Origin of the sequence: Shinella sp. M27, assembly GCF_049199905.1 — a bacterium.
Lineage (GTDB): Bacteria > Pseudomonadota > Alphaproteobacteria > Rhizobiales > Rhizobiaceae > Shinella.
The window spans coordinates 44,915-101,341 of sequence record NZ_JBLZPK010000048.1 but is presented as its reverse complement, the minus strand read 5'-3'; the positions used below and the strand labels follow the sequence as shown (position 1 = coordinate 101,341).

Annotated in this window: 51 protein-coding genes, 5 pseudogenes and 1 other annotated feature (1 of these 57 running past the window's edge); of the genes and pseudogenes, 30 read left to right on the top strand and 26 right to left on the bottom strand. The window is 59.9% G+C overall.

What is annotated here, in order from left to right; translation table 11 throughout:
• The 6 genes and pseudogenes from ACOZK4_RS19300 to ACOZK4_RS19275 all read left to right on the top strand — a co-directional run.
• Positions 1–558 carry the 3' portion of an MBL fold metallo-hydrolase gene (locus tag ACOZK4_RS19300; RefSeq protein ID WP_421593263.1) on the top strand. 192 nt of this gene lie to the left of the window's left edge, so 558 of the gene's 750 nt are visible here — the last part of the coding sequence; the start codon falls outside the window, past its left edge; the stop codon is at positions 556–558.
• Between the two features lie 15 nt (positions 559–573).
• Positions 574–1,323, top strand: a complete 750-nt coding sequence (locus ACOZK4_RS19295; protein ID WP_313525408.1) for an SDR family NAD(P)-dependent oxidoreductase — start codon at positions 574–576, stop codon at positions 1,321–1,323.
• Between the two features lie 58 nt (positions 1,324–1,381).
• The gene (locus tag ACOZK4_RS19290) at positions 1,382–2,956 is read left to right on the top strand and encodes a GMC family oxidoreductase (RefSeq protein WP_421593262.1); all 1,575 of its coding nucleotides are present in this window, start codon (positions 1,382–1,384) and stop codon (positions 2,954–2,956) included.
• Positions 2,953–3,432, top strand: coding sequence for a RidA family protein (locus tag ACOZK4_RS19285; protein WP_421593261.1), 480 nt, complete (start codon positions 2,953–2,955; stop codon positions 3,430–3,432). Before ACOZK4_RS19290 ends, ACOZK4_RS19285 begins: the two co-directional genes overlap by 4 nt.
• Complete coding sequence (locus ACOZK4_RS19280) at positions 3,419–4,555, top strand: fumarylacetoacetate hydrolase family protein (RefSeq protein ID WP_421593260.1); 1,137 nt, start codon at positions 3,419–3,421, stop codon at positions 4,553–4,555. Before ACOZK4_RS19285 ends, ACOZK4_RS19280 begins: the two co-directional genes overlap by 14 nt.
• A 32-nt stretch (positions 4,556–4,587) precedes the next feature.
• Positions 4,588–4,846 (top strand): annotated as a pseudogene (locus ACOZK4_RS19275) (aldehyde dehydrogenase family protein); the annotation flags it as partial.
• A 579-nt stretch (positions 4,847–5,425) separates the two neighbouring features.
• On the opposite strand, the gene xth reads toward ACOZK4_RS19275, so the two are convergent.
• The 3 genes and pseudogenes from xth to ACOZK4_RS19260 form a co-directional block, all read right to left on the bottom strand.
• Positions 5,426–6,214 (bottom strand): exodeoxyribonuclease III, encoded by a 789-nt coding sequence (xth, locus tag ACOZK4_RS19270; protein WP_421593259.1) that lies wholly within the window; start codon positions 6,212–6,214, stop codon positions 5,426–5,428.
• Positions 6,215–6,260: 46 nt separating this feature from the next.
• A complete protein-coding gene (locus ACOZK4_RS19265) occupies positions 6,261–6,518 on the bottom strand; it encodes a hypothetical protein (protein ID WP_421593258.1) in 258 nt (85 codons plus the stop codon).
• 165 nt (positions 6,519–6,683) lie between these two features.
• Positions 6,684–6,953: pseudogene (locus tag ACOZK4_RS19260) on the bottom strand (DNA polymerase IV); the annotation flags it as partial.
• Here ACOZK4_RS19260 and ACOZK4_RS19255 point away from each other — a divergent pair.
• The 3 genes and pseudogenes from ACOZK4_RS19255 to ACOZK4_RS19245 all read left to right on the top strand — a co-directional run.
• Positions 6,954–8,205 (top strand): annotated as a pseudogene (locus tag ACOZK4_RS19255) (OB-fold nucleic acid binding domain-containing protein); the annotation flags it as partial. It abuts the pseudogene before it with no gap.
• A gap of 323 nt (positions 8,206–8,528) precedes the next feature.
• The gene (locus ACOZK4_RS19250) at positions 8,529–9,242 is read left to right on the top strand and encodes a carboxypeptidase-like regulatory domain-containing protein (RefSeq protein ID WP_421593257.1); all 714 of its coding nucleotides are present in this window, start codon (positions 8,529–8,531) and stop codon (positions 9,240–9,242) included.
• Positions 9,243–9,491: 249 nt separating this feature from the next.
• Positions 9,492–9,547, top strand: a sequence feature (sul1 is cis-regulatory element that is thought to sense ions involved in sulfur or methionine metabolism; They are found in Alphaproteobacteria).
• A gap of 502 nt (positions 9,548–10,049) precedes the next feature.
• The gene (locus ACOZK4_RS19245; protein ID WP_421593256.1) at positions 10,050–11,171 is read left to right on the top strand and encodes a flagellin; all 1,122 of its coding nucleotides are present in this window, start codon (positions 10,050–10,052) and stop codon (positions 11,169–11,171) included.
• 124 nt (positions 11,172–11,295) lie between these two features.
• Here ACOZK4_RS19245 and ACOZK4_RS19240 read toward each other — a convergent pair whose 3' ends face one another.
• From ACOZK4_RS19240 to ACOZK4_RS19220, 5 genes are all read right to left on the bottom strand, one after another.
• On the bottom strand, positions 11,296–11,460 hold the full coding sequence (locus ACOZK4_RS19240) for a hypothetical protein (protein WP_421593255.1): 165 nt from the start codon (positions 11,458–11,460) through the stop codon (positions 11,296–11,298).
• A 426-nt stretch (positions 11,461–11,886) separates the two neighbouring features.
• A complete protein-coding gene (catE, locus tag ACOZK4_RS19235) occupies positions 11,887–14,031 on the bottom strand; it encodes a catalase C (RefSeq protein WP_421593254.1) in 2,145 nt (714 codons plus the stop codon).
• 95 nt (positions 14,032–14,126) lie between these two features.
• Positions 14,127–14,633 carry a ferritin-like domain-containing protein gene (locus ACOZK4_RS19230; RefSeq protein ID WP_421593253.1) on the bottom strand — a complete coding sequence of 169 codons (507 nt, stop codon included), beginning with the start codon at positions 14,631–14,633 and terminating at the stop codon, positions 14,127–14,129.
• 114 nt (positions 14,634–14,747) lie between these two features.
• Entirely contained in the window at positions 14,748–15,833 is a 1,086-nt protein-coding gene (locus ACOZK4_RS19225) for an alpha/beta hydrolase family esterase (protein ID WP_421593312.1), read from the bottom strand.
• Between the two features lie 140 nt (positions 15,834–15,973).
• On the bottom strand, positions 15,974–16,879 hold the full coding sequence (locus tag ACOZK4_RS19220) for a hypothetical protein (RefSeq protein ID WP_421593252.1): 906 nt from the start codon (positions 16,877–16,879) through the stop codon (positions 15,974–15,976).
• Positions 16,880–17,144: 265 nt separating this feature from the next.
• Here ACOZK4_RS19220 and ACOZK4_RS19215 point away from each other — a divergent pair, with 265 nt between their 5' ends.
• Complete coding sequence (locus ACOZK4_RS19215; protein ID WP_421593251.1) at positions 17,145–17,462, top strand: PepSY domain-containing protein; 318 nt, start codon at positions 17,145–17,147, stop codon at positions 17,460–17,462.
• A 23-nt stretch (positions 17,463–17,485) separates the two neighbouring features.
• Positions 17,486–18,079, top strand: a complete 594-nt coding sequence (locus ACOZK4_RS19210) for a general stress protein (RefSeq protein WP_421593250.1) — start codon at positions 17,486–17,488, stop codon at positions 18,077–18,079.
• Positions 18,080–19,133: 1,054 nt separating this feature from the next.
• Here ACOZK4_RS19210 and ACOZK4_RS19205 read toward each other — a convergent pair.
• From ACOZK4_RS19205 to lysA, 10 genes are all read right to left on the bottom strand, one after another.
• Positions 19,134–20,699, bottom strand: a complete 1,566-nt coding sequence (locus tag ACOZK4_RS19205; RefSeq protein ID WP_421593249.1) for a D-aminopeptidase — start codon at positions 20,697–20,699, stop codon at positions 19,134–19,136.
• 12 nt (positions 20,700–20,711) lie between these two features.
• Entirely contained in the window at positions 20,712–21,224 is a 513-nt protein-coding gene (locus tag ACOZK4_RS19200; protein ID WP_421593248.1) for a L,D-transpeptidase family protein, read from the bottom strand.
• A gap of 13 nt (positions 21,225–21,237) precedes the next feature.
• Positions 21,238–22,212: an ABC transporter ATP-binding protein gene (locus tag ACOZK4_RS19195; RefSeq protein ID WP_421593247.1), complete on the bottom strand. Its 975-nt coding sequence runs from the start codon at positions 22,210–22,212 to the stop codon at positions 21,238–21,240.
• Positions 22,209–23,207 carry an ABC transporter ATP-binding protein gene (locus ACOZK4_RS19190; protein WP_421593246.1) on the bottom strand — a complete coding sequence of 333 codons (999 nt, stop codon included), beginning with the start codon at positions 23,205–23,207 and terminating at the stop codon, positions 22,209–22,211. The genes ACOZK4_RS19195 and ACOZK4_RS19190 overlap by 4 nt, the downstream gene beginning before the upstream one ends.
• Before the next feature lie 6 nt (positions 23,208–23,213).
• Positions 23,214–24,098, bottom strand: coding sequence for an ABC transporter permease (locus tag ACOZK4_RS19185; protein WP_421593245.1), 885 nt, complete (start codon positions 24,096–24,098; stop codon positions 23,214–23,216).
• A complete protein-coding gene (locus tag ACOZK4_RS19180; protein WP_313529248.1) occupies positions 24,095–25,048 on the bottom strand; it encodes an ABC transporter permease in 954 nt (317 codons plus the stop codon). The genes ACOZK4_RS19185 and ACOZK4_RS19180 overlap by 4 nt, the downstream gene beginning before the upstream one ends.
• Before the next feature lie 93 nt (positions 25,049–25,141).
• Positions 25,142–26,722, bottom strand: coding sequence for an ABC transporter substrate-binding protein (locus ACOZK4_RS19175; protein WP_313529251.1), 1,581 nt, complete (start codon positions 26,720–26,722; stop codon positions 25,142–25,144).
• Positions 26,723–27,151: 429 nt separating this feature from the next.
• Positions 27,152–27,547 carry a hypothetical protein gene (locus tag ACOZK4_RS19170; protein WP_421593244.1) on the bottom strand — a complete coding sequence of 132 codons (396 nt, stop codon included), beginning with the start codon at positions 27,545–27,547 and terminating at the stop codon, positions 27,152–27,154.
• On the bottom strand, positions 27,535–28,023 hold the full coding sequence (locus ACOZK4_RS19165) for a hypothetical protein (RefSeq protein WP_421593243.1): 489 nt from the start codon (positions 28,021–28,023) through the stop codon (positions 27,535–27,537). Before ACOZK4_RS19165 ends, ACOZK4_RS19170 begins: the two co-directional genes overlap by 13 nt.
• A 214-nt stretch (positions 28,024–28,237) precedes the next feature.
• On the bottom strand, positions 28,238–29,545 hold the full coding sequence (lysA, locus tag ACOZK4_RS19160) for a diaminopimelate decarboxylase (RefSeq protein WP_421593242.1): 1,308 nt from the start codon (positions 29,543–29,545) through the stop codon (positions 28,238–28,240).
• Between the two features lie 131 nt (positions 29,546–29,676).
• Here lysA and ACOZK4_RS19155 point away from each other — a divergent pair, with 131 nt between their 5' ends.
• Positions 29,677–30,600, top strand: a complete 924-nt coding sequence (locus tag ACOZK4_RS19155; RefSeq protein ID WP_313529263.1) for a LysR family transcriptional regulator — start codon at positions 29,677–29,679, stop codon at positions 30,598–30,600.
• Between the two features lie 6 nt (positions 30,601–30,606).
• Here ACOZK4_RS19155 and ACOZK4_RS19150 read toward each other — a convergent pair whose 3' ends face one another.
• The 3 genes from ACOZK4_RS19150 to ACOZK4_RS19140 are packed head-to-tail and all read right to left on the bottom strand — an operon-like array spanning position 30,607 to position 35,148.
• Positions 30,607–32,583 (bottom strand): EAL domain-containing protein, encoded by a 1,977-nt coding sequence (locus ACOZK4_RS19150; RefSeq protein WP_421593241.1) that lies wholly within the window; start codon positions 32,581–32,583, stop codon positions 30,607–30,609.
• Complete coding sequence (locus tag ACOZK4_RS19145) at positions 32,580–33,068, bottom strand: hypothetical protein (protein WP_421593240.1); 489 nt, start codon at positions 33,066–33,068, stop codon at positions 32,580–32,582. The genes ACOZK4_RS19150 and ACOZK4_RS19145 overlap by 4 nt, the downstream gene beginning before the upstream one ends.
• 22 nt (positions 33,069–33,090) lie before the next feature.
• Entirely contained in the window at positions 33,091–35,148 is a 2,058-nt protein-coding gene (locus ACOZK4_RS19140; RefSeq protein WP_421593239.1) for a putative bifunctional diguanylate cyclase/phosphodiesterase, read from the bottom strand.
• Between the two features lie 581 nt (positions 35,149–35,729).
• Here ACOZK4_RS19140 and ACOZK4_RS19135 point away from each other — a divergent pair.
• The 3 genes and pseudogenes from ACOZK4_RS19135 to ACOZK4_RS19125 all read left to right on the top strand — a co-directional run.
• Complete coding sequence (locus ACOZK4_RS19135) at positions 35,730–35,927, top strand: hypothetical protein (RefSeq protein ID WP_313529275.1); 198 nt, start codon at positions 35,730–35,732, stop codon at positions 35,925–35,927.
• A 184-nt stretch (positions 35,928–36,111) separates the two neighbouring features.
• On the top strand, positions 36,112–38,049 hold the full coding sequence (locus ACOZK4_RS19130; RefSeq protein ID WP_421593238.1) for a methyl-accepting chemotaxis protein: 1,938 nt from the start codon (positions 36,112–36,114) through the stop codon (positions 38,047–38,049).
• Positions 38,050–38,105: 56 nt separating this feature from the next.
• Positions 38,106–38,533, top strand: a pseudogene (locus ACOZK4_RS19125) (3'-5' exonuclease); the annotation flags it as partial.
• Between the two features lie 180 nt (positions 38,534–38,713).
• Here ACOZK4_RS19125 and ACOZK4_RS19120 read toward each other — a convergent pair.
• The 4 genes and pseudogenes from ACOZK4_RS19120 to ACOZK4_RS19105 form a co-directional block, all read right to left on the bottom strand.
• A complete protein-coding gene (locus ACOZK4_RS19120; RefSeq protein ID WP_421593237.1) occupies positions 38,714–39,055 on the bottom strand; it encodes a DUF6616 family protein in 342 nt (113 codons plus the stop codon).
• Position 39,056: 1 nt separating this feature from the next.
• Positions 39,057–39,842 carry a DNA alkylation repair protein gene (locus ACOZK4_RS19115; RefSeq protein WP_421593236.1) on the bottom strand — a complete coding sequence of 262 codons (786 nt, stop codon included), beginning with the start codon at positions 39,840–39,842 and terminating at the stop codon, positions 39,057–39,059.
• Positions 39,839–40,363: a MarR family winged helix-turn-helix transcriptional regulator gene (locus tag ACOZK4_RS19110; protein WP_421593235.1), complete on the bottom strand. Its 525-nt coding sequence runs from the start codon at positions 40,361–40,363 to the stop codon at positions 39,839–39,841. The genes ACOZK4_RS19115 and ACOZK4_RS19110 overlap by 4 nt, the downstream gene beginning before the upstream one ends.
• A gap of 156 nt (positions 40,364–40,519) precedes the next feature.
• Positions 40,520–40,674, bottom strand: a pseudogene (locus ACOZK4_RS19105) (IS5/IS1182 family transposase); the annotation flags it as partial.
• 256 nt (positions 40,675–40,930) lie between these two features.
• Between ACOZK4_RS19105 and gcvA the strand changes: the two are divergent.
• The 13 genes from gcvA to ACOZK4_RS19040 all read left to right on the top strand — a co-directional run bounded on the left by gcvA (position 40,931) and on the right by ACOZK4_RS19040 (position 54,755).
• Positions 40,931–41,821: a transcriptional regulator GcvA gene (gene gcvA / locus ACOZK4_RS19100; RefSeq protein ID WP_313529284.1), complete on the top strand. Its 891-nt coding sequence runs from the start codon at positions 40,931–40,933 to the stop codon at positions 41,819–41,821.
• A gap of 167 nt (positions 41,822–41,988) precedes the next feature.
• Positions 41,989–43,044: a peptidase C39 family protein gene (locus ACOZK4_RS19095; RefSeq protein ID WP_421593234.1), complete on the top strand. Its 1,056-nt coding sequence runs from the start codon at positions 41,989–41,991 to the stop codon at positions 43,042–43,044.
• 88 nt (positions 43,045–43,132) lie between these two features.
• On the top strand, positions 43,133–44,164 hold the full coding sequence (locus ACOZK4_RS19090) for an extracellular solute-binding protein (RefSeq protein ID WP_421593233.1): 1,032 nt from the start codon (positions 43,133–43,135) through the stop codon (positions 44,162–44,164).
• Positions 44,165–44,381: 217 nt separating this feature from the next.
• The gene (locus tag ACOZK4_RS19085; protein ID WP_421593232.1) at positions 44,382–45,302 is read left to right on the top strand and encodes a hypothetical protein; all 921 of its coding nucleotides are present in this window, start codon (positions 44,382–44,384) and stop codon (positions 45,300–45,302) included.
• Positions 45,299–45,541 (top strand): hypothetical protein, encoded by a 243-nt coding sequence (locus tag ACOZK4_RS19080; protein WP_421593231.1) that lies wholly within the window; start codon positions 45,299–45,301, stop codon positions 45,539–45,541. Before ACOZK4_RS19085 ends, ACOZK4_RS19080 begins: the two co-directional genes overlap by 4 nt.
• A gap of 130 nt (positions 45,542–45,671) precedes the next feature.
• Complete coding sequence (locus ACOZK4_RS19075; RefSeq protein ID WP_421593230.1) at positions 45,672–45,866, top strand: hypothetical protein; 195 nt, start codon at positions 45,672–45,674, stop codon at positions 45,864–45,866.
• Positions 45,867–46,185: 319 nt separating this feature from the next.
• A complete protein-coding gene (kdpF, locus tag ACOZK4_RS19070; RefSeq protein WP_313529301.1) occupies positions 46,186–46,275 on the top strand; it encodes a K(+)-transporting ATPase subunit F in 90 nt (29 codons plus the stop codon).
• Between the two features lie 30 nt (positions 46,276–46,305).
• On the top strand, positions 46,306–48,009 hold the full coding sequence (kdpA, locus tag ACOZK4_RS19065) for a potassium-transporting ATPase subunit KdpA (protein WP_421593229.1): 1,704 nt from the start codon (positions 46,306–46,308) through the stop codon (positions 48,007–48,009).
• A gap of 201 nt (positions 48,010–48,210) precedes the next feature.
• On the top strand, positions 48,211–50,259 hold the full coding sequence (kdpB, locus tag ACOZK4_RS19060; protein ID WP_421593228.1) for a potassium-transporting ATPase subunit KdpB: 2,049 nt from the start codon (positions 48,211–48,213) through the stop codon (positions 50,257–50,259).
• A 10-nt stretch (positions 50,260–50,269) separates the two neighbouring features.
• Entirely contained in the window at positions 50,270–50,836 is a 567-nt protein-coding gene (gene kdpC, locus ACOZK4_RS19055) for a potassium-transporting ATPase subunit KdpC (protein ID WP_313529308.1), read from the top strand.
• Positions 50,837–50,895: 59 nt separating this feature from the next.
• On the top strand, positions 50,896–53,601 hold the full coding sequence (locus tag ACOZK4_RS19050; RefSeq protein WP_421593227.1) for a DUF4118 domain-containing protein: 2,706 nt from the start codon (positions 50,896–50,898) through the stop codon (positions 53,599–53,601).
• The gene (locus tag ACOZK4_RS19045; RefSeq protein ID WP_069062781.1) at positions 53,598–54,290 is read left to right on the top strand and encodes a response regulator transcription factor; all 693 of its coding nucleotides are present in this window, start codon (positions 53,598–53,600) and stop codon (positions 54,288–54,290) included. Before ACOZK4_RS19050 ends, ACOZK4_RS19045 begins: the two co-directional genes overlap by 4 nt.
• Positions 54,291–54,314: 24 nt before the next feature.
• Positions 54,315–54,755, top strand: a complete 441-nt coding sequence (locus ACOZK4_RS19040) for a PTS sugar transporter subunit IIA (RefSeq protein ID WP_421593226.1) — start codon at positions 54,315–54,317, stop codon at positions 54,753–54,755.
• 122 nt (positions 54,756–54,877) lie between these two features.
• Here ACOZK4_RS19040 and ACOZK4_RS19035 read toward each other — a convergent pair whose 3' ends face one another.
• Positions 54,878–55,096 carry a hypothetical protein gene (locus ACOZK4_RS19035; protein WP_421593225.1) on the bottom strand — a complete coding sequence of 73 codons (219 nt, stop codon included), beginning with the start codon at positions 55,094–55,096 and terminating at the stop codon, positions 54,878–54,880.
• Positions 55,097–55,124: 28 nt separating this feature from the next.
• Here ACOZK4_RS19035 and ACOZK4_RS19030 point away from each other — a divergent pair, with 28 nt between their 5' ends.
• Positions 55,125–55,514, top strand: coding sequence for a hypothetical protein (locus ACOZK4_RS19030; protein WP_421593224.1), 390 nt, complete (start codon positions 55,125–55,127; stop codon positions 55,512–55,514).
• A gap of 14 nt (positions 55,515–55,528) precedes the next feature.
• The coding region (locus ACOZK4_RS19025; RefSeq protein ID WP_421593223.1) for a dihydrodipicolinate synthase family protein at positions 55,529–56,427 on the top strand (899 nt) is incomplete at its 3' end.

Genomic DNA, 56,427 nt, shown 5'->3' with positions numbered 1-56,427 from the left:
ACGCATGTCTTTCTGACACACGCGCACGCGGATCATTCCGGCGGGGCGGCAGCGATAGGTGCGGCGGGTAAGGCCCACATCGTCTGCGGTGCCAGGACGGCGGATGTGTTTGCTATGGGCGAGGCCGGCATCAGCCTGGATGCCGCGCGAAACGCCGGGGTGTATCCTGCGGATTACCGTTACACGGCTCCGGTTCCGGACGGGATCATCGATCCCGGCTCGCCGTTCGAAATCGGCAGGCTGCGTGTCACGGCCCTGCCGACACCGGGCCACAGCGCCGATCACATGTCCTATCTGGTCAGATTGGCCGATACCGGATTTCTGGTTTCGGGCGACGCGCTGTTTCACTCGGGTCGCATCATCTACCAGGCGACCCACGATTTCGACGTTGCCCAATCCTGCGAAAGCATGAAGACAATCGCCGCGCAGGCGTTCAGCAGCCTGCTTCCCGGCCATGGAATGTTCACGGTTTCGGCTGGAAAGCGCCATGTATACGCGGCGCTTGCCCGGATCGAGGCGATGAGCCCGCCTGCGCCTTTGCAGCTTGTGAATTTGTAGCCCGGAGACGCTGAGATGAAGAGGTTCGACGGCAAGGTTGTGGTCGTGACTGGCGGTGCAAGCGGTATCGGTGCCGCGACCGTTGATGCTTTTCTGGCCGAAGGTGCGCGCGTGGCCGTGCTCGACCGCGCATTTAAATCGGCGCGGCAGAAGGCAGTCGACGCGCCTGTCGATGTCGTCTGCGACGTTTCGCAGGAAGGTGAGGTCGAGGCGGCATTCGACGGTATCGTGAATCGCTGGGGCGCTGTCGATGTCGTCGTCCATGGGGCGGCCACGCTCGGCGCGAGTGCGCCGTTTCATGAGGTCTCGCTTGCGACCTGGCGAAAGTACATCGACACCAACCTCACGGGCTCCTTCCTGGTGTCTCGCGCGGCGGCCAATCGCATGATTGCGGGTGGCATCGAAGGGCGCATCATTCTCGTCGGCTCCGTCAATTCCTTCGCCGCGGAACGTGAAGCGGCGCCCTATGCCGTTAGCAAAGGCGGCGTTCGTCTTCTGACACGCGCGGCGGCGGTCGATCTCGCGCGGTTCGGGATCACGGTGAACATGGTCGCGCCCGGGCCGATCACCACACCCGCGACGGCGGGAAATTTCGAAAGCGAGGCGACGAAGGCTCTTTTCTCTCGGGTCTTGCCCGCGGGCGGCCCGGGCCAGCCACAGGACGTCGCTGCCGCGATTCTTTTCCTGGCGACGAAGGAGAGCCGTTTCATAACCGGAACCGACATCGTCGTGGACGGCGGGATGTTCGCGCAAATTTTAAGCTGATCCGAAAACGCACCGCCGAAAAGAGGAATAGAGGCGGTCATACCCAGAGGAAGTCACTATGCATTATGACGTCATCGTCGTTGGCGCCGGGTCGGCCGGTGCCGTCGTCGCCGCTCGCCTCAGCGAGGATCCGGACCGCCGGGTCCTGCTGCTGGAAGCGGGGCCGAACTATCGCACCGCAGAGCAGCCCTTGGAGATGCAGAGCGCCAATCCCTTCAACCTGATCCTGCCGAAGCATTTTCAGGACCGGTATATGTATACCGACCTGATGGCACGACGCACCAAGAAGCAGGATCATCGCATCTACTGGCGTGGCAAGGGGCTCGGAGGCTCTTCGGCAGTGAACGCGCAGATCGCCATTCGTGGTCCGCTCCACGCTTTTGATCGCTGGGCGGACATTGGGTGCCAAGGCTGGTCCGGCCGAGACGTGCTGCCCTATTTCATGAAGCTGGAAGACGATCCTATCGAAGCCGACTTTCATGGTCATGATGGCCCGATCCCGATCTTCCGGGCTCCATTCCAGAGCTGGGGTAATGTGGACAAGGCGATGCGTGACAGCGCGATGGCGCTTGGTCATCCCTGGTGTGATGACCTCAATGCCCCTGATGCCGAGGGTGTCTGCACCTTTGCGATCAACAGCCGTGACGGCAAACGTGTCGCCGTCAGCGACGGCTATCTCGAACCTGCGCGGGGCAGGCCCAATCTTACCATCATCGGCGAAGCGCTGGTCGACACGGTGCTGTTCGATGGCGCGGCGGCGACGGGCGTGGTGGCGGTCGTCGGCGACGAACGGCTTGAATTTTCGGCGCCGCTCATCGTCCTTTCGGCAGGCGCCATTCACAGTCCCGCCATCCTCCAGCGGTCGGGCATAGGCCCGGCGGCTCTGCTCGCCCGGCACGAGATCGATGTCCGTGCCGATCTGCCGGTCGGAGAGGGCTTTTTCGATCACCCCTATTGCCGCATCGAGGTAAAGCTGAAGCCGGAGTTCAAGGCGGTGGACGTCAATGCACGCCACACGAATTGCTGCGTCAAGATGAGCTCCGGGGTTCCCGGCGGCACGCCGCAGGATATCCTTTTCAACGCCATGAATCACGGCGGTGTCGGCGTCGAATCCGACCGCGCGCAGTTCGGCGAGTCCATGATCAACCTGATCCTGATGGAAGCGAAAAGCCGGGGTTCCGTGCGGCTTTCCTCGCCGCATGTGCTCGATCAGCCGATTATCGACGAGAATATGCTGGATCATCCCAACGACCTTGAACGCATGCGCTTCGCCTATCGCCATCTGGGCGAGATCGGCAAACAGCAGCCGCTGAAAGCCATCGCCGAAAAGATGCTGCTGGGGAATTCCGATTTGCCGCTGGACTGGCTGAATGCGGCGACGGATGATGCTGTCGATGACTTCCTGCTCGAACAGTCATCCGATGCGCAGCACGGGGCCGGCGGCTGTTGCATGGGGGCGGACGGCGATCCGGCAAGCGTCGTTGACGTGAACGGCAAGGTGCGCGGCGTGCGCGGATTGTACGTTGCGGACGCTTCTATCATGCCGCTCGATTGCCAGGCGAACACCAATCTTTCCGTCATCATGATCGGAGAAAAGATCGCCGATGGCCTTCGCCGGAGAAACGAGCGATGAGCGCGATTGATCGCCTGAAGGCGCTTGGTCTCGAGTTCCCAGCGGACTTCAGCCCCGGCGGCAACTATATCCCGTTCCGCCGCTGCGGTGATGTCCTCTACTTCTCCGGCCAAGGCCCCAGAATGGCCTCCGGCGACTGGATCACCGGGACTGTGGGAGAGGATGTCACGGTCGAACAGGCCTATGAACAGGCGCGGGGCGTCGGACTCGCTCTTCTTGCTACCGCGGGCAACGCAGCGGGAAGTCTGGATCGGATCGAGGTCGTGAAGATTTTCGGCATGGTTCGGGCAAGGAGTGACTTCGCGCGGCACGCCGATGTAATCAACGGATGCTCGGACCTTCTCGTGAACGTGCTTGGTGAGCGCGGCAAGCATGCACGGTCCGCCGTCGGCATGGGTTCCCTTCCAAATGGGATGACCGTCGAAATCGAAGGCATCATGCGCATTCTGCCGGAGGACGAAAATGGCCTGGTATGAAGAAGGTTGTTTCATTGGCCGCGCGTGGTCGCCCGAGGCGAGAGGTCCCATCCTTGTGACCATCCGCGAGGGCCGCGTGCTCGACGTGACGTCGAAGGATGCCCCGACGGTCCGTGATCTTCTCGATCGCGACGATCCCGCTGCCTTTCTGCAGGCGGCGACGGGGCGTGATGTTGGTTCGCTCGAAGACCTTCTCGACATCCGGCAGCCCGACCTTTCGCACCTTCACCTGCTTGCGCCCTTCGATCTCCAGGCGATCAAGGCCTGCGGCGTCACGTTCGCGCGCAGCATGATCGAGCGTGTCATCGAGGAGCGCGCGGCGGGTGATCCCGCACGGGCCGCGAGCATTCGCGACAAGGTGGCAGAGATCATCGGTGTGAGCCTGCGCGACTTCAAGGCAGGTTCCGAAGCCGCGCAAGAGGTCAAGGCCGCCTTGATCGAGGAGAACCTCTGGTCGCAATACCTGGAGGTCGGCATTGGTCCGGACGCCGAGGTCTTCACGAAGTCTCAGGTCTTGTCTGCAGTGGGCACGGGCGCGGACGTCGGTCTGCATCCGAATTCCAGATGGAACAATCCCGAGCCGGAGATCGTGCTCGCGGTCGACAGCGAGGGTGTGGTCAAAGGTGCCACGATCGGCAATGACGTCAACCTGCGCGACATCGAAGGCCGCTCGGCGCTTCTGCTCGGCAAGGCGAAGGATAACAACGCTTCGTGCGCCATCGGCCCCTTTATCCGGCTCTTTGATCGGACGTATTCGATCGACGACGTGCGCAACGCCGAGCTCGACCTTCATGTCGCAGGGCAGGACGGCTTCATTCTGCGCGGCAGGAGTTCGATGAAGGAGATCAGTCGCGACCCACTCGATCTGGTCGCGCAGACACAAGGACGGCACCATCAGTATCCGGATGGATTCGCGCTCTTCCTCGGCACGCTATTCGCGCCAGTTCAGGACCGCGATACGCCAGGGCACGGGTTCACGCATAAGATTGGTGATGTAGTGACTATTTCCAACGACAAGCTTGGCGCCTTGATGAACCGGGTGATGCTTTCGACCGAATGCGCGCCTTGGACGTACGGAGCATCGCATCTGATGCGCAACCTTGCTTCGCGTAATCTTCTCTAGGACTACAAGCCATGACGGTGCCCTAGAACCTAATATTGCGCGAGTGGGACGGCCCGGATGGGGTTAGGAACATCAACCCGTCGAACACGGGCGATGTCGTCGGCCGGTATGCCCGCGCCTCCGTCGAGGACATCAAACAGCGATTGCCGCGGCCAGAGCGGCATTGCCGTCATGTGGCGCTTCGGCATCCTCGAGCGCCAGGCTATCCTGCGCGAGACGGCGGACGAAATCCTTGCGCGTAAGGACGAACTTGGCCGTCTCTTGTCACTTGAGGTTAGCAAGATGTTGATTGTTGCCTGAATTTGACCCGGTTTGTTAGCTTGCCGTGACCCACGCTTAGCCAGAAAACTGCTTTTTCATCCAACCTTTAGTCGGGCAGCGCCAAATGAAAAACTGGGTAAAATATGACCGATACTCAACAGGCTGCCAGCAAAAAGAAACTCAGGACGTTCCACAAAGTGACATCTTTCAACACGGTCTGAGCCCCCAACTCGGATAGAGCTTCACCTTGCTGATGGAGACGGTCGTTCGCTCGTTGCCTTGCATCGCAAGGACGTGATGGTCCGCAAAGAAAGCGAGTGCTACACAAGCTTCGCCCTCAACTCATCCTGCCTGAATTGCCTTCCAGATCAACTCCTGAAACGCGGCTTCAAGCTCCTGCTCGCAGAGCAAAAACCTATCCTCGTTGCGTTCGTCAGAGCGTGGTCCCCGAGTTGCCATGGCCGCCTCCCGCCTTGGACATAGGGTGTCGCGTCACGCCGGCAAGGTTTTGTACTTTGCTGTCGTCGAGTTGTTCCAATATGGGGAGGGACTGTCGAGCACACCGCCAGCGCGGTGCTATCACCCTTACGGATGCAAGGGCGAGCAAGCCTAATGACCACTGGCCGGTGGCTCGATCGTGATCATGACAGGTGCGTGGTCGCTGGTGTGCTCCCAGCCTCGAGGCCCGCCGCGCACACTCGCTGATCTGAGCCAAGGCGCGACCGCTGGGCTCAGCAGAAAGTGGTCGATTCTCAGGCCCGCATCGCGTTTGAAGGAGTTGCGCCGATATTTCCAGAAGGTGTAAATCTGCTCGTCGGGATGGAGATGGCGGATTGCATCCGTCCACCCCTGCGCGAGGAGATCGGTATAAGCCTCGCGAACCTCCGGGCGAAATAGCGCGTCGTCACTCCAGCGCTCGGGTGCATAGACGTCGAGATCAGTTGGCATGACGTTGTAGTCGCCCACCAGGAGGGCAGGTACGTCGAGTTCGATGAGCTCGGCGGCATAGGCGTGCAGCCGCTGGAACCAACGGAGCTTGTAGTCGAATTTCGGACCGGGCGCGGGATTGCCGTTCGGAAGGTAGAGGCAGCCAATCAGCATGCCGTCAACAGCTGCTTCGATGTAGCGACTATGGGTGTCGTCGGGATCGCCCGGTATTCCGCGGCGCGTCAGGAGAGGCACAAGGCCTTTGGCGAGGATCGCGACGCCATTCCAGCTTTTCTGGCCGTGCCAGACGGCGCCATAGCCCGCGCGCTCCAGTTCCGCCCGCGGGAACCGGTCGTTCGGGGATTTCAGTTCCTGAAGGCAGACCACGTCCGGGGAGTCTTCCTCGAGCCATCGCATAAGCACGGCGAGACGCCCATTGACGCCGTTGACGTTGTAGGTCGCGATCTTCATCGGTCCCCGTACCGTTCAAAACGCTCGTGATCGACCTGGACGGCCATTAGAACGGCGCCAGTGAGACGCTGCTGGGTGGGCGAGCTTCGACCGGGTCGTATGCCGGATCGGGATATTCGTGATAAACCGTTGCGTGACAATCGGCGGCGCGCTTTATCGCATCGAATGTCGCCTCCGGCGGCCAACCGGCGAAAATGGTATGATCGAAAAGCTCACGGACAGCGCCGTAAATCGCTTGCTCGCATTCAAGCACGATATCCCGATCGGTGGTCGATTGCTGCGGCGGTCGAATTCTAGCGTTCATGGAGGCTCTCCTGTGCTTTACAAAGACGTCCGCTTCGGTAGCAGTGCGGCGAGCCAACATCGTGTGGCGAATAATGCGAAGCCGGCGTGATTAGTTCCCATTGACGTTCGGTACGCGCTCCTCAATAGGGCGTTCGGGAATATCCGGTAGAGAGTCCGGCGTCTCGAAATCGGCGTACTTGACCTTCAGCGTCACCGTCCGTCCATGGAGGCCCTTGCTCTCGCAATGACGCCATACCTTCGCGGCAAGCGGCATGAGTTCCGCACTGGCGACGCCGAGATCGATTATATCGACCGTGAACGTGTCTTCAGCGCCGACGGATTTTCGCGGCCGATCCGGTTGGACCTCCCGATGATCGATGCCGCGGGCGATGTTGTAGTACCGAGCGCCTGACTTGCCGAAATGCTCCTGCAGGAACATTAGCGTTTTAGACCTGGCCGACGCCGTGCTGCTTTATGCGCAACGGTCACCCGCTACCGTGCCAAGGGCGCTCTGCGCGATGTTGGCAAGGCGCTTGGTTTGCCGGAAGATATGATCGGGCAACTCTCATCTGGCGTGTGGGGATGGTCGGAGGGTATATCTGAGCGACAGGTGAAGGAGAACAACCTCAACGCCGCTGACTACCGGCTGAAGCTCACGCTGGAGTTGGCGCAGCAACTCATGGGGCGCCGCGCCACCTTGGTCAACATCCGGGGGGCTTCGTGCTCACCCAGGACCGCCTTGACGATCTCGTGCCAATCGAACCCGCCAGGATGGATGATCGGCAGGTGATCGAGTGGGACAAAGATGACATTGAGGCACTGAAGTTTATGAAGGTCGATATGCTGGCCGTTGGCATGCTTACCTGCATGTCGAAAGCGGTCGCGCTCATGGCTGAGCACAAAGGAGAAGTCTGGGATCTCGCCACGATCCCATCTGAAGACTCGCGCACCTACGGCTGCGCTCGTCAAGTTGGGTGAGGCTGACGCGTTCTTGCCGTCACTCGGACTTCAACGCCGCGACGCCTTATGGGCGATCAAGGGGTTGCGCAATGAACCTTTGGCGCTTTGGGCCGCGGCCGCCGACCGAGAGGCGCGTGAGGTCGCTGAAATGCAAGAGCCTGATGTTGATCTTCCCTCTATGCGCGCCGGGCACGAGGTGGTCGAGGACTATTCCCATGTGGGCCTCACCCTCCGCGAGCACCCGGTCTCGTTCCTGCGCAAGGACCTGCGCAAGAAATGCATGGTGACCTGTGCCGGAGCCACGGCCGAGCGCGACGGCCGGTGGCTGATGACAGGCGGTCTTGTCCTCGTGCGCCAACGGCCGGGCTCGGCCAAGGGTGTCATGTTCATGACGCTCGAAGATGAGACCGGGATAGTCAATGCAGTGGTGTGGCCGACGGTGTTCGCGCGGCAGCGCCGGCTGGTGCTGTCAGCCTCGATGGTTGCGATCAACGGCAAAATCCAAAGGGAGGGGACGCGTACATCTTGTCGCCCAACGGCTGTTTGATCTTTCAGAGGACCTCAGCAGCCTCGGTGAGCGCGGGGAGCAGTTTCCGCTTCCGCATGGAGGCGGTGACGAATTCGCGCATGGGAATGGCGCGCCTGATTCCCGGGAGAGACCGAAAGCGGCGGCGCCCGCGCGGGACATCTTCATACCGGATCTGTTGATTGACCGGTTGAAGGTGAAGAGCAGGAATCTTCATTGACCTTGCGCGCCGTGAGCACATCTCTCTGCGTGCTCCTGTCACCAAGGTCACAACGCATCATCCAGCAAGCCCGGTATCTGGCGGTGTATCTGGCTACAGCCCTGGGGGACCGAACTTTATGCAACCACGACCGCAGATACTCTTCGACGTCATGACAAAAACAGTCGCCATTCTATTCGAAGGCGACGTCATAACTCTGATAGGGCCGTACTCGTCTCGTACCAACGCAATGAGCGCCGCGATGGACGAGTGCGCAAAGCGCGGTTGGCTCGACGTTCCGGATCCCGCTCCGGCGGGCGAAACGCAAATCGGGTGAGAGAACTATGCACGGGAAAACAACCGGTCTGACTTTTGCAATCTATCTTCTAGGAGCAGTGAGCGCGTTTGCTGGCTCGGTGCGCGGCATCGTTGTCGACAACGAGGGCAATCCGCTCAGCGATGTCCACGTCGAGGTTGTCTATCAGACCTTCAATGCCGACCAACTCATGGACTACGGTCAAAGCATCAAATCGGAAACGCAAACAGGTCAAGACGGGCGCTACGATATCGACACGACGCATCTGCCCCCCGGCGAATATTCAGCGCACGCTTATCAGATTGTTATGAACGGTGGCCGGGAGACCCATGTCGATGCCGTAGGCGGTGATCTCTCCACTTTTGCGGGGAACGCCGACACGATCCGAAATTTCGTGGTTGGCATTGTCGAGCATTCCGACGACATGCCGTATGGCAACGCGGGTATTTTTGTCGTCAATAATGCGATCATGGATTACACGGATCTCAGTGAGACCGAGATCACGCTGGTCCATATCGAGACAGGCACTGTCTACGTGAGGACGGTCCGTCCGACAGGTGAGGGGTTGGCGATCACCGGAATCCCCTTTGGGAAATATCGGGCCTCTGCCCGTCTCGCGGGGCGTCCAATGCAGATCGCATTGTGGGGGCCAGGCGAGAACGATGTTTTTGCCTCAAGCATTGAACACGACTTCACGATGGGCTTCTCCGGTAATCAAATACAGGTTGTCATTAAGCCTTGATTCAAGAGACTAACTCCATCAGTGCGGCATCCATAGGTCTGGCCATCCCGCTCAATTCCCCACCTCAAGCAAGGCAACAAATTCCGACCCGATCCGTTCGCCGACGCAGAAGAGATCGCCATTCTGCAGGTCGAACGTAACCGGTGTCACACCCGCGCCTTGACGCCGCGTTCTGTGTTTTGTGGTGGGCGGGTTCAGACCGAGACGTAATTGCCAAACTGGGTTGCATAATGGGCTTAGCTTCATCCACAAGAACCCGGTGAAACTCCGGATGGCTCTTCTAGCCGCCGATCCGCCATACAATACCTATTCCGTTTTCGAGGGCCAAGTCTCGCTCGGCCCGTTGCCTCAACTGTAAAAATCTTCAATGCAAGCTCTTTCAAACTACCGTCAGGAGTGGTGAGTTGATTGTTGCCTGAATTTGACCGGGTTTGTTAGTTCACCGTGACCCACGGCTTAGCCGGAAAACTGTTTTTCACCCAAGTCTTTGTCGCTTTAGCCGGGGCAACGCCAAATGAAGAAAAAGAGCGTCAAGTCCGACCGATATTCAACACTAGTGGGCCTTTGGGAGTAGTACATGGTTGCGTGATCGAGGTCCGCCATCCGATTGCCTTATCTGGAATGTCTGCGCGTATGCGGCTTCACTCAAAGTGAAGTCCGCACTGCGGATGAAAATCACTTCCTTCTAAAATGATGGTATCATTGGAAAAATTGGGTCTGTTAACACATTGTTAGCCATACTGCCGGCTAGTTAGACGCGACCTTGTAGCCCATGAAGGGCAAACTCCAATTTACTAGTGTGCCTATATGACCAGCATTCTCACGAATGGGGGCGCAATTTCCGCGCTCCAAACTTTGCGCTCGATAAACTCGGATATGGCGGAAACTCAAGGAAGAGTGTCATCAGGATTGCGCGTGCAAACCGCAGCCGACAATGCAGCCTATTGGTCGATCGCAACGACAATGCGGTCGGACAACATGGCGCTTTCTGCAGTCAGTGACAGCATTGGCCTTGGGCAGGCGATTGCGGATACAGCTGTCGCTGCGCTTGATATTGTCATTGAGAGCCTCGACGCGATGAAGTGGCTGTTCGTATCCGCGCGTTCTATGGAGCCTATCGATATCACCGACTTTTCCTACTATGGCATGACATATTTTCCAGAGGACGGTGCTGAGAAACGTGTTGACCCGAAATATGCGGGATCATTGCTGCAAAAACTCGACGAAGACATGTTGCAGCACATTATGGCGATCAACAACGCAGTGGATTCAGCGAGCTTCAATGGCGTCAATTTGCTGGCGAAGCCAAAAGATGGAGTAGATCTGGATGACGCATTCGCTGCCACCTTTGTGACAGGATACGCGCCAGGTGACATTCAAACACTTAGGTTGAAGTCGCGCGATTTTGTGCTCTTTAATGACAACTTCGCAAACTACGGCACAATCGCGGAAGAGGACACCAACGCGGGAATTCTAGACGCCGACATAAACATAATGGCTCAATTGCCCGATGGGTCGACGTGGTGGACGAGTGCTCCCATAGACCTGTTCCACTCCACGTTCTCTGACCAACCCTATGACAACGTCGGAATAAACGTCATCTATGATCTAGAGGCGGTCATATCGATGAGTGGGTTCACCCGAGACAGTGCCTACGAGTACTTCATAAACGAGTTCGAAAAGAAGATTCAGGGCGTGGTGTCCGCTCAGGCAAAATTGGGCGCTGTACAACATCGACTAGAAATGGCTGGAGAATTTAACTCTGATCTTAGAAATGCCTACACGTCAGGTATAGGCCGGCTGGTCGATGCGGATATGAGCGAAGAGTCCACGCGCTTCAAAGCGCTTGAGACGCAGCAACAACTGGGCATTCAAGCGCTGCAGATTGCGAATTCCAACTCTGACAATGTCGTTGCCCTTTTCAGATAACTAAACGGCTCGCGGTATGAGTACCCGGAATGGCTCCGCACCGCAACACGCCGCTACTGCCGCGAATACAACAACCCAAAACCGCCGGAGCGAACTCAAAACTGGATGAAACTTGGGGGCAAGGTCACTCGCTCTCACCGTCGAGGATCTCGCGGAGATCGATGCTGAGGCGTCCAGGATCGAGGTGCAGGGCGAACGGCTGCGAGAAGCCGTGCTGAAGATGACCTACCATTGAGAGCGAGATGGCGCGACCGTGACCGACTTCGTCGATGCGACTCGAAGCAGTCATTTCATGACGCCGCTTCTCTTGTCCTTTCCTGCGGCGGCACCTTCGCTTCGGCGCATGGTACGCCAAAGACGCTGGTGGTTTGCTTTCGCGTAGCGGGAACACGCGGGCGTCGCTGGCTAGGTTCGCCGGGCGCTGAAAGCCGACCTGTTCGAAATCGGGCCGGAAGCCCTTATCAGGACGACTATTTCGAGACGGTCGCACAGGCGCAGCAGGAACGCGATTGTGGCTAGAGCCTCCCCTGAAGGCAAGTCGACGATATTGCCCACGGCGGCACTGTCTTCCCCGGTTTTCCGATCTGAGGCATGACGACGCGTCCGAACCCGCTCTTTCCTTCCGCCAATGATCTGTCAGCTAATACGATCATGGCGACTGACATTCGGATCAGGGCGCCGCTCGCGGCATTGCTGTTGCGACCGGCTCGCCAACCTATTGGGGTACTGATGCCTTGCCGAGCTTTACAGAGGGCTCCCGTGCCCAGACGCGTAGCTTGCCGAGCTTCGATACGAAGCCGGAAAGCCCATCCTCGCCGGGAAGGACCAGTATGCCTTCATCGAGAGCCGCGGCGATACCGGCCTTCTGAAGCAAGGGCATCGCCGATGCGTCGTAGCCGATGAACTTGCAGTGCTGGAACGCGTCGGCAACAAAGTCGCGGCCGCTTGCTTCCTTCACCAGATCATCGATGGCTTCGACAGAGGTCAGCAGCGCGACGGCATCGAAGAGCACGGAAGGCCCGCCGTCGATCATGTGATGCGCCTCGATCCAAGATCCGTCTGAAGCGGTTACGCCGCCCACCTTCGGAGCGATGAGTTCGCACACGGCCTTTTCCTTTTCGACCGCTGCGGTGAGCCCTTTCAACAGTTGGGCGTCCACGCCGTCAGTAATGAGAATGCCGAGCTTGCGACCCGCGAAGCGTTTCGGCCCGTTCTCGACGATGCTGAGTGCCGGAGAAGGTTCCAGATCCTGGCGGGTCGACACAGCCGCATCGGCGGGCTTCGGCATGGATCGGAAGCCGAGTTTCTGGGCAACCGTAGCCGCCAATGTCTCATCGACGTTCAAGAGATGCGAGACCATGCGCTCGCGGATGACAGGCGTTTCGACCTTGCTCAGCTCGAAAGTCAAAGCGGCGGCAATATGGCGCTGCTCCGGTGGGGTCTGGCTGATGAAGAACTGCCGCGCCTGGCTGTAGTGGTCGGCGAAGCTTTCCGGGCGCAGCCGCGCCTTGGTGCCTTGCTCCTCGGCCGGGAAGGGGCGATGGCCGCGCATCGGCGATTCGCGTGGACCTTCGCCGAAGGAATTCGGCTGGTAGTTCACCCGGCCGACCGGGTTGCGCATCGCCATGTGCCCGTCCTGCTGGAAATGCGCGAAGGGACACTTAGGTGCATTGATCGGCAGATGCGTGAAGTTCGGGCTGCCAAGCCGTTTCAGCTGCGTATCGAGATAGGAGAAGTTGCGGCCCTGCAGCAGCGGGTCGTTGCTGAAATCGATGCCTGGCGGCACGTTCTGCGTCATGAAGGCGACCTGCTCGGTCTCGGCGAAAAAATTGTCCGGCATGCGATCGAGCACCAGCCGGCCGATCGGCTGCGGCTTGAGGATTTCTTCGGGAATGAGCTTTGTCGGATCCAGCACGTCGAAATCGAAGCTGTCGGCGAAATCCTGATCGAAGAGCTGGACCTGCAATTCCCATTCCGGGAAGTTGCCGGACTGGATGGCCTGCCAGAGGTCGCGGCGGTGGAAATCGGGGTCGGCGCCGTTGATCTTGACCGCCTCGTTCCAGGCGACGGACTGGAGGCCGAGCTTCGGCTTCCAGTGGAATTTTACGAAGGTCGACTCGTCCTTGGCGTTGACGAGGCGGAAGGTGTGCACGCCAAACCCTTCCATGAAGCGGAAGGAGCGGGGAATCGCGCGGTCCGACATGACCCACATGATCATGTGCATGCTTTCCGGCGTCAGGGTAATGAAATCCCAGAACGTATCGTGAGCCGACTGCGCCTGCGGGAAAGCCCGATCCGGTTCCGGCTTTACGGCGTGGATGATGTCCGGGAACTTGATGGCATCCTGGATGAAGAACACAGGGATATTGTTGCCGACGAGATCCCAGTTGCCTTCGTTCGTATAGAGCTTCACCGCGAAGCCGCGCACATCGCGCGCAAGGTCGAAGGACCCCTTGCTGCCCGCCACGGTGGAGAAGCGAACGAAGGCCGGGGTGCGTTCGCCTGGACGCTGGAAGAGGTCCGCTTTGGTATAGGCTGCAAGCGACTCGTAGGTCTCGAAGAAGCCGTGCGCGCCATAGCCGCGGGCGTGCACCACCCGCTCAGGGATACGCTCGTGGTCGAAGTGGAAGATCTTTTCACGGAAGTGGAAATCATCGACGACGAGCGGACCGCGCGGACCGACGCGCAGCGAGTTCTGATCGTCGGCGACCGGTCCGCCCTGGGCTGTCGTCAGCACCGGCGTATCGTCTTCTGCCGTCTGGTGGAGCTCACCGCCTGCACCCCGTCGTAGCTTCACGTCGTGGATGGTGGCGGTGTCGGATGTGCTGCGCGGCGACGCTGCGGTTGTTTTCTTGGCCATGGATGTGGCTCCTCATACTTTGGTTTGAAGGGCGGCGAAGGCGTGGAACTAAAAAGGCCGCCCCTGAAGGCGGCCTGATCGGTATTGCTGGCAGTTTAGCTGGCCTTTTTCATCGAGCCCTTGGCATTTGCCGAGGATTCGCCGAGCGCCGTCAGCTTCTGGTCGGCCGCGATCTCCTCCTGGAGATTGGCGTCGAGAAGCGGGATCGCGTCTTTCATGCCAAGCTGTTTTGCCCAGGCCTTCAGCGTGCCGTAGCGCGCGATCTCGTAGTGCTCGACCGCCTGGGCGGAGGAGATGAGGCCGGCATCGAGGGCGGCGGTGCCCTTGTAGTCTTCCATGATCTCCTCGCCTTCGGCGATGATGCCCTGGATGGCTTCGCAGGTCTTGCCGCGGGCCGGCTTGCCAAGGAGTTCGAACACCTGTTCGAGGCGTTCGATCTGGCCCTGCGTTTCGTCGCGGTGCTGCAGGAAGCCGGCCTTGCCTTCTTCAGACTGGGCCGCACGCGCCATTTTCGGCAGAGCCTTCAGGATCTGTTTTTCGGCGAAGTAGATATCCTTGAGCGTATCAAGGAACAGGTCGTTCAAAGTCTTTTCCGTCGGCATTGGAATATCCGTTCAAATTTTCGAGAGGGGTAGACTTACACAACCGTGGAACCGAGACGACGTTCCGCCGGTTGGAAAATAAATCTATAAAAGGCCGCGCAGCCGAGCCCGACCTCACTTCATCAAACCGGCCGAACGCAGTGCATTCTCGATGATCGACTGAATGCTGTTGCCGGCACCACCGGATGGGGGCTGCTGCGTGAGCGTTCTTTCTGCGGAGGGCGAGGTCGGCGGGCGATCGCGGCGCTCGAACGAAGCGGCAAGGCCCCAGCTGCGCGCGATCTGCACCGTCGACGAAAGGCCGACGTCGAGCATAAAGGGCGCTGCCCTGCCATATCCAGTGGACGGATCGACCGGCGTGCCATGCCCCATGCCGGAAATCGTGTAGAGTTCGATTGCCTCGATGCCGCGATCGTCTCGCCACACGGATCTTAAATGTCGATCCATCGTCTCGACCTGGCTGGGCTGTTCGGGAACCGCATGCACGCCCTGCCATTGCGCGATGATCGCGGAGGCGTTGTCTGGAACCACCGTGTTATCGCTCGTTCCCTGCCAGACGGAAATCGTCGGCCAGGCGCCTTCATGCCGTGAAGCGGCACGCAGGCCTGCCTGCAAGCTGCCGGTGCCGGGAAGCCCTTGGCCGCGCATGCGGTCGAACGCTTCCGGGACGGTCGTGGCGGTCGCATAGGGGAGGCCGGCGATTATGGCGCCGCCGGCAAAAACCTCCGGGTAGCAGGCCAGCATGGCGTTCGCCATCGCGCCGCCGGCAGAAAGACCGGTGATGTAGATCCGGCGCTCATCGATGCCATGTTCGGCGACCACGCTGGCGATCGTTTGCCGGATGGACATCGCTTCGCCCTGGTCCCGCTGAATGTCGGCGGCATTGAACCAGTTGAAACACAGGTTGGCATTGTTCTGTCTGTTCTGTTCGGGAAAGAGCACCACGAAACCATAATCCTCGGCGAGCGCCGACCAGCCGGAGCCGGCATCATAGCCGGCGGCATTTTGCGTGCAGCCATGCAGCACGACCACCAAGGCCGGTGATGCCGGCAGCTGCTTCGGCACATGCTGCCACGCCGCCAAAGAGCCTGGGTTTCCGCCGAAATGATCGAGCTTGTTCAGGATTGAGCCGGTCGGTGCGGCGGGCTTGACGGAGCGCAGTCGCGCGAGCCGTTCCAGCGTATCGGATAGCGATCTCATAAGGGGGCTCCAGGTAGCGCGCCGGATTGGCGCATACACCCTAACCCTTCTGCAGCGATAAGGTTGCTGCACTGCACAATAAATTATTCTGTCGTATGAAGTGAAAGAAGCCGCCCCGAGAGGGACGGCTTCCGGATTGCTTAGCGTGCAACGGTCAAGGCCGCTTCTTCATCGTCACGGTGACGTCCGCCTAGTGCGGCGGCAGCCGACGCGATGAAGGCGCCGACGAGCAGCGACAGGGCGCCGAGCATCGCCGCCGTCGCGGCGGATTTGCGCGCCTCGTCGGCAGCCTTGAGGGCGGCGTTCTTCGCATCCTCGATCTGCTTCAGAACCTGGTCGACCCTGGCGCGCGCCTCTTCCGGCGGAATGCCGGCGCGCGACGCGACGATCGACGAGATATAGGTGCGGTCGGCTTCCGGCACCCCGCCTTCATTGAGCGCACCCTGCATCAGGATGCGGGAAATCTCGGCCGCGGCGGATGCATTGTCCGCTTGTGCCCGGCTCGCCAAATCCTGCGGACGCAGCAGCATATCCGTGAAGTAGCCGGTCGCGGCATCGGGCGTGGCCGCGTCGCTGTTTGCCGCGGCAGCAGTGCCCGCAACCGTCGCCGTCGCTGCAGCCGTCGATACGGCCTGAGCGCCTGCGCCGGCAAGCGAGGTAAAGGCGGAACCTGCCAGACCCACCACGACCACCGTGGCCAGTGCCCAGCTCAGAAAGCCGTGTGCGGTGTCCCGGAAGAACACCTCATCCGTGTGGACATTGGCCCACTTCGTCCGCAGACGGCCGGTGAGATAACCCCCGAGTGCGGAGGCCAGCCACTGAACGACCACTAACCAGATCGTGGCCGTGACGCCGACGGTGGCGAAGGATGCGCTGTCGCCCGACCATGGCGAGACCATCGTGAGGCCGACGCCGGAACCGAGCAGAAGAAGAATGATTGTCGCGGCAGCCGCCGCGACGGCACCGCCAATGACGGGACCCCAGGCCAAGGCCGGCGTGCTGGATTCCACGCCGACGTCGGAGACGCCTGAACTGTAAAGGGACATGTCCGCCTCCTATCGCAGGAAAAGGACAAGCAAGATGACGATCGGCAGGGGGATGCCCAGAAGCCAGAGAAGAATACCGCGACCCATTTTTGAAAACCTCCAGTAATGTGCGAGCGAATGCCCGCAGCATGGTGCCCCAACTCTTTGAATCGCCTGAGGTTCCATGAAGCAGCACTGTAAATTTCTATTTTTCGAACTGCGGAACCATGCGGCCCGCAGTGTGTTCTTCCGGGGCCTGATCTCAGGCTCCAACGAGGAAAAAATCATGAAAAAACTTCTCCTAGCCGCCGCCCTGGTGGGTGCTTCGACCTTTGGCGCCTTCGCTCAGACCTCCACCGCACCGACAACCGATGGCGACACGCCGGCTGTTGCGACGCCCGACAGCAAGAATGCAACGGCCCCGGTCGAAGGCGCGAACAGCTTCACCGAAGACCAGGCGAAAGAACGCATTGCGGAAGCCGGTTATGCCGACGTCACCGGCCTGATGCTGGACGACAAGGGTGTCTGGCAGGCCAAGGCGACCAAGGACGGCAAGGCCGTGAGCGTCGCGCTCGACTATCAGGGCAATATCGTCGCCAACTAAACTCATTTCTTCAGGAGATATCCATGAAAACCGTTACAGGACTTTTCGACGACTATTCCGATGCAAGCGCCGCCGTCAGCGCCCTGGAGGCACGCGGTGTGCCGTCCAGCGATATCAGCATCGTTTCCAACAATGCTGATGACCGTCATGACAAGGAAACCAATGCCGCTGAAGGCGCCGGGACGGGTGCCGGCATCGGCGCCGCCGTCGGTGGCGTCGGCGGCCTTTTGACCGGGCTTGGCATCATGGCCATTCCGGGCGTTGGACCGGTGGTCGCCGCCGGCTGGCTTGCCGCCACAGCGGCAGGTGCGGTCGCGGGCGCGGTGGCGGGTGGTGCCGCAGGCGGGCTCATCGGCGCGCTGACCGAATCCGGCGTTTCCGAGGACGATGCGCATGTCTATGCGGAAGGTGTTCGCCGTGGCGGCACGCTCGTGACCGCCAAGGTCGACGAAAGCCTCCAGGCGGAGGCCGAGGCCATCCTTCGCAAATCGAACTGGGTCGATCCCGACCAGCGGCGCTCCGTCTATGCCGAGGAGGGCTGGACGCGCTTCGACGACACCCTCGACCCCTATGGGCCGGCGGAAGTCGAACAGGAGCGCCTGCGCTACAGGCGTTGAACCATCTCAGGAAAAGGCCGGCATCTGCCGGCCTTTTTCATATACTTATACGACAGAAGCGGTGGCGGTTATGCACCTGCTCTCCGCAATGAGCTCTTTCATTCGTGCGGCTGACAACTACTGGCATTGCTTTGGAAGTCGCGCACCGTGCCTCAATTGAATTCTTGCTAACGATGCGAAGGAGGAGGCTCACGATGGCACCTTCAGCAGTCATGGTTACAGGCACTGCTGTTTAAAAGGGTTGGTTACCCTGGCCCATCGCAGGAAGACGGCATGTCTTCCGATGACCTAATTTCTAAGATTTCATCGAGGAAATGGGAATGATCCGGTCTGTGCTGCGCGTTGCGGGCCAAAGCCCGAATGTGCTTGTCGATGACAGACGGAAATTCAAAACGGCCACTCTCTTACGGGTGAAACTGGTGCTTTCTGGTAAGGCTTTGCCCCAGATGCTGGCGGAACAACTGGAGCCTGCTTTTGGCCGCCTGGTAGGGGACAAGGTAATCTTCTCTTCGAGCCTGCCTCGCTTACGCTATCCAAGGTCTCCCGCTGGTGGGCAAGGCCGCATTTCGTACGGTTGCGACCAAGCAAAGGGACCTGCAAGAACGGCAAAACACGGGCGCAGCGCCAAATCCGGGGTCCGCGTCCCAGACTAGTCCATTGATTTGGTAGAGCCGCGAGAATGCAAGCGTGATGAGCATGCTTTTCTGCGACCGCACAAATCTCAGATAGTTATCGTCCCGATAGCCAGGCGGGAAACCATCGTCCCAACGCCCTATTTTTCCATATCCGATTCGACTGAGAGCGGAAGTACACAAGGCATGCGAGAAATCGAGGTCAAAACAATAGATTTCGAAATGATGAAGATTTGCCTCCAAGCGGCGTGAACGTTTAAATCATCGCTATATCTTTTAACTTTCATGCCGCATCAAAAACTGGAGCGTTTCTTTCAGATCATTGTTTATGATCGAGGTTTTTATTTTAAGTATGAATCCGGCTCCTCTACGCGGAAGTGAATTGTTTTAGCGAGCGGGCGGGTGGCAGGAAAATCCTGGATTCAGGTGAAAGCGCGGCGGTAGCTAATTCGGCGCGCCAGCCAACAGCCGAGGGTAAGTCCGGTAACTGTACCGGTGGTGTCTCTCTGGATGAGCACTGTCCAGTCTCCGGGCGCCGCCGCGTCCAGGGCGCGGCGGCTGGTGACGATCCAAACGTCCTCAGCCAACGCGTACATGCGCTCCATCGGACCCTTGCCGTATAGTCCTTCAAAGACGGCGAAGGCCGCTCCGTCGCGAGCTTCGATTTCCAAGAAAGCATCCAGTTCTTCGGACCAGTAACGGCCGGCGACCGGCGCCGCATCTGCCCATTCCACCGGATCGAGACGACGGGCAGTGACGGCAAGGTTTTCGCTGTCTCGCCGCATCAGGAGACGGCCATTTTCCTTTCGCAGGCTGAAACCCTGCCCGTATGCAACACCATCAGGCGCCACCATCGCCCGTGCGGGGGAGGGGCCATAGTGGAGTTTCACCGTACCCCTGTCCGCGGCAGTGCGCACGACGAGGCCCTGTGCCTCGTCCAGCCAAAGCCCATCCCATTCCGCCGGCGGAATGGTTTCCGCAGAGCTTTTGCGGCCCAGGGCGGCATCGACGAGTGCGGCGGCAGCTGTGAATGTGCTGGTGTCGTGGTTGAACATGACCACCACGGACAGGCGCTCCTCCGCCACATGCATGCGGAAGGAGCTGAAACCACGGAGTCCCCCGCCGTGGCCGGTGAACTTCATCCCGTTGTAGATGTCCTGCCGCAGACCATAAGCATAGGTCGCGGAAGTGCCGTCAGCGTAGAAGACGGGGGCCGAGAGGCGGTTATAAAGGCCATCCGGGTCGCCGCGCGTCGCGTCGATATGGCATTCCCAGGCGAGCATGTCGTCCAGCGATGCGGCAATGCCGGCATCGCCGAACCAATAGATGCCGTTGTCGGCGGGCAGGAAGCCGACATCGTCATTGCCCTCGTAGCCGATGACGCCATCGGGCGGCACGCGCGTATTCGGGCAGAGGATGGCCGTTGCCATGCCGGCCGGCGCAAACAGGCGCTCGGCAAGAAGATCGGCAAAATCGCGGCCGGTGCCGCGCTCGATCAGTTCACCGAGGATGCGGAAATTGCCGTTGCTATAGGAATAGTGCGCGCCCGCCGGAAAATGGCCGGTCTTCGCGCTGGCGATGAGCGGCAGGGCATCCTCGCGACGGAATTCGGTTTCCGGGTAGGCGCCCTGCAGTACGGTCAACGCCCAGTAGTCGCGGAGGCCCGACTGGTTGTGGCAGAGTTCCGCGACCGTCGGCAGCCGGTCGCGGTAGTTGGGCAGGAAATCATGGATCTTATTGTCCAGCACGGCGGGATCATCGAACTGGTCGAGCAGCAAGGCGCAGGTGAACTGTTTGGAGATCGAGCAGATCGGCAGCCGTGTCTTTGCCGCCATCGGCAGCCGTCGATACATGTCGGCGAAGCCCCAGGCGCGTCGAGCCACAACCTTGCCATCCTTGACGACGCCAGCCACGCCTCCCGGCCCGCGAAAACGAAGGGGAAGACAGTTCAGCGCCCGTTCGAGCGCCGCAGTATCCAGCACCGTCATTGTCTCACCCTGTCAAACCGTCGCGCGGAACTCAAGATGTGTTCCGGGTTGTGCGCACGCAAGAAACGCTAGCAGGTCGCCTCTGGCAAGGGCGGCACAACCCTCTGTCGGGGAGTAGTCCACGTGAGCGATGTGCAGGAAGATGGCGCTGCCTGCACCGCGCACCGGCGGGTCGTCATTGTGGCCGAGCACGACCACGATGTCGTAAAGATTGTCCTGCCGCCACATCTCCTCGTGGCTTGCCGAAAAAGGGCGAGTGACCAGACGGTTGTAGTCCGCGTGTGCAGGGTCGTCGCACCAACCATCCAGCTCGGTGATGGCCTGGGTAGGGAAGGGAGAGATCGGTTTTTCGATCCGGTCGGAGCGATACAACACTGTACGGATCGGCCAGCGGCCGACCGGGCTGACGCCGTCCCCTTCTACCTTTTCGACATGCACGCCGCAGCGACCAACGGTACAGCGCCAGCGATGTTCTCCATATTTTGCCTGCCAGCTTGTGCCAGCGGGAATGACGACTAGGTCCATGACGCTTCCTTCCTTACGGGGCTAACGGGAAATGGCAGGCGACGATGCGGCCGGAGCGGTCAGCAAGGAGCGGGTCCTCCTGCTTGCATATCGCCTGCGCATAGGGACACCGCGTATGGAACCGGCATCCGGAGGGCAGGTTCATCGGGCTTGGAATGTCGCCGACCAGCATAGGTCGCTCGCGTTTCCGCTGGTGCGGATCCGGCCGTGGCACGGCCGAGATCAGAAACATCGTATAGGGGTGGCGCGGGCTCGAAAAGATTTCTTCCGTCGTGCCGACTTCGACGAGCCGGCCGAGGAACATCACCCCGACGCGGTCGGCGAACTGGCGCACCACGCTGAGATCGTGGGTGATGAAGAGATAGGTGAGCTTCAGCTGCTCCTGAAGGTCTCGCAGGAGGTTCAGCACCTGCGCCTGGATCGACACATCAAGCGCTGAGACCGCCTCGTCGCAGACGACGAACTCGGGGCTGTTGGCAAGAGCCCGAGCGATGCCGATACGCTGGCGCTGGCCGCCGCTGAATTGATGCGGATAGCGGCGCAGCAGATGCGATGCCAGGCCCACCATGTCGAGCAGTTCCTTGCAGCGCTTCTCGATCTCGGCCTTATTGCCATAACCGTGCGCACTTAGCGGCTCGGCGAGGATATCCTTGACGCGCATACGTGGGTTGAGCGAGGCGAATGGATCTTGGAAGACGATCTGCAGCTTCTTACGCATAGCGCGCATGGCCTTTTCGTCCAGCGCGTTCAGAGGCTCTCCGCGATAAAGCACTTCACCGGAGGTGCGCTCAATAAGGCGTAGGATGGTGCGGCCAAGCGTCGTCTTGCCGCAACCGGATTCACCAACGAGCGCGAAGGTCTCGCGTGCGTGAATATCTAAGTCTACGCCATCGACGGCGCGCACGGTGCGTGCTGCACCACCGAACAGGCCTTTGTCGATCACATAATGCTTGCTGAGGGCCTTGGTGGAGATGAGGACGTCGTTCACGCCGTTGCTCCCTCTTTGGTGTGAAGCCAGCAACGAGCAAGATGGCCGCCACCGAGATCGGCGAGTGGCGGGGGCTGCTGTCGGCAGATCGGCATGGCATCGCCGCAACGCGGATTGAACCGACAGCCGCCGGACAGCTTCGCAAGATTGGGTACGATGCCCTTGATACTGTTCAGTCGGCCGTCTGCGCGCTTTTCCGTTGCCTTCGGAATGGAGGCAAGGAGACCTCGCGTGTAGGGATGCGAAGGACGATCAAAGAGGTCGAAGACATTGGCCTGTTCGACGATTTGGCCGGCATACATCACGTTCACCTCGTCACACATCTCGGCGATGATGCCGAGATCGTGGGTGATCATGACGATGGCCGTGCCGACGCGATCGCGAAGTCCGACCATCAAGCGAAGGATCTGCGCCTGGGTGGTGACATCGAGTGCCGTTGTCGGCTCGTCGGCAATCAGAAGCTTCGGCTCGCAGATAAGGCCCATCGCGATCATCGCACGCTGGCGAAGTCCGCCAGAGAGCTGGTGTGGATAGACATCGAGGCGGGCAGCGGGCTCGGGAATGCCAACCATCTCAAACATGCGCAGCACCTTTTCGCGGATTTCCCGCCTACCGAGGTTGCTATGAATGGCGAGCGGCTCGCCGACCTGCTGCACCATGGTCTTGACCGGGTTCAGCGCGGTCATCGGCTCCTGGAAGACCATGGAGAGTTCGCGGCCCCGCTTGCTGCGCATCTCATCAGGCGAGAGCCGCGTCATCTCATTGCCGGAAAGCTGAATGCTTTCGGCTGTCACCTTGCCTGGCGGCGAGGGTACCAGGCCCATTAGTGACAGCGCCGTCATGCTCTTGCCCGAACCGCTTTCGCCAACGAGGCCGACGATGCGGCCGGCGCGGACAGAGAAGGAGACGTCGTCGAGGACGCGCACGGCGCCCCTGTGCGAGGAGAATTCAGTGCGCAAGTTACGCACGTCGAGGAGGGGAGGTGGCTGCATCATGCCGTGTCAGTCCTTCATGTAGGGATCGAGGGCATCGCGCAGTCCATCACCGACAAAGTTGAATGCCAGCACTGTGACGAGAATCGCGACGCCGGGCATGATCGCAACGAGGGGGGCAGCGAAGAGATATTCCTTGCCCTTTGCGACGAGCAGGCCCCAACTCGCTTCCGGCGGCTGTACGCCGACCCCGAGGAAGCTGAGGCTCGATTCCCACATGATCGCCTCGGGAATAGAGAGCGAGAAGAGCACGATCAGCGTCGGCACGACGTTCGGGAAGATGTGGCGCAGCATGATGGAGGCCTTCGACGTGCCGTTGGCCCGCGCGGCTTCGATGAATTCCTTCTCCTTCACAGCCAGTGTCTGCGAGCGCACGACTCGAGCCACGCCGGCCCAGCCGACAAGGCTGAGCGCGATGAAGATGTTGAAGAGATTAGCACCCAGCGTGTACATCACGACCATGGCCAGCAAAAGCGAAGGGAAGGCGATCATCATGTCAGCAAGCCGCATGATGATGAAATCGACCTTGCCGCCATAATAACCGCTGATGATTCCAAACACCGTACCGATGACCAGAGATATGAAGCTCGGCACGATGCCTACGACCAGTGAAATGCGGGCGCCATAGAGGATGCGCGTGACAAGATCGCGACCGAAATTGTCCGTGCCGAGCCAATAGGTCATCGAAGGCGGCATGAATTGCTCGCCAAGTGCAACGCGGTAGGGATCATGCGTGCTGATCAGCGGCGCGAACAGCGCCAGGAAAAACAGGATGCTGATCAGCAAGAGGCCCGCCATGGCCATACGGTTACGACGGAAGGCGCGGATGGCGTCGCTGAGGAAGCTGTCGTCACCGTCGTTCACGTCCTCATTCGTTTTTGCGACCTGACTCATTTCACGCCTCCCTTCATCTGGTGGCGGATTCTCGGATCGAGCACGGAATAGAGTATGTCGGCGACAAGATTGCCGAGGATGACAAGCGCGGTGGCGAAGAGCACGGAGCCCTGCAGGAGCGGCATGTCACGTGCCTGGATGGCATTGACCGAGATGCGGCCGACACCGGGAATGCCGAAAATCGCCTCGGTAATGACGGCGCCGGATAACAGGCTTGCCACCTGGATGGCCATGATGGTGACGACGGGGATCATGGCGTTTTTAAGCGCGTGGTTGGAGATGACACGGATTTCCCGCAGCCCCTTCGCACGGGCGGTGCGGATGTAGTCGTGGCGCATCACTTCCAGCAGGCTTGAGCGGGTAAGGCGGGCGATCACGCCGGCCGAGCTCCAGCCAAGCACGATGGCCGGCAGGATAAGGTATTTCGGGCCGTAGAAACCGGAAACCGGCAGCCATTTCAGCTGCATTGCAAAGACATATTGCATCAGCAATGCCGACCAGAAGATCGGCATGGAAACACCGAGCAGCGAAAAACCCATGAAGAAGTTGTCGAGTAGAGAATCGCGCCGCACCGCGGAAAGCACACCGGCCGGAATGCCGATCACCCAGGACACCACCGCCGCACTCAGCGCCAGGATCAATGTGTTGGGAAAGGCGTTGAGGATGAGCGTCGTCACGGGACGGTTCAGCTTGATCGAAACACCGAGATCACCCTGCAATGCGGCGAAGAGGAAGCGGAAGTAGCGGGTAATCAGCGGATCATCGAGGTTCATCTGGGTGCGCACGCGCTCGATGACCTCTGCACTCGCATGTTCCCCCATTAGCAGGGCTATCGGGTCACCTGGAACGACGTTCAGCATGACGAACAGTAGTGCCGTGGTGCCGATCAGAACAGGGATCGAAACCGCGATGCGTTTTAGCGCGAAGACGAGCATCGATGATTCTTTCATGGAAGGAGAGAGAGCTTCGGAGGTTCATGGCATGGAACGCACCGTCTGGAGGGACGCCGCAGTTGCAGCGCCCCTCTCTTGCTGGGAGGATGCTTACTCGACTTCCGTTTTGTAGTAGCTCATGTCGCTCCAGCCGTTCCACGGAATGACGAAGTTCTTGACGCGCGGCTGGACGACAAACGCGTGGTCTAGGCTGAAGAGAGGCACCCAGGCCGCATCTTCATGCACGATGCGCTCGTTCATCTGACGGTAGAGCGCGCAGCGCTCGTCCGGGTTGATGAGCGTGCGGGCCTTGTCGAGCGCGGCAAAGACCGTCTCGTCGTTGTTGTTGTAGGCGCGCACCTTTGAACCGCTCTTGCTGAAGAAAGTGTAGAAGAAATTGTCCGGATCGTTGAAATCGGCGGACCACGTCTGTGCGTAGTTGTCGATTTTGCCTTCCTTGCGCGTTGCGAAATAAGCCGCTTCGTCGACCGTGCTGATGGCGGCATTGAAACCGGCATCCTTGATCTGCGCCTGGATGATCTGGTTCATGTCGGACCATTTGCTAGCCCAACTGCTGACCTGCGTCAGCTTGATGTCGACGCCGTTGGGATAGCCCGCCTCTGCTAGAAGTTCTTTCGCTTTCTGCGGATTGTACTCGATCGGGGTTGCCGCCTCGTAGCACACCACGCCGCGCGGCATGACGCCGTTCTCGATCATACCCTTGCCGTAAAAATTCTTGTCTAGGATTTCCTGGCGGTTGATGGCCATCTGGAAGGCCTTGCGCACGCGCACATCGTCGAATGGCTTGTTAGCTTGGTTGATGTGGTAGTAGTAGATGCCGACGCGCGGGCCTGAACGGATTTGACCCTTCCATTGATCGCTGCCCTCGAAGTAGGGAAGCTGGGTCGGAGCCGCATCTATGTCGAGGATGTCGATCTCGTCGGATTCGAACAGCAAACGAAGCGTTTCGGGATCCCCGACGACGCGGGCGACGATGCGGTCGAGCTTAGGGCGGCCCTTATAATAGGCGTCGTTGGCAACGAGCACCTGGCTATCGTTGAGATTGTACTCTTCCAGCTTGAACGGACCTGTGCCGTTTGTTGTCTCGGGCGTGAGGCCGTACTGGTCACCGAGCGGCTCGGTGAATTTGCGGTTGTAGATCGATGCGGCAGGGCTTGCCATCAGTGCCAGGAATGCGCCGTAAGGGTCGCGCAGCGTGATCTTGAGGGTATTCTTGTCGACGGCTTCAAGACCGCGCACCGTGGTGGCCGTGCCATCTAGGCGCTCCTTCGCGCCATCGACGAAATCCAGGATATCCGTGCTGAGCGCTTTGGTCTTCGGATCGAGCATACGGTCGAAGGTGTAAAGGACGTCGTCGGCCGTCAGCTCCTCGCCATTGTGGAACTTGATGCCCTGGCGCAGATGAAATGTATAGACCTTTCCGTCGGAAGAAACATCCCAGCTCTCCGCCAGGCCCGGTACCAGCGTCGACTTTCCCGGCTCCGTCGTCTCGGCGTCGACGAGGCGGTCATAGATGTTGAGCGGCAGGGTATAGAAGTCGGTCGTCTTCTGTACGTCGACGTTCTTCGGATCTTCCGTAAAGGCGATACGAAGATCCGCCGCGACTGCTGGTGAAAGAAGCGCGAGGCCAACCAAGCCCGTCGCCATCATCAATTTGACTTTCGTGAGCATTCCATTCCTCCTAGTTTGGCCTCGCCCCGATGCTGAAAGGTGTCGGGCGTATAGTATCGCGAGGCCGGCCGCATTGCGGTAGCCAACTGGTCTTTCGAAAGCTTTGTAGACCCCTCACTCGGCCTATTGGCGAGTGCCTGCGGCGCCCCAATACCAGGACCGCCCCAGTAACGACTTTGACGCTGCCATTTGAGGCATGTCAGTCGCAATTCTTGTTCATCCCCTGAGCTTTTTTGCTTCGCTCTGCTTCTTTGTTGCATGTCAAGAACAGGCGCTGGCCATTCCGAACAAATTGATACTGCCAAAGAATGTTCGTGTAGGGAAATAAATGCTACGCTCGGCTTATTCATATTCGATATGCAGATGCCGTATCCTGCATATTTCGACATGTCGCGTATTGTGTTGTAGCGGTTGCACCGCCGTGACAGACTAGAGCAGGGCGCATCGAACTCCGCCAAACCTGTCTACACGGATGGATAAGGAGCGGTTGGGGCCGAGCCTATGCGCAAGTGTCGCGACATGGTCCGCCAGGCTCCCAAAATCGGAGAAACCAATGTCGCTGCGCGCGCCGGTGCCGTAGCGGCCGCGAAGACCGTCCATCAGGAGGCCGATTTCACTGTTCGCCAAAGCCAAGTGACCGTCCGCCGCGTAAACGGTCACCGCCAACACACGCCTGACACTTGCATCGTAGCAAAGCGCCTGCAGGGCAGCTCCAAGCGATGGGAAGGAGGCAAAGGCCTCGCATTTGCTGCCGTCGAGATACTGGAGGGCTACCGGCGCGTCGGGATGCGCCTCGAAAACGTGCCTTGCGGTTACGGTGAGCATGAGCCCGTTCCGACCGATAGGGCCACGCCAAGCGCGATGAGCGCGACGATCGTACTTGCAACGTTGAGAATCCAAAAGTTCGAGCGCAGGTTGCCCCAGTGCGTGAGCAAGCCCCGTTTGGCTGAGCGTGGCAAGAACTCCGGCTGGTAGCCTCCCCGGGGGATCCGGATCTCGACCTCGTCCTCGCAGTCGTTCTGCTCGTAATGTGTAGCAAGTGCCGCACGCAGGCGGCTGACCGTGGTGCGCACGATAGGGTCGTCTATTGCGTCGAAGCCGTTTGTCCTATTGAAGACGTTGGCGGCGATCGCCTCTGCCGTCACGGGTTGGCCTGGACGTTCGATAGATTCCTGTACGAGATAGCGCAAAAGTTCTCGCATGCGTTTCGACTTGCGGAAGGCTTCTGAGGTGCACACAGAATTGAGTGTTGTTAGCACCCGCTCCGGCCCCAGGGGTTCAAAGTTCACCGATGTGTTCATGTCGCTTCTCGCGTCTTGTTGTTCCACTCTGTACGGGTCATGGTATGCGTTTCCGCCGCAGCGCACGGACGCGCTATGGGTCGAGTATTCTCTTACAAAACGGGAATTCTGGATCGGTTAGGCAGCCAACTTCATCCCACCGGCCACCATAGGCAGCTGGTCGGCAGCGCAAAGGGGTTACGTCATGCAACCTCTTCGCGGTTCTTGGACGCCTCTAGCCAGGCACGATGTTCTGCCAGATGGTGTCTTTTTCCAGCGTCATGAGCTCTGCCGTCGTCTGGCGACGCCGGACGATGCGGAAGCGGCCATCACTCACGAAGACTTCGGGAACGAGGTCGCGTGCATTGTAGGTAGAGGCCATGGAGGCCGAATAGGCGCCGGCGCAACGGAATGCGACAAGGTCGCCGGTCGACAGCAGCGGCAGGTTGTCATACGTCCCAAATATGTCGGAGCTTTCGCAGACAGGGCCGACGATACCGTAGGACTGCCCTTCGCCGCCGAGGGTGCTACGCACGACCTCTAGCGGATGGATGGCACCATAGAGTGCTGGGCGGATGAGATCGTTCATGCCGGCATCGACGACTGCAAGCATTCGGTCGCCGGCCTGCTTCGTGTAAAGCACAGTGGCAACGAGCGCACCGGCGCGACCAACGAGCCATCGCCCGGGCTCGACCGTCAGCTTACAGCCGAGATCACCGACAGTGTCGGCAATTATGTGTGCGAACTCTGAAACGTCAGGCGCGGTATTCGATCCGTAGGCAATGCCGATGCCACCGCCTAGATCCAGGCGATTTACGGCATGGCCCCGGGCGCGAAGGTCGCACACGAGATCGGCGAGTACACGGTATGCGCTGCGATAGGGAGCAAGATCAAGAATTTGCGAGCCGATATGAACGGCAAGTCCAACCATATCGACCTCCGATCGCTCGGCCGCCGCATCGAAGAGCGCGGCGACGTCCGAAAGTGCAACGCCGAACTTGTCACCCTTCTTGCCGGTGGAAATCTTCTCGTGAGTGCGGGCATCGACATCCGGGTTGACCCGCAGCGCCACTGGTGCCCGCAGTTGAAGCGAAGCGGCGATATCGGCTACAAGTTGAAATTCGGCGGGGGATTCGACGTTGATCTGGTGTACGCCAGCTCTAAGAGCCTTGGCGATTTCGCTCGGCGACTTGCCTACGCCAGAGAAAATAATCTTCGACGCCGGCACACCGGCTTCAAGCGCACGCTCCATCTCGCCGCCCGAGACGATGTCCATGCCGCAACCAAGACGGGATAGCAGTTGAAGAATGGAGAGATTGCCGTTAGCTTTTACTGCATAGCAAATCGATGCGCCGACCGACGAAAGCGCCTCGGACAATTCTTGGAATGCCAGGGTCATCGCGTCGGGGGAATAGCAGTAAAACGGCGTGCCGACCGCGTCGGCTACTAGTGAAATATGGCTCGCATCGAGCTGAATCTCAGCATTTTTGGCAAAAGCTATGCTTCCGCCGTGGGAGGCGGCTATATCGACGTGCTTATTCATGAAATCAACCACTCCAACTCTCGGCGTAGCGGTCTGCTGCCGTGATAAGTAACATCTCACATGGGCTTGTAACTGGAAAATGCATTAGGAAGTCGTTTTATTCGAATTCAATATGAACCGAAGCGGATACCATGCGGCTAAATCAAAGACAGATCGAAGTTTTCCACGCCGTCATGACCGAAAAGAGCGTGACCGCCGCGGCATCGTCGCTTCGCACCTCCCAACCCACGATCAGCCGAGAACTGCGTGATCTGGAGCAGGGTCTCGGCTACGATCTCTTCCACCGTTTTGGAAAGCGCATCACGCCGACTGAACAGGCGCAGGCGCTTTATACGGTGGTGCGACGCTCCTATGTGGGTCTCGAGGAAATCAGCCGTGCCGCGACAGCAATTGGCGGGCGCAGCACGGCAAACCTGCGCATCGCCTCACTACCCGCCTATGCGGACACTGTTCTGCCCATCGCCATTGAGGCCTTTCTAAAGGTGCATCCGGGTGCGCTGATGTCGATCCATTCGATCGAGGAAACAGCGCTACAAAACGAGTTGACTGCGGCAATGTTCGATATCGGGCTTGCCGAACAGGGGCAACAGTTCGGGGAGGTGGCCATTGAAGCCATTGATGTCGGGGAAGTGGTGTGCATCCTGCCAATAGGCCATCGCCTTGCAGCAAAACAGGTCCTCGCACCTGCCGATTTCGAGGATACGGAGTTCGTGTATTTTTCGAAAGACGATCCCTACCGTCGCAAGCTCGATGAAGTCTTCAGCAAGGCGGGCGTTACACGGCGATTCATCGTTGAGACGACAACAGCGTCAAGTGTCTGTGCCATGGTGGCGCGGGGCGTAGGAATCTCTATTGTTAATCCACTGACGGCCGCGCACAATCTCAAGAATGGAATGGTGGTGCGCAAGTTTTCTGTACCGATTCAGTACCGCATTCATCTCTGGCGTACCACAAAAGCACCACGCTCGACCTTCGCCATGCGCTTCACGAAAGATCTGCACGCTGCTCTCGTCGAGATCAAAAGTAAGGTCCGACAGGCGCTGATCCTCAGCTAGACGAAGCTAGCGCCGGAAGGCGACGACAGAGGGGCCGGCACGGCCGGCGAGATAGCGCAGAAGCTCATCCGGCGTCATGGCGGGTGCGAGCGCTTCGCCTTGGCCAAGTGTAATGCCTAGCCGTTGCAGCCGCTCCACGTCCTCTCGCCGGTCAACACCCTCTGCGATCACCTCGGCGCCCATCTTCACAGCCATCGTGCTCAGGCCTTGGATGATGCCACGGCTTCGTTCGCTACGCGTCGCCTCCTCGATGAGCATGCGGTTCAGCTTGAGCGTGCCGAAATCCAGATTGGCAAGGCGGTTTCGACTGTCGATTGCTCGACCGACATCGTTGGTAGCGAAGACGACGCCTGCATCGCGCAGCGACCGGATGCTAGCGAGGAATGCCTCGGTAAACGTGCCGCTACGCTTGCCCGTGAGTTCAATCTGAAGTTGGCCGGCGCCAATCCTGTGTCGTTCGAGCAGTTCAAACAGCGATTGGGCGAAGCCCGGCTGCGAGAACAGGTTTTCTCCCGCCTCGACATAGACCCGAAGATCAGTCTGCGTCGGCAGGTTGCCGAGCAGGTTGAAGGTCGTCCTTAGCAGCACAAGCAACAGAGCCGCCCCCTGATTGATACCGTCCGCGATCTCTGTCACATCAGCGGGTGGGATCGTGCCGTAGATGTTATGAAACCACCGCGGCACGACCTTAACCGCGCGCAATGTGCGGGTTGGCAGGTCGAATACTGGCTGAAAGGCGATGTCGATCAGTCCTTTCGTGATGGCATGGGAGAGAACGTCCTCCAGGAAAGTTCGACGCTCGTATTCGATTAGGAGCTCCCCGTTGAAAGCCTGTACGCAATTGCGCCCTGCGGACTTCGCGGCATAGAGCGCAAGGTCGGCATTGCGCATGAGCGCATCCACCGGCTCGAGGGAACGCAGGTCATCAAGGTGAGAATAGCCGGCGCTGGCGGAAACTTGAACGACATTGGCATCCAGCGTCGCGGGTGCCGCAATCTTCTGGACAGCGCGGGCGGCATAGTGACGGGCAGTCTCGCGGTTGCCGGTCAACACTACGGCGAACTCATCGCCGCCGAAACGAAAGGCGAAAGCATTGTCGCTCTGGCGCACGGCGAGCAGGATCGCGGCAACGTGCTTCAACAGCATGTCACCCATGCCGTGGCCAAGTGTATCATTGACCTGCTTGAAACCGTCGAGATCGAAGTAGATGACGGCAAAGTTCGCGCCGACCATCGCCTTGAGTTGGTGCAGCAGATTCTCGAAACTGGCACGATTGCCAATGCCGGTCAGGTGGTCTGTACAGAGAAGCCGGTGCTTTTCCTCGATGCTCGCATTGAGCCGGAGGTTCAGCCGGCGGGTCAGAAACAGCTCGAACAGCACATAGACAACCGCGACAACACCGAGCACCACATAGGCGATCTGGATGCGTTTGAGATTGGTGACACTTTCGAGGTGGGTTTCTACTGCGGTGTTGAGCCGCTGGCGACGCGCCTTGTTCGCCGCATCGCTGAAGGCGATAATGCGTTCGCGATACTGCATGGCGAAGAGGTCGACGCCGTGGTAGCTACCAGAAATTCCAGGTCTGAGATTGTTCACTCCGGCCTCAAGCCGAGGCATGGCATCGAGAAGCTCACCGATGAGCAACTTGTCCAAGGCCTCATCCGCCTGTACCTCGCGATAGCTTTTCGTACCCATGACGTTGACGCGAGACCAAAGCAGGTCTAGCGCCAGCTGCACGTCCTTTGCGGCCACGCGCGGATTTCCGCGTGCGAAAAGCTCCGCCTTGCTGAAGAGCGTATTGGCTTCCAGTTCGAGCCTGCTCGCCTCCTCCAATCGGGCGGAGAAGTAGAGGCGGTTATTGATTCCGTCGGCGATCTCCGCAAGGCTCAGATAGCTGACGGGAAGCATGATCAGGAACAGTGAGAGGATGATGGGGAAGCGTAGCAAAGGCAGCTTCCCCAAGGCCTTGCCGAACAGCTTCATTTTGCAACGAGTTCTTTGAGTTGCCAGACGCTGCGCGATTCGTAGATCGGATCGGTTAGATCCGGGTTGTCGCTGCGAGGATAGACGATCCAGGCCGGCCCCTTGTCGCGCACGGTCAGCGGCTTGCCATCGACTTCGACGGCCGCGATCGCGCCATGTGTTTTGAAGTCTTCTGCGGGGACGTCGATCTCATAGTTATCGAGTGCTACAGCGGTATATTCTTCAGCTTCAAGGCCGGCCTGTTCGAGCAGCGATTGCATCAGTGGGCCGCGCACTTCGTGTAATTCTTCTCCATCTGTGCCAGGCAAAGTGGTCTTGAACGTTACGCTGCCGGCTTTCTCGATCGCCTCGGCCGTGATTTCCACGGTTTTACTGCCGTCTGCTGAGCGAATTGTGAAGTAGGAATCCGCTGCGTGTGCACTGGAGCAGGTGAGTGTGAGGCCTATAGCGATGATGGCTACAAGAGATTTAGGAATGTAAAGCATCGTTTTCTCCGTGGTTGGGATGTCAGTTCGCGGCTATCCGCGAGGTTTTCCGGGCGCCGGGCGAACGGCACTGCGGCGTATCGAGAGGGATAGCGGGGGAGGTGGGGACGGCATTGAACAGAGCCTTCGCGCCGGCTCTTTCGATGTAGTCGGTTATCTCGCCGGCAAGCAGCGGTTTTGAATAGAAGTAGCCTTGCACAAGGCTGCAATCGAGCTTGCGCAACGTATTCAACTCGTCCTGCGTCTCTACTCCCTCGATGATGCAGCTGATCTTCATGTCGCGGCAGAGCGCGATGACAGATTTGACGATCTTGTAGCCGGTTGACACCGTACTGATGTTGGTTACGAAGCTGCGATCGATCTTGATCTTGTCGAGCGGCAGGCGGTTGACCTGAGACAGCGTCGAGTAACCCGTGCCGAAGTCGTCGAGCGAGATACCAGCACCGAGAGCCTTCAGCGTCGTAACAGCGGTGACGAGCTGATCAAAATCGCCGACGACTGCTGTTTCGGTGATCTCGAAGTCGATGCGCTTCGGATCCAAAGGACTGTTGTTGAGGATGCTAACAAGCCTTAGGACATTGTCTGGCGAACAGATGTCCTGCATGGACAGGTTGAATGACAGGCGCAGCTGTGGCGGCCAGGCTACCGCGGCGGCGAGCGCCTTGGACAAGAGCACGCAGGTGAGGCGGTTGGCGAGACCAGCTCGCTCGGCGATCTGAATGAATTCCCCGGGGCTGACACGCCCTAGCTGGCGATTGTTCCATCGTGCAAGCGCCTCAAAGCCGATAGGGGTTCCGGTAGCCACCGCAACGATTGGCTGAAACACCAGGCTCAGCTCGTCTTCCAGATCAGCTGTCTGCAGTTCCTGTTCCACCAAAGAGTGCCGGCGGATAGTGTCCTGATGAGCGAAAGAAAAGAGGTTGGTGTGGCCACGCTTTTGGCTTTTCTTGGCGTTGATAAGCGCATATTCGGCAGCTTCGTGGATTTGCTGCGCGCCGCCGGATACCGTGGCCGATGAGGCAAGGCCGATCGTCGCGGTGATGCGGGCCGTTACGTCATTGACACGGTAGGGAGCTTCGATAGCAGCGCAGATGGCCTCGGATCGTTCCAGCATCTCGTTGCTGGAACCCCATGGTGTCGTGCCTATGAGGCCGAATTCATCGCCCGCCAGGCGAAAGACGCTGAAACTATGTTCGGCACTCGCCAACAGTCGCTGTGCCACTTCGCTCAGGACCTGATCACCGCCGCGATGGCCGAAGGCATCGTTGACGACATGAAAGCCATCGAGATCGAGCACACCGATGAAGAGATGGTCGCTACTGTGTTCAAGTTCGCGAAAACGGTTCTCGATATCCAGAAGGAAGCTGTGACGGTTGGGAAGTTTCGTCAGTGTGTCGTGGTTGGCGAGCCAGAGATTGTGCGCATCGAGCGCCTCCATTTCCGCCTGTTTGACGAGGATGTTGCGCCGCGAGCGGATGAGGCTGGCAAAGGCGGCATAGTTGATGGAGAGAATGACCATCATAACTATGGAGACGAGGGCAACGTTCACGGCGATCGCGGCAAAGGAACGGCTGCCGCTACCGGCGAAGAACAGTACGAAGGGAATGTTGACCACGGCTGACACCAGAAGCGCCGCCCGAGGAAGGTGCATCAGACAGAAAATGCAGCCGATCACTGTGATGCCGATGAAGAAGGCGATTTGGCCCTGCATGTGCGCTGTTCCGTAGGAGTAAAGCGCCAGCCCCCAGAAGACGAAGATCGCCGAGAGGAGGCCCGCAAGGAGAGTCGTTCCCGCCAGCATCCGTCGGGCCTCGGCATAGGTCGGAATCTTGCCCGCCTGCCGCGTCCATTTGACGAAGCGGACCGCGCAAAGAACAGTGAAGGCGCCAGGAACGTAGAGCGTCAGCAGCCTTGGTCCCACCCCGAGATATGAGTAGGCGACCGTCCATGCGTTGGCGAGCAGGATCAAATAGAGGAGTGGAATTTGCTTCTTGAGTGACTGATACTGGGCAATGGCTAGTTCCTGCCGCTCGGCCGGCTCATCCGCCTGACGAAAGACACTCACGATCTGGTCTAACACTCTAGGCTCCGCGAGCTCGGCGTGCCTCCGGCTTCCCGCTTCTGTTGTCTCCGGGCGCACCGTCAAGTTCTCCCCGCTGCGCTAGGAGTACCTCTTCCGTGAGCGAAGGTGATGAAGAGCAGCTTGTTCCGCATAAATAGGGTTCCACTCGGTCGGCGAATGCCACGCTGGGTCTTTTCCTGCGGGCGTTGACCCGCCTGCGGCCAGTTTGCGGCATTCCGCTGATCGTTGAGGGCGTGCCGGTTCGGGAACGGCGAGGCCCTTGCGATCGCAAGAGGCACCTCGCGCCATCATGAGGCAAAGGTGTCGGTTGGGACGGGAGCTCATTCCCATCCGAATGTGTCGCCAGCTGGCTGAGTGTTGCAGGCGATGTGAGAATTATCGTTGATTGCGGACATTAATATGAGGTAAAAAATTAAGTAGATTCGATAGCTTCTGCTAATTTATCATCGATACACACGCCACGTATCGTCTTGTATCAATACATTATGATCTTATATTTGAATTATTAATTCATAATTAACCAATTAATTCCGTATTACTCGGAAGGTATTTTACGCACTTCCAGTAAAAGGTGAGGCATGCAAAATATCCTCAAGTTTCTACCAAAGGAAACACTTCCTGGTGGAGATTCGGAACGTCTTGACGCGGACATAGTTCTGCGTTCGATGGCGATTCTCACGCAACAGCTTGAGCGAATGCTCGACGTGCTGCGTGAAGCAGCACGACAGGAAACGATGGTCGCGCAGGACGAACCGAGCCAAGCGCCCCAGAAATAGTCCATCCGGCATCCAGCAAGTCGGAGAACAGTTTCGAATACTTCAGCCGGTAGAACGTTTTGCGGGTTGAATGCAAGATGGCCGTCCCAAGACATGAAGGGGGCGGGCAGCGTATCGTAGTCGCATGAAGCGATTTCATCAGCCCTATGAGGGGGAACAACCTTTCATCCATTGGGGATAGATGATGAAACACATTCCAATCGTCGGGAAATTCCTGGCAGTCTTCGCATTGTTCGGCGTCTTCGCGCTTTTGATCGCTGCCTACTCTGCCTACCAAATCAAGTCGGTGGACACGGCCTACAGCGACATTCTCGCCAACGAAAGCAGCGCCGCTCTGCTCCTCGCCAATGCCAGCAAGTCCTTGCAGAATGGACGCGCCGCAATCGCGGATATGGTGATGGCCGCCACCAGAGAAGACACCGATTCTGCAGACGCAGAGATGAAGGCGATCAAGGCGGAATATGCCGCGCTGATGGATAAAACCATCGACCTGCTACCGGCCGACGAGCGCTTGACCGCCTTGAAATCCGATGGACTGGCCCTTTTCGATACAGCTTGCAAGAGCGCGATCGATCTCGGTCGTGTGGCCCTTGATCCCGCTGGTGTCACCGCGTCGCAAAAGATTTTCAACGTCGAATGCCGGCCGGCCTTCAGTGCCGTAACCACCCGCTTCACAGAAACTGCCGATGCGATCAACAATAGCAATATAAGGCAGAGCGATCTCCTGACGGAGAGCAGCAACTCGATCGCTGTCGTCTCTATTGTTTCGGTCATAGCGGGTTTCCTCGTCGTGCTGGCGATCGGGTTCGTGGCAATCCGATCCTGGGTGGTTCGCCCTATCCGGGGTCTTGCTGAAACGATGGGAACACTCGCCAATAGCGATCTCACTGCGATCATCGACGGTGCTGATCGCCGCGACGAAGTGGGTATGATGGCGCGCGCTGTCGAAATCTTCAAAACGAATGGCCTGAAGGCACGCGCGCTGGAAAGCGAGGCTGAAAACGCACGCGCTGAGAGCGATGCGGAGCGTGCCCGCGTCGCGGAAGTCGATCAGCGCCGTGCGCGAGAGATGAGCGAAGCGACCACAGGGCTTGCGGAGGGTCTGAAACGCCTGTCCGGAGGCGATCTCAGCTGCCGGCTCGACAGGCCGTTTGCTGCCGATTTTGAGGGTCTACGCAACGATTTTAACTCCGCTGTCTCCACACTGCGCGAGACTGTCGCGGCCGTCGCCACGTCAACCGGTTCGATCGATAGCGGGTCGCGCGAGCTGAGCCAGAGCGCCAACGACCTGTCGCGACGCACGGAACAGCAGGCGGCCTCCCTCGAGGAGACCGCCGCTGCTCTCGACCAAATCACAAGCAACGTATCAAACTCGACCCAGCGCACGGAAGAAGCGCGTGCTGTCGCTATCGAGGCGAACCGGTCGGCACGGCAGTCAGGAGAGGTCGTCGCCCGTGCTGTTAATGCGATGCAGCGAATCGAGCAGTCGTCGAACCAAATCTCTAACATCATCGGTGTGATCGATGAGATCGCATTCCAGACCAATCTGTTGGCGCTGAACGCGGGCGTCGAAGCTGCCCGGGCAGGTGAGGCCGGCAAGGGCTTCGCCGTGGTCGCCCAGGAGGTTCGCGAACTAGCGCAACGCTCAGCACAGGCCGCGAAGGAGATAAAGGACCTCATCCGCACGTCGGCGGAGGAGGTTGGCAGCGGTGTCAGATTGGTGACCGAGACGGGCGAGGCCCTGAAGGCCATCGAAACGCACGTCGTCTCGATCAACAGCCAGCTCGACGCCATAGCTGTCTCGGCGAAGGAGCAGTCGGTCGGTCTGAGCGAGGTCAATATCGCCGTGAACCAGATGGATCAAGTGACACAGCAGAATGCTGCCATGGTGGAGGAGGCGACGGCAGCAAGCAACTCACTTGCCTCGGAAGCTGAGACCCTTCGCCATCTCGTTGCGCGTTTCCAATATGCCGGCGGAGAAGCAATCCGGCCCGCACCCGTCGCTGTATCGGCCGAACGCACACCCGTTGCCTCGCCCGCCCGGCGTCTCGTCGGCCGCGTTGCCTCCGCGCTTGGCGTCGGAAATGCTGTGCCGAAGTCGGACAATTGGGAAGAGTTCTAAATCGACCATGCAGGCCGCCCTTAGGCGGCCTGCCTTTTTTAGGGTCTTAGCTGCGTAAGGCATTGGCTTGGTCGGTCTCCGAGATTGACTGGTCGGCGCGGCGTTTCGAAGGAACCAAGCTCGGAGACCTCATTGGGCAGGCCGGCTACTTCCATGATGGACATCGCGTGGTCGATGACGGCTTCGCATTGCTCGAGGTCCTGGCCCAGGGCGGTCCGGAGCAGGGCAACACACCGTTCGCCGAACTCTTCGCGGCAAGCCAGCGCTCGCGGGTTCGCATCTTTGCCGAGCACAGCCCTTCGAGGGGAAGGATCATCTCAAGGCCCGCACCTACAGGTGGCCGGACGGGAGCGACGGAAGGCCGAAATGCTGGTGGGTCGAGGTTGCCGATGAACTCTGCCATGTGCGTGCCGAAATCTACCGCTGGCCGGACACCGATCCTCCGATAGGGCGCCTCGCCGCCCTTGAGCGCTTCAAAGCGTGAGCCTCTTCCAGAGCGGCATACCACCGAAATGCGCAGCATCTGGCATGCCTCAGCAGATATTCACCCGGTTCCATTGTCCAACAACCCGACCGCTCAAACGGCCACCTTGACCTGAAGGCAGCGATCATCGCTCTTGCAACGTCGCCGGGGAAACAGACCGACGCGTATCGCAGCAAACATTTAGGCGGCTTCTCTGAGCTGAACGAGATGCCCCATTAAGTCGACGCCTTCGCCAGCGGCGTTGATCGCTTCGAAGTAATCGTGCCAGCCCGCTTGCGCGATACCGCCGACGAGCGCTTCGAGCGCTGCGTCGTCGGGGCAGCGCCATGCGGCAAAGAAGGCCTGCGCAGCCGAATGAGGCTTGCTCGCATCGACCGTGCCCGTGGTGATCGGTTCAGCGTCGAGTTCCATCAAGGCGGGCATGCCTGCACTGACGTTGGCGAAGAACTGCTGGCGCTGTTCGTCAGAGAGCGCCAGCCATGCCGGTTTCGCTGTATAGAGTTCGATCAGATAGTGAGCCATATCAAGCTTTCCTGTCAGTGTTCTTGATGGATCGGAGTCCCCGACGGCAAATGCGCGTCGTCGCGAGGGTCGGGTTCTTGCTGGACCAACGCGCGCACAGGGCCTCCACCCAGCCGGGATGATCCTTGCTGGCGTCGTTCAGCCAATTGGCGACGGAATCCTGCACATAGGTGGACGGATCGGCGCGCAACGGTTCGATCACGGCAAGCGCCAGTTCGGGCTGCTTCTTCAGCACCGTGATGTGCGCGCACCAAACGCCACGCGGCCGGATCGCCTCCGAGGCGAAGCGGCGAATACGATCGGATGGGTCCGCCGTCCATTCGGCGAGCAACGCAATGGTCCTATCCAGCTCGGCGGTGAGATGCGGACGGACCGCCATCCATGACCATTCCCGCACGCCGAAATGCGGATCGGCGGCAAATGGCCGGATCGTATCGAGACGCGCGCAAAGATCCATTTCTGCAGCGTTGCCGATCATGAAACAGGCCCAGCCGCGCGCCGTATCCGACGGATGCCGCGCGACTCGTTCGAAAGCGCCAGCGCCCAGCCGGTCCACTATAACGTCGGCTGCCAACGACATACGCCGCAGGATGCCGGTCGACGCGTTGACCCGTATTTCGCTCAGGGCGTCGCAGCCAATCTCCGGCAGGATGTTTCCAATGAGCTCTGCGAAATCGACTGCGAGGCATTCCGTCAGCGTTGTGGCCTCTGCACCGGCATTGAGCCGGGCGAGGCGTTCGGCGGTTATGTCCTTGACGCCACGCCCTTTGGCCTTGCCCGTGCTCATGTTCGCTCCTCAGGCCTTGCCGGATGCTCAGCGCCTATGTCGAGATTGCGCCAGACGCGTTGCAGAAAGCCATTGAGCGTCTGTCGCTCTTCGACGGTGAAGCCGGCAAAAAGCGTCGCAATCCATCTGGAATGTTCGTTGAATACGTCTTGGCCTACCTTTTGTCCGAGATCGGTCAACGTGACAGCGATCTTGCGTCGGTCTTCAAGGCCCGAGCGGCGAGTGATGAACTCATTGCGCTCAAGACCATCAAGAAGGCCAGTGATCGTCGCCCGTGTCACACCAGCCCGCTCAGCCAGTTCATGCGGCGACAACCCGTCAGGCTGGCCGAGCAAAAGAAACAGAAGGACGAACTTGCCTTCGGACAAGCGATGCGGCGCGAGCCGCGCGGCACAATCCCTGTCTATGGCTCCAGCCAATGCGAGCAGCTCGAAGCAGGCGCGCAAATTGCCCGTCGGCTCGACGGCCCATCGCTTGGCTTCTTCCAGCAACGCCCGGTGCTTTTGTTCCAACATTATCATACGGCAGCTTATAGTAAGTCGCCTAATGACTGTCAACGAACGAAGGGTGTGTTTTGAACGACAGTCCCGTTCCCGCTGCTGCCCCAAAAGGTCAGGACAACGATCCGCCCTAAATAATGTCGCTCGCCTCGTTGCTCAAAGCTCATGGCCCGTTGATCAGAGCCAGACGATGACAGTTGCGCCACAGCGAGGGCGGAGATGGATACAGTGGGACATCGGTCTTATCGGGTGGCGACGCCGCGCCAATCCTTGAGGCGGTCGAACATTATCTCGATCGGATTGCGGCGCGTGTATCAGCGCTTGTCGTATTTGCAGGGCAGAGCGGGACTTGGCGCCCGAATGGAGGGTTTGACACCTATGAGATCTATATAATTTGCACCTTCAATCCGAATGGAATTTATATTCTGAATCCGCCATTTTAGCGATTTGATGGACCGGATTTGCGGATGCAAGCGGCAACTCGGCTCAAATTATGTGTTGAAGATGCGTTCGCGAAACGACCGGTAACTGGTTCCCCCTTCATTGCAACATTCAGACTCCATGCCCATGCGGCAGATGGACTTAAACATGCGCCGCATCATACCCGCACTACCCTCTCTGAGTGTTTTTGAGGCATCGGCAAGGCATGGCAGTTTCACGCGCGCGTCGGAAGAACTGAATATGACGCAGAGTGCTGTCAGCAAACGGGTTGCGAACCTGGAAGCCTATGTCGGGACGCAACTGTTTGAGCGTATCAGAAAACGTATCGTTCTGACGGAGGCGGGAGAACAGTACTTGTCGCGGATTCGCGAGGCGCTGAACATCGTGGAACAAGCAACGGTGGACGCGCGGGCATATAGAAGCGGCGAGGGGGTACTCAATATCGCGACCCTTCCGAGTTTTGGAAATCGATGGCTGTTCCCGCGCATTGGCCGGTTCACCTCGCGCTACCCCCATATCTCGCTGAATGTCACAGCCAGGCAATGGCCGTTTGACGTCTCTGATGAAGGGATCGATGTCGCGATCTTCTATTCCTCCAAGTCTTGGCAGGGCGGCCACTCGGAAGTGTTGATGGGGGAAGAGGTTGTCCCCGTGTGCGCGCCCGGCTTGATCCCGGGAGCCTCGCGATTCGCATTGAAAAATGTGCAGCTCCTTCACCATAGAGCCCGACCGCGCGCGTGGCAGCAATGGCTGGATCTCGAAGCCCTTGACGACATCAACGCGTACAAGGGGAGCCGGTTTGAGCAATTCGACATGATCATCAAAGCGGCTGTATCGGGGGCGGGTGTTGGATTGGTTCCTGTGTTTATGGTTCAGGACGAGATTGCCCAACGCTCACTCGTCACGCCATTTGCCCGTAAAATGAAGAGCGACGAGTCCTATTTCCTGATCAGCCCGAACAGAAAGCGATCCACTAAGGCAGTGGCGGCTTTTCGGGACTGGATTTTTTCGGAAGTCGAGTCGCAACGCGACGCGTGACGCGCAATCGCGCGATTGTCACGGCTTGTCTCCCGCCGCCAATTCATTCCTTGCTGGAATGAATTGGCTCCAAATCGTCGTTTGGTCCGCAGACCCACGCAGCCCTAACCTGCACATCAGGAAACAGATGGCGCTGATGCGTAGCGGCGCGCCAAGAAGGGCTGACAATGGTCTCTGATATTATTGTGGAATGTATTGACCGGCGAGAGCTGCTTGATGATAGGCTTAAATGTCTTTTGTCTGCGCATATGAACGTGGAAATCGGCAGACGAAACCAGTGTTTCTTCGTTGCGTCCCAGGGAAACCAAGTCGTCGGCGCGCTTCTTGGGCTTCGTCGCTCGACGACAACGATGTTGCGGCTTTTCAAACTGTGGACCAGTCCGGCGGGCGACCGTACCGCCATCAGCAAGGCGATTTATCTGGAGCTCGACAAATGGTCAGGCCCTGCCGGTGTCGATGCGTGGCGCCTCTCCTCTGATCGAGCCGAAGACGATTTTCCGCAGGAGTTTGTCGCACTGCTGAAAGTTACCTCGACGAATTCTCGCGGTGACTATTTTCAGCATTGGCGGACGGAGACTCATCCGTCGATCGGTTCTCCTCTATACACCCAGACAACCGACTTCACCTGTGGCGCCGCATGTTTGATGATGGCATTCACGACGTTCGATCGGTCTGCGAGATTGCAAAGGGGATTGGAACTTCAGCTCTGGCGGGAAGCGACGTCCATCGTTTCGTTGGATGGGCCGGGCGGCTGCGATCCCTATGGTATCGCGCTCGCGGCTGCCACCCGTGGATTTTGCGCGCGTGTTTTCATGAGCACAAACGAGCCCGTTCTTATCGAGGCGGGCGATTCCGACGCAAACCGTGACATCATCGGATTTGTTCAGGCTGAGTTGCGATCGAGACTCGCGGAACGATCTGTCAGGGTTGAACAAAAGCCGTTCTCAATCGGCGAGCTAAGATCTGCGATTAGACGCGGGGGCGTCGCAATCGTGTTGGTAGACCAGGTGGAAACCCATGCGCGGGAAGTTCCCCACTGGATACTCCTCCATTCCGCCACTGACACGTTCTTCCTGGCCAACGATCCCTGGTTCGAGCGGGCGGACCACGAACAGCCAGTGGATGTCATCGACTTGCCCATCCCTGACGTTGTTCTCGACAAGATGGCTTGGTACGGCGCACCGCCGTATCGAGCGGCCGTTTTGATTGAGCCCGTCGCGTAACTCTTCTCAACTTTCACATAGCTGTACGACAAGCGAGCCGATTTGCAGTGCGCTATGCAACAAATTAAAATAGCAGGGAACGATTTCAATGAGAGACACGAGAATATTACTGACTCTACCAGCCCTTTTTATGTTGGCGACGTCGGCAAGCGCCGAGGGTAAACTCAACATATTCAACTTTGGTAACTATACCAGTCCCGAGCTCATCAAGAAGTTCGAGGCATCGTACGACGTCAAGGTGACGATTACTGACTACGACACGAATGATACAGCTTTAGCAAAGGTTCGCCAGGGCGGCCACGGATTCGATATAGTCGTTCCGTCCGCGCAAGTGATGCCGATCTGGATTTCAGAAGGGCTTCTTCTCGAGTCTCGCCCCGATCTGATGGAGAATTTTTCAAACGTGGACCCGAAATGGGTCAATGTCGAGTTTGATCCAGGCCGCCGATACTCAGTTCCATGGCAGTGGGGCACCGCCGGCGTAGCGGTGAACACATCGGTTTATGCCGGCGATATCAATACCTCCGCCATCTTTCTGGATCCGCCTGCCGAGTTGATCGGTAAAGTGAATGTGGTGCCTGAAATGTCCGATGTGATGTATCTAGCCATCGCCTATGCCGGCGGCGAGGCCTGCACCGGCGACATGACGTTGCTCAAGAAGGTCCGTGATATTCTCAACAACGCGAAGCCGAAATGGATCTCGATGGACTACGGAACCAGCGAGCAATATTCGAAGGGCGATGTTGCCGCAGGGTTCGCTTACAATGGAGCGACGTTCCGCAGCCGACTTCTGAACCCTGCCATCCAGTACGGCTATCCAAAGGAAGGGTATCCGGTTTGGATGGACAATGCCGCAATCCTCAAGGATGCCGAGAACGTCGAAAACGCCAAGCTCTTTCTGAACTTCATCATGGAGCCGGAAAACGCCGCCTTGCTTTCGAGCTTTGCTCGCTACGCAAACGGGATTGTGGGATCGGAGGCGTTCATGCCTGATGATATGAGAGGGGCGCCTGAGATCGTGATACCGGAAGAGCTCAAGGCACAGGGGAAGTTTAGCTTCGCTTGTCCGCCTGAGATTCAGGCGATTTACACAAAAATCTGGACTGAGCTGCAGAAGTAGAAGGCGCTCTCTATTGTCCGCACCGCGCGGCCGCATGGGGTCGGGGATGTGATCCTCCCCCGTGCACCGTCCCGCTCTCGGGTCAAAGTCAGCCTGCAGGGTTATCCCTATGGAATCTTGATTTCTTTCCCTCTTCCTCCGAATGGAATCTCTATGCCCAAATCATCAGTCTGTCAGGACGGCTGTTATCGCCGGAACGGGTGACTGGAGCGCGAATATGCCTTTCGACCTCATTGGCGGTACGGCAGACGTGCTGGCGAAGAGCCGCAGGCACAACGTGCTGTGCGAGCTTCCCCCCGGGCATATCGCCACGCGGGAGCAAGCCTATGATATCCTTGCGGCTACGGAGGACGCCTACGGCTTCGAGCAGGGCGGTTACGCCGTCGTCGGTTCGAGCGAGAGTTCACGCCGAACATTTGGGCTTTTGACTCCGATCTTTTCCGAAATCCCGACACTCCGCCTTCTGATGGGGCAGGACAGATTTATGCTTCCGGTCGGCATTATCGGGGCCCAATGCGAGTTTGCCTTCTCCATACGTCGGACGTTTCCGGACGCAAGCGAGTCTATCACATGCGAGAGCGTGGCTGACGCCGTACTCGGCTGCATGCCCGCCATCGGCATTCTTGGTCGGCGGACACGCACCGCCTTTGGCGGAACCGAGGCGGCGATCGCCGACTTCGCCCTTCATGCGGCAACGATCTGCGGCGAGGCGGTGACTGGTTGGCTGCTGCAGACCTTTCGACGGGAGGCAGGTGGTGAGCGGGCGGGCGACGTCTGTCATGGGCCATCCCCTGAATGCCGTCGCATGGCTGGCGCGGGAACTCTCGGCGCCTCCGCGAAAGCTCGGTATCGGCAACATCATCGCAACCGGCTCCTGCACCATCATCCCTCAGGTTTTGGCCGGACAGTCCGTCGCCGCAGACTTCGGTCCGCTCGGCCGGGTCGACTGCAAATTTCACTAAACCATACCAAAGGAACTGACATGCGACCGCAGCCGAAACCGTTCGTCGTCGAATTCAAGAAAAGGCGCCGGCTCGGCAAGAGACCCCCGGGCCTGAAAGGCGGTTTTCGGTCCGTCACGGCCAGGGCAGAGGCGGCTCCGGTGCGCCGGACAATTGCGTTCGTGACACAAAAATGATGGTAAGCCCCAGCCTTCCCTACGAGTATTTCATACTCGCCGAGACGCGCCGAGCCGGCCCCATCGCCGGCTCCGTGCGCGATCGTTCGATTTATTCCGCCGTCATTGATGGGCATGGACGGCGCTACGGCTTCGTCGGGCTTGCCGGCCGAGACAGAAACGGCCGACTGAACGTGCTGTCGCTGCGGCAAGGCGAATGGATCGTCGCGCCTGACCTCATCTACAGGGAAATCTCCTAATTTCGGTTCCCGTCTTGCAGGCGATGCACCCGCGGCCTGTTGGCTGGGTTTCGCGTGGCCCGGCTTCGTCCGCATCCAGGGGCGGATGCGATCCTGTGGAAGACCCGTGAAATTGACAAGGAGAAATACAATGTTTGCTCGTTACGGGAGCCTTTATATCGCCCTTTACCTCGCCGAGCGATGCAGGTCTCAAGCAGACGCGGATGAGGCTGGTCTGCCGCGGTGTCACCTGAAGCGTGAGGATTTAACGTTGATGTTTGCCGCTGGCATCCTCGGGCTTGGCATTGCCGTGTTGGCAGGGTTCGCCGCAGGGTGGACCTTCTGACGCAACGCGTCAGAAACTGGGGCCGGCAACCGCACTGGTCGAAATTCCTATAAGATTCATATTTTTTCTGCCCCCTACCACTCTCGAATGCCTATCCGGTTTGACTGCATATCTAGGCACGAGAGGTCGAAACGTTCTCTCCGCGCCGGAAGTTTCCTTTGGTGCCGCCTGCCGGGCGGCGCCTTTCGGTTCGTCTGGCGTGCCCGCAACAAAGGAGTCCGGATCGATGCTGGATGTCATTCTCATCGGCACAGCGGTCGTCTTCTTCGCCCTCTGCTTTGCCTATACGCAAGCCTGCGACAGGCTGTAGGAGGCCGCGATGCTGTTCGACTACGTTTTCAGCGGTGCCATCACCGTCTTTCTCACGATTTACCTGACCTACGCTCTCATTCGGCCGGAACGCTTCTGACGAAGCCGCCGGGTATTGAAAGTTTTCCCCATGACCCTCATCGGATGGCTACAAATCCTGCTTTTCTGCGGGATCGTCCTTGCCCTCGTCAAACCGCTCGGCGCCTACATGACGCGCGTGTTTGCCGGGGAACGCACATTCCTCTCACCCGTCCTCGTTCCAGTTGAACGGGGGCTCTATGCCTTGGCGGGCACCAACGAACGCGAAGAGCAGCGCTGGACGAGCTACGCCTTCGCCATGCTGGCGTTCAATCTGGCCGGCCTGCTGTTGCTCTACGGGCTGCAACGTTTCCAGGACGTGCTGCCGCTCAATCCCGCCGGCATGGCCGCGGTCGGGCCGGAGCTTTCCTTCAACACTGCCGTCAGCTTCGTGACCAATACGAACTGGCAGAACTACGGCGGCGAGAGCTCCCTGTCCTATCTCACCCAGATGGCCGGGCTGACGGTGCAGAACTTCGTTTCTGCAGCCACCGGCATGGCGATCGCCATTGCCCTCATCCGCGCTTTCTCGCGCGCATCCGGCAAGGCGCTCGGCAACTTTTGGGTCGATATGACCCGCGCGACGCTCTATGTGCTGCTGCCGATCTGCGTCGTGCTGACGCTTGCCTATGTGGCGCTCGGAGTGCCGCAGACCTTCGGCCCCTATGTGACGGCGACGACGCTGGAAGGCGCGCAGCAGACCATTGCGCTCGGCCCGGTCGCCTCACAGCTTGCCATCAAGATGCTCGGCACGAATGGCGGCGGCTTCTTTAACGCCAACTCGGCCCACCCGTTCGAGAACCCGAACGCCATCTCGAACATGATCCAGATGGTCTCGATCTTCGCGATCGGCGCGGCCTTCACCAATGTCTTCGGCCGCATGGTCGGCAACCAGCGCCAGGGCTGGGCGATCCTCGCCGCGATGGGCACGCTATTCGTCGCGGGTGTGGCTATCACCTATTGGGCGGAAGCCTCGGGCAACTCGCTGATGCATGCCTTCGGCCTTGAAGGCGGCAACATGGAGGGCAAGGAGACGCGCTTCGGTATCGTACTGTCCTCGCTCTTCGCCATCGTCACGACAGCCGCCTCTTGCGGCGCGGTCAATGCCATGCATGGCAGCTTCACGGCGCTGGGCGGTCTGATCCCGCTTATCAACATGCAACTGGGTGAAGTCATTGTCGGCGGCGTTGGTGCAGGTTTCTACGGCATCGTCCTCTTCGTCATCGTTGCCGTCTTCGTGGCAGGCCTGATGGTCGGCCGCACGCCGGAATATCTCGGCAAGAAGATCGAGGCGAAGGAAATGAAGATGGCCGTGCTCGCCATTCTCTGCCTGCCGCTCGCCATGCTGGTCTTCACCGCAATTTCGAGCGTGATGCCCTCGGCGGTCGCCTCCATCGGCACGGCCGGCCCGCACGGCTTCTCCGAAATCCTCTACGCTTATACGTCGGCCGCGGCCAACAACGGCTCGGCCTTCGGCGGCCTGACGGGCAACACCCCCTGGTACAACGTGACGCTGGGCCTTGGCATGCTGATGGGGCGCTTCCTCGTCATCATTCCGGCGCTGGCGATTGCCGGTTCGCTCATCGCCAAGAAGACGGTTCCGGCCTCCGCTGGCACGTTCCCCACGGACGGCCCGCTCTTCGTCGGCCTGCTCGTCGGCACGATCCTCATCGTCGGTGGTCTTACCTTCTTCCCGGCGCTCGCGCTCGGCCCGGTCGTCGAGCATCTCGCGATGCTCGCCGGGCAGACCTTCTGAGGGACGCGGCCATGATACGCAGCGTGAAGAAACCGCCTTTCTCCGCCCCGGTTCGCCGGGGTGGAATGCCGGCCCGATGGTGCGCGTCCAATGTCATCCTCGTGATGCTGGCCACCCTCGTGGCCATCGTCAGTGTCATCGAATTCCTACGCGGTTGACCGGTCCACGGCCCCCCGTATCGCTTCAAAGCTGGAGTCTCTTATGAGCCAGGCAAAATCCGCGAGCATCCTGGATTCTCGCATTCTCGTTCCGGCGATCGTCGCCGCGTTCACCAAGCTGAACCCGCGCACGCTTGCCCGCAATCCGGTCATGTTCGTCGTGGCCACGGTCTCGGTCCTGACCACCGTGCTCTTCCTGCGCGACGTTGTTACCGGTGGCGGTGATCTCGGTTTCTCCTTCCAGATAAATCTCTGGCTCTGGTTCACCGTGCTCTTCGCCAATTTCGCAGAAGGCGTCGCCGAGGGCCGTGGCAAGGCGCAGGCCGATTCACTGCGTAAAGCGCGCAGCGAGACGCAGGCAAAGCTGCTGACCGCTGGCAGTACCACCGACTACAAACTGGTGCCCGGCGCCACGCTCAAGGTCGGCGACCTCGTTCTCGTCGAGGCCGGCGATATTATCCCTTCGGATGGTGAGGTGGTCGAGGGCGTCGCCTCGGTCAACGAAGCGGCCATCACGGGGGAATCCGCGCCCGTGATCCGGGAATCGGGCGGCGACCGCTCGGCCGTGACCGGCGGCACGCAGGTTCTGTCCGACTGGATCCGCGTGCGCATCACTGCTGCCGCCGGCTCCACCTTCCTCGACCGCATGATCTCGCTGGTCGAGGGCGCGGAGCGCCAGAAGACGCCGAACGAGATCGCGCTCAACATCCTGCTCGCCGGCATGACGCTGATCTTCGTGCTCGCCACCGCGACCATTCCGAGTTTTGCCAACTATGCCGGCGGCTCGATCCCGATCATCGTGCTCGTCGCGCTTTTCGTCACGCTCATTCCGACGACCATCGGTGCCTTGCTGTCGGCGATCGGCATTGCCGGCATGGACCGCCTCGTGCGCTTCAATGTACTGGCGATGTCGGGCCGTGCGGTCGAAGCGGCCGGCGACGTCGATACGCTGTTGCTCGACAAGACCGGCACCATCACCCTCGGAAACCGCCAGGCGACCGCCTTCAAGCCCGTCCGCGGCGTTTCCGAGCAGGACCTCGCCGATGCCGCGCAGCTCGCATCGTTGGCCGACGAAACGCCGGAAGGGCGCTCCATCGTCGTGCTCGCCAAGGAGAAGTACGACATCCGCGGCCGCGACATGAACAGCCTGAAGGCCACCTTCGTGCCCTTTACCGCCCAGACCCGCATGAGCGGCGTCGACCTTGAGGGCGCGCAGATCAGAAAGGGCGCGGTCGATGCGGTGCTCGCCTATGTCGGTACCCTCGTGCCGTCGGACGCCGTGCGCGAACTCCAGGCCATCGCCGAGGAGATCGCCAAGGCCGGCGGCACGCCGCTGGCAGTTGCCCGCGACGGCAAGCTGCTCGGCGTCGTCCAGTTGAAGGACATCGTCAAGGGCGGCATCCGCGAGCGCTTCTCGGAACTGCGCCGCATGGGCATCCGCACCGTGATGATCACCGGCGACAACCCGATGACGGCGGCGGCGATTGCCGCAGAAGCGGGCGTCGACGACTTCCTCGCTCAGGCGACACCGGAAAACAAGCTCCAGCTCATCCGCGAGGAACAGGCCAAGGGCAAGCTGGTCGCCATGTGCGGCGACGGCACCAACGATGCCCCGGCGCTCGCCCAGGCCGATGTCGGCGTTGCCATGAACACCGGCACGGTGGCCGCCCGCGAGGCCGGCAACATGGTCGATCTCGACAGCGATCCGACCAAGCTCATCGAGATCGTCGAGATCGGCAAGCAGCTCCTGATGACCCGGGGCGCGCTCACGACCTTTTCCATCGCCAACGACATCGCGAAATATTTCGCGATCATCCCGGCCATGTTCCTCGCCTTCTATCCGCAGCTCGGCGTCCTGAACGTCATGGGCCTCTCCACTCCGCAGTCCGCCATCCTCTCGGCGATCATCTTCAACGCGCTGATCATCGTCGCGCTGATCCCGCTGTCGCTGAGGGGCGTGAAGTACCGCGCCGTCGGCGCCGGTGCGCTGCTCTCCCGCAACCTCCTGATCTACGGCCTCGGCGGCCTCGTCGTCCCCTTCATCGGCATCAAGGCGATCGACGTTGCCATTACTGCCCTCGGCCTCGCCTAAGGAAAAGACCATGTTCAAGCAACTGCGTCCCGCAATCGTCATGATCGTCGCCACCACGGCGATCACCGGCCTTCTGTATCCCGCCGCGATGACCGGCATCGCGCAGGCCGTCTTCCCCGGTCAGGCGAATGGCAGCCTGATCGAGAAGAATGGCCAGGTCGTCGGTTCGAGCCTTATCGGCCAGGCCTTCGCCGGTGAACAATATTTCCACGGCCGTCCCTCGGCGGCGGGCGACGGCTACAACGCCGCCGGCTCCTCCGGTTCCAACCTCGGCCCAACCAGCCAGAAGCTGATCGACCGGGTAAAGACGGACTACGAGGCGGCAAAGGCGACAAATCCGGGTACCGAAGTGCCGATCGACCTCGTCACGGCCTCGGGCAGCGGTCTCGACCCGCATATCTCGCCGGACGCCGCCTATTTCCAGGTGCCGCGCGTGGCCAAGGCGAGGGCGATGGATGAGGCCGCAGTGCGCGCCCTCGTCGACCGGCAGATCGAGGGCCGTAAGCTTGGTTTCCTCGGCGAACCTGTGGTGAACGTGCTGCGTCTCAACATGGCGCTTGACGAGGCCCGTTCGTAAACTGAAATGGGCGTCTCCGATCGGCCTTCCGGCCGGTCGGGGAAAGTGGGTGGATATTCATGCCGGATGACCGTCGCGAGATTGAGAACAGGCCGTCGCCGGACGCCCTGCTGGAGCATGCGCAACGGGAGACGCGTGGGCGCCTGAAAATCTTCCTCGGTGCAGCGCCGGGCGTCGGCAAGACCTATGAGATGCTGATGTCCGGCCGCGCCCGGCAGGCCGACGGCGTCGATGTCGTTATCGGTGTCGTCGAGACGCACGGTCGCAAGGAGACCGAGGCGCTCGTCGAAGGCTTCGAGGTCATCGCCCGCCGGACGATCGACTATCGTGGCCAGACTCTTGAGGAAATGGATCTCGATGCGATCCTCGAACGCCGGCCGGCGCTCGTTCTCATCGACGAACTCGCCCATACCAATGCCGTCGGCAGCCGCCATCCCAAGCGCTATCTCGACGTGCAGGAGCTGCTTTCGCACGGCATCGACGTCTATTCGACGCTCAACATCCAGCATGTGGAAAGCCTCAACGACGTGGTGGCGCAGATCACCCGCATCCGCGTGCGTGAAACGGTGCCGGATTCCATCGTCGACCGGGCCGACGACATCGAGATCATCGATATCACGCCGGAAGACCTGATCAAGCGGCTGGCGGACGGCAAGGTCTACGTGCCGAAGACGGCCAAGCGGGCGGTCGAGAACTATTTTTCACCGGGCAACCTGACGGCGCTACGTGAACTGGCGCTGCGCCGCACCGCCCAGCGCGTCGACGAGCAGTTGCTCAATCACATGCAGGCTCATGCCATTTCGGGGCCGTGGGCGGCTGGCGAGCGCCTGCTGGTCTGCCTCGGCCATGGCAGCAACGGCGCCAGCCTCGTGCGCTACGCCCGGCGCCAGGCCGACCGGTTGCGCGCGCCCTGGGCGGTGCTGCATCTCGACACGCCACAAGCGGTCAGCTTGCCGGAGGAGGACAAGGACCGGCTCGCCGCCAATATGCGGCTTGCCGAACAGCTGGGCGCCGAAACGGTGACGCTGCCGGCGCTCTCGCTCTCGCGCGACATCATCGCCTATGCCAACACCAACAACTTCACACATATCGTCGTCGGCCGCCCCAACGGCTCGCGCTGGCGGCAGCTCTGGCAAGGCTCGGTCACGCACGATCTGATCCGCTATGCCGGCGATATCAGCGTCCACGTCATTTCCGGAGATGACAGGGAAGCGCAGCCGACGCGTGGCGTGAAGGCCGCCCAGGCGCCAAAACCCTTTCGCGTCAAACCCTATCTGCTGAGTGTGATTTTCATCCTGCTCGCCATTCTTGCAGGCATTGCGCTTGACCAGACGCTCGACGTGCAGAACCTTGCGCTCGTCTTCCTCATGGCAGTACTCGCGGCCTCCGTGCAGGGTGGGCTTGGGGCCGGTCTCTTCGCCTCGCTGCTGGGTGCGCTTTCCTTCAACTTCTTCTTCCTCGAGCCGCGCTACAATTTCACGGTCCGCGACCCGGAAAGCATCGTCGCGCTGTTCTTCTATCTCGGTGTTGCGGTTGTCGCCTCGAACCTGACGGCCGCGGTGCAGCGCCAGGCGGCAGCCGCGCGGCAGAGGGCCCGCACGACGGAAGACCTCTATCTCTTCTCCAAAAAGCTTGCCGGCACCGGCACGCTCGACGATGTGCTCTGGGCGACCGCCTTCCAGATAGCCTCGATGCTCAAGGTGCGGGTCGTCATCCTGCTGCCGGAAGGCGGCTCGGTGGCGGTCAAGGCCGGTTACCCGCCGGACGACACGCTGGTCGATGCCGATATCGCTGCGGCGAAATGGGCCTGGGAACACAACCGCCCTGCCGGCCGCGGCGCCGATACGCTGCCGGGCGCCAAGCGGCTCTACCTTCCCCTGCGCACCGGCCGCGAGGCGGTCGGCGTCATCGGTCTCGACAATGACAGGCAAGGACCGATCCTGACGCCCGAGCAGCAGCGCCTGTTCGATGCTCTGTCGGATCAGGCTGCACTGGCAATCGAGCGCGTGCAGCTCGTTTCCGATGTCGACAAGGCCCGGCTTGCCGTTGAGACGGACCGGCTGCGGTCGGCCTTGCTGACTTCCATCTCGCACGACCTCAAGACGCCGCTCGCGGCCATCATGGGCTCGGCCGACACGCTGAAGGGCCTTGGCGCGCAACTGGACGATGAGGCGCGGCGCGAGTTGCTTTCGACGGTGATCGATGAATCAGAGCGCCTCAACCGCTTCATCGCCAACCTGCTCGACATGACCCGCCTCGGCGCCGGCGCCATGGAACCGAACTATGCCTGGCATTTTGCTGGCGACATCGTCGGCACGGCGCTTTCGCGCGCCGGCAAGATCGTCTCCCATCACAAGGTCGAGGTGCACATACCGCAAACTCTGCCGATGCTGCGGGTCGACCCCGTGCTTTTCGAGCAGGTGCTCTTCAATCTTATCGACAACGCCGCAAAATATGCGCCGGAAGACACGCTGATCGAAATCCGTGGCCGGCAGGACGGCAATGCCCTTCTGCTTTCCGTCATCGACGAAGGCCCCGGCATTCCGCCGGACGACATCGAGCGCATTTTCGACAGCTTCTACCGCGTGCGCAAAGGCGACCACGTGCGCGCCGGTACGGGGCTCGGTCTTTCGATCTGCCGCGGTTTCGTCGAGGCGATGGGCGGTGCGATCACGGCAGCCAACCGCACAGACCGCGCCGGCGCCGTCTTTACCATCCGCATGCCGGTGTCGGCCGAAATGCCCGTCCTGGGAGGAAACGAATGACCAATACCGCCGTCCGCATTCTGATCGTCGATGACGAGCCGCCGATCCGCAAGCTACTGCGCGTCGGGCTCTCCACGCAGGACTACGCCATCATCGAGGCGATGAATGCCAAGGTGGCGATCGAACTGGTCAAATCGGAAAAGCCGGATCTGATCGTGCTCGACCTCGGCCTGCCGGATATGCCGGGGCATGACCTGCTGGCCAGGTGGCGCGCAGAGGGGCTCGACCTGCCCGTCGTCATCCTCTCGAGCCGCACGGACGAGGCCGGCATCGTGAAAGCGCTGGAGCTTGGCGCGGATGACTACATCACCAAGCCCTTCGGCATGAACGAGCTGGTCGCGCGCATCCGCGTGGCGCTGCGTCACCGGCTGCAAACCCAGGGAGAGAAACCCATCTTCCAGACGGGTGATCTCTCGGTGGACCTCGTCAAGCGCATCGTCAAGGTGGCGGGCGAAGAGGTGAAACTCTCGCCGAAGGAATACGATATCCTTCGCATTCTCGTACAGCATGCCGGCAAGGTGCTGACCCATCGCTTCTTGCTCGAACATGTCTGGGACGGCCTGACCGACGTGCAGTATCTGCGCGTCTATGTCCGCCAGCTCCGGCAGAAGATCGAGCGTACACCGGACCAACCGCAATACATCCTCACCGAGACCGGTGTCGGCTACAGGCTCGTCGACGCGAGCTGATCGACCGCATTCATGGAGTTCATCATGCAGCTCAGCGACCATCTGGCGCTGGAAAACATCGTCTTCGACTTGCCGTTCGTTTCGAAGCACAAGCTTCTGCGGCATTTGGCCGACATGTCGTCTCACAAGACCGGTATCCACGCTGGCATCATCGCCAAGGCATTGCTTGCCCGTGAAAACCTCGGTTCGACGGGTATCGGGCGGGGAATCGCCATCCCGCACGCGCTCATCGAAGGGCTGCCGAAGAGCCTTGCCATCGTCGCCCGGCTTGCCCGGCCGATCGATTTCGAGGCGGTTGACGATATTCCGGTCGACATTGTCGTGCTGCTTCTCTCGCCGGCCTCGGGGCACGGGCAGAACCTCAACATCCTCTCCTGCATCGCGCGGCAACTGCGCGATGATCATACCGTCACCGCCATTCGCGCTGCGCGCAGTGCCGATGAAATCTTCGCGCTTCTCACGTAGTCGTGACGGCGACAGGGCGCCGTCTATGCAATTCCTATTTTTCTGGCCCCGCCTTCCAATCGAGAAAATATCCGTGGACGCCTAGCTTCAGATCGTCGTGACCCATGCCTTTCCGGGTGGGGTCACGGCGATCCATCAGCAGAGGTGCCATCATGCGGAGAGATTTTTCGGACCATCATCTTCCACCGCTTTCGACGCGGATGATCTTCCTTCATCATCGCGTGCGCCTGCACGATCAGGTGAGCCATGGGAAAGGGCGGTACGAACCCATGCCGCTCGCCGCAGGGGCCGTCCTCGCAACGATGCTTCTTATCGCCGCGATTCTGCTCGGGGTTCTCCATGCCTAGGGCCGCATCGTCCGAAACGGTGATGCGTCGTCATCAGGCAGAGGCGGACCTGCCGGCTGCCGAAGTGCTTGCCGAACGTATCGCCGCCGCCCGCCGGCTGCGCGAGCATCACCTATGGGAAATCCTGCGCACCCTGCCATCCCTGGCCGAGGCGCGCGACGATGCCGACTTCCGGCATCGCTTCCGCACGTTGATGGATCGCGACGATCTCGTGGCTGCAAGCCGGCTGCTGGTCGATGCCGCGCGCCCGACTTGTCATCTCGACCAATTGGTGTGCCTCGAAGGCACCTGGATTGCACGCATCTGCTCGGACGGCTCGGTTCCGCGCGCTGTCGCGGTTCATGTCGACCGAGTGGCTGCCGTTATGGCCGCGCTGGTGGCGCTGGATCGCGCCGCTCCGGTCAAACATTGAAAGGAACAGACATCATGCCAGACTTTCGACGCCGTAATCCTGTACAGGGCCTCATCACCGACCTCGTCACGCCCTTGCGCGGCGATGGGGTGGACCACGAGGGGCTTGCCTCCTTCGTCAATTGGCAGATCGCCAGCGGCGTGTCCGGCCTGGCTGTCTGCGGCAGGCTGGCAGAGGGGTCGTCGTTGAGCCGGGAAGAGCGCCGTGCCGTGCTTGCCACCGTCGTCAGGGCGGCCCGTCTCTCCGTGCCGGTTCTTGCTTCCGTCGGCACCTATTCGACCAAGGCGACCATAGCACTTGCCCTTGATGCGGAAGAGGAGGGGGCGGACGCGCTGATCGTGACCACGCCCTATTACAGCAAGCCGACGCAAAAGGGCATCATCGCCCATATGCGTGCCATTGCGGAAGCGACCGCTCTGCCGATCCTCGTCCTGGCCGACCCTGGAATGACCCGCTCGGACGTCACCGCCGAAACTCTCTGGGCGCTCAGCGACATTTCCGGCATCCACGGCTTCATTGATGCATCGGGCGACATGGCGCGCCTCGCAGTGATCGACCGCAGGCTGCGCGAGCGGCTGGTGCTTTACTCCTCACACGATACGACGGCCTTCGCTTTCAATGTGCTGGGCGGGAGCGGAACGTTTTCCGCTGCGGCAAATCTCGCGCCGCGCCTAACGAGCGCGATGCATCAGGCACTACGCACGCGCAATGTCGATCTCGCCCTGGGCCTGAAGGACCGTCTCGCGCCGCTCTTCATTGCGCTCGGCAATACGCCGGATCCGGCTGCCATAAAGCACGGGCTCACGCCTGTCCTCGGCCTGTCCGGCTCGGTGCGGCTGCCGCTTGTGCCGACCACGCCCGGGGCTGGTGCGGCCGTACGCCGTGCGCTTGCCGGCTTGCCGGAAAGCGCCGC

What these genes read in the sequence shown, in the direction of transcription:
- ACOZK4_RS19295 (WP_313525408.1), top strand. Translation starts at nt 574, where the DNA reads ATGAAGAGGTTCGACGGCAAGGTTGTGGTCGTGACTGGCGGTGCAAGC.
- ACOZK4_RS19290 (WP_421593262.1), top strand. Translation starts at nt 1,382, where the DNA reads ATGCATTATGACGTCATCGTCGTTGGCGCCGGGTCGGCCGGTGCCGTC.
- ACOZK4_RS19285 (WP_421593261.1), top strand. Translation starts at nt 2,953, where the DNA reads ATGAGCGCGATTGATCGCCTGAAGGCGCTTGGTCTCGAGTTCCCAGCG.
- ACOZK4_RS19280 (WP_421593260.1), top strand. Translation starts at nt 3,419, where the DNA reads ATGGCCTGGTATGAAGAAGGTTGTTTCATTGGCCGCGCGTGGTCGCCC.
- xth (WP_421593259.1), bottom strand. Translation starts at nt 6,214, where the DNA reads ATGAAGATCGCGACCTACAACGTCAACGGCGTCAATGGGCGTCTCGCC.
- ACOZK4_RS19265 (WP_421593258.1), bottom strand. Translation starts at nt 6,518, where the DNA reads ATGAACGCTAGAATTCGACCGCCGCAGCAATCGACCACCGATCGGGAT.
- ACOZK4_RS19250 (WP_421593257.1), top strand. Translation starts at nt 8,529, where the DNA reads ATGCACGGGAAAACAACCGGTCTGACTTTTGCAATCTATCTTCTAGGA.
- ACOZK4_RS19245 (WP_421593256.1), top strand. Translation starts at nt 10,050, where the DNA reads ATGACCAGCATTCTCACGAATGGGGGCGCAATTTCCGCGCTCCAAACT.
- ACOZK4_RS19240 (WP_421593255.1), bottom strand. Translation starts at nt 11,460, where the DNA reads ATGACTGCTTCGAGTCGCATCGACGAAGTCGGTCACGGTCGCGCCATC.
- catE (WP_421593254.1), bottom strand. Translation starts at nt 14,031, where the DNA reads ATGGCCAAGAAAACAACCGCAGCGTCGCCGCGCAGCACATCCGACACC.
- ACOZK4_RS19230 (WP_421593253.1), bottom strand. Translation starts at nt 14,633, where the DNA reads ATGCCGACGGAAAAGACTTTGAACGACCTGTTCCTTGATACGCTCAAG.
- ACOZK4_RS19225 (WP_421593312.1), bottom strand. Translation starts at nt 15,833, where the DNA reads ATGAGATCGCTATCCGATACGCTGGAACGGCTCGCGCGACTGCGCTCC.
- ACOZK4_RS19220 (WP_421593252.1), bottom strand. Translation starts at nt 16,879, where the DNA reads ATGTCCCTTTACAGTTCAGGCGTCTCCGACGTCGGCGTGGAATCCAGC.
- ACOZK4_RS19215 (WP_421593251.1), top strand. Translation starts at nt 17,145, where the DNA reads ATGAAAAAACTTCTCCTAGCCGCCGCCCTGGTGGGTGCTTCGACCTTT.
- ACOZK4_RS19210 (WP_421593250.1), top strand. Translation starts at nt 17,486, where the DNA reads ATGAAAACCGTTACAGGACTTTTCGACGACTATTCCGATGCAAGCGCC.
- ACOZK4_RS19205 (WP_421593249.1), bottom strand. Translation starts at nt 20,699, where the DNA reads ATGACGGTGCTGGATACTGCGGCGCTCGAACGGGCGCTGAACTGTCTT.
- ACOZK4_RS19200 (WP_421593248.1), bottom strand. Translation starts at nt 21,224, where the DNA reads ATGGACCTAGTCGTCATTCCCGCTGGCACAAGCTGGCAGGCAAAATAT.
- ACOZK4_RS19190 (WP_421593246.1), bottom strand. Translation starts at nt 23,207, where the DNA reads ATGATGCAGCCACCTCCCCTCCTCGACGTGCGTAACTTGCGCACTGAA.
- ACOZK4_RS19185 (WP_421593245.1), bottom strand. Translation starts at nt 24,098, where the DNA reads ATGAGTCAGGTCGCAAAAACGAATGAGGACGTGAACGACGGTGACGAC.
- ACOZK4_RS19180 (WP_313529248.1), bottom strand. Translation starts at nt 25,048, where the DNA reads ATGAAAGAATCATCGATGCTCGTCTTCGCGCTAAAACGCATCGCGGTT.
- ACOZK4_RS19175 (WP_313529251.1), bottom strand. Translation starts at nt 26,722, where the DNA reads ATGCTCACGAAAGTCAAATTGATGATGGCGACGGGCTTGGTTGGCCTC.
- ACOZK4_RS19170 (WP_421593244.1), bottom strand. Translation starts at nt 27,547, where the DNA reads ATGCTCACCGTAACCGCAAGGCACGTTTTCGAGGCGCATCCCGACGCG.
- ACOZK4_RS19165 (WP_421593243.1), bottom strand. Translation starts at nt 28,023, where the DNA reads ATGAACACATCGGTGAACTTTGAACCCCTGGGGCCGGAGCGGGTGCTA.
- lysA (WP_421593242.1), bottom strand. Translation starts at nt 29,545, where the DNA reads ATGAATAAGCACGTCGATATAGCCGCCTCCCACGGCGGAAGCATAGCT.
- ACOZK4_RS19155 (WP_313529263.1), top strand. Translation starts at nt 29,677, where the DNA reads ATGCGGCTAAATCAAAGACAGATCGAAGTTTTCCACGCCGTCATGACC.
- ACOZK4_RS19150 (WP_421593241.1), bottom strand. Translation starts at nt 32,583, where the DNA reads ATGAAGCTGTTCGGCAAGGCCTTGGGGAAGCTGCCTTTGCTACGCTTC.
- ACOZK4_RS19145 (WP_421593240.1), bottom strand. Translation starts at nt 33,068, where the DNA reads ATGCTTTACATTCCTAAATCTCTTGTAGCCATCATCGCTATAGGCCTC.
- ACOZK4_RS19135 (WP_313529275.1), top strand. Translation starts at nt 35,730, where the DNA reads ATGCAAAATATCCTCAAGTTTCTACCAAAGGAAACACTTCCTGGTGGA.
- ACOZK4_RS19130 (WP_421593238.1), top strand. Translation starts at nt 36,112, where the DNA reads ATGAAACACATTCCAATCGTCGGGAAATTCCTGGCAGTCTTCGCATTG.
- ACOZK4_RS19120 (WP_421593237.1), bottom strand. Translation starts at nt 39,055, where the DNA reads ATGGCTCACTATCTGATCGAACTCTATACAGCGAAACCGGCATGGCTG.
- ACOZK4_RS19115 (WP_421593236.1), bottom strand. Translation starts at nt 39,842, where the DNA reads ATGAGCACGGGCAAGGCCAAAGGGCGTGGCGTCAAGGACATAACCGCC.
- ACOZK4_RS19110 (WP_421593235.1), bottom strand. Translation starts at nt 40,363, where the DNA reads ATGATAATGTTGGAACAAAAGCACCGGGCGTTGCTGGAAGAAGCCAAG.
- gcvA (WP_313529284.1), top strand. Translation starts at nt 40,931, where the DNA reads ATGCGCCGCATCATACCCGCACTACCCTCTCTGAGTGTTTTTGAGGCA.
- ACOZK4_RS19095 (WP_421593234.1), top strand. Translation starts at nt 41,989, where the DNA reads ATGGTCTCTGATATTATTGTGGAATGTATTGACCGGCGAGAGCTGCTT.
- ACOZK4_RS19090 (WP_421593233.1), top strand. Translation starts at nt 43,133, where the DNA reads ATGAGAGACACGAGAATATTACTGACTCTACCAGCCCTTTTTATGTTG.
- ACOZK4_RS19085 (WP_421593232.1), top strand. Translation starts at nt 44,382, where the DNA reads ATGCCTTTCGACCTCATTGGCGGTACGGCAGACGTGCTGGCGAAGAGC.
- ACOZK4_RS19080 (WP_421593231.1), top strand. Translation starts at nt 45,299, where the DNA reads ATGATGGTAAGCCCCAGCCTTCCCTACGAGTATTTCATACTCGCCGAG.
- ACOZK4_RS19075 (WP_421593230.1), top strand. Translation starts at nt 45,672, where the DNA reads ATGTTTGCTCGTTACGGGAGCCTTTATATCGCCCTTTACCTCGCCGAG.
- kdpF (WP_313529301.1), top strand. Translation starts at nt 46,186, where the DNA reads ATGCTGTTCGACTACGTTTTCAGCGGTGCCATCACCGTCTTTCTCACG.
- kdpA (WP_421593229.1), top strand. Translation starts at nt 46,306, where the DNA reads ATGACCCTCATCGGATGGCTACAAATCCTGCTTTTCTGCGGGATCGTC.
- kdpB (WP_421593228.1), top strand. Translation starts at nt 48,211, where the DNA reads ATGAGCCAGGCAAAATCCGCGAGCATCCTGGATTCTCGCATTCTCGTT.
- kdpC (WP_313529308.1), top strand. Translation starts at nt 50,270, where the DNA reads ATGTTCAAGCAACTGCGTCCCGCAATCGTCATGATCGTCGCCACCACG.
- ACOZK4_RS19050 (WP_421593227.1), top strand. Translation starts at nt 50,896, where the DNA reads ATGCCGGATGACCGTCGCGAGATTGAGAACAGGCCGTCGCCGGACGCC.
- ACOZK4_RS19045 (WP_069062781.1), top strand. Translation starts at nt 53,598, where the DNA reads ATGACCAATACCGCCGTCCGCATTCTGATCGTCGATGACGAGCCGCCG.
- ACOZK4_RS19040 (WP_421593226.1), top strand. Translation starts at nt 54,315, where the DNA reads ATGCAGCTCAGCGACCATCTGGCGCTGGAAAACATCGTCTTCGACTTG.
- ACOZK4_RS19035 (WP_421593225.1), bottom strand. Translation starts at nt 55,096, where the DNA reads ATGGAGAACCCCGAGCAGAATCGCGGCGATAAGAAGCATCGTTGCGAG.
- ACOZK4_RS19030 (WP_421593224.1), top strand. Translation starts at nt 55,125, where the DNA reads ATGCGTCGTCATCAGGCAGAGGCGGACCTGCCGGCTGCCGAAGTGCTT.